The sequence below is a fragment of the Phenylobacterium sp. genome, assembly GCF_037189685.1.
GTDB lineage: Bacteria > Pseudomonadota > Alphaproteobacteria > Caulobacterales > Caulobacteraceae > Phenylobacterium.
Genome location: NZ_JBBCIT010000003.1, coordinates 1 through 56,195, shown reverse-complemented (window position 1 = coordinate 56,195; position 56,195 = coordinate 1). Strand labels below are relative to the sequence as shown.

Sequence of the window (56,195 nt, the reverse complement as noted above, 5' to 3'; positions counted from 1 at the left end):
CCAGGGGCAAGGACGGCCATTGGCGGTCAGGACCCACGACCTGAGGACGCACGGCTCTGGCGCTGAATCGCCACCGATTGAACCGTACATCGACGGCGTTCGCGCCATCGCGGAGGCGAAATCCTCGGCGACGATAGGGTCCATCGATGGCTTCGTCTCGAAAGAGGCGGCTATCGGCAGCAGCCAGCGTTCCCTGTTTGGGGCCGCAATGGCGGTGGGAGCAGTCCGTCGCCTACACGTCTCCAGTTTAGCTGTGAGGTGAAGCCTCAGCCAAAGGGATGAGTTCTCGTCGGATGAAGTCTATGCGGCTCAACAGCATCTCCGCATGCTCTCGAGTTGGCGCGACCTCGATGGGATAACTCTCCGATAAATCTCGCCCCTCCAAGACATTGTCGGCCCAATCTTGCGCGATTGCGCAGTAGAGCCGCAACGCGAGGGCTGGCGTCGGCGTATCGTCCGTCTCGAAATGCATGGGGGGCAGATCGCCAACGACCGCCCACCTCTCGGCGTCTTCGGGCTTTCGCGGTCGCTCGAAACGCACCAGGAAAAGCGCGAGGATGGACGCTACGCCGAATGCGAGCACAAGGTTCAAGATCGGCGCGTGGCTATCTCTCTCGACGAAGTCCCTGGCCTCCGCTTGCAGCGCCCAGAGGCCCTCGATCTCCTCATGGCTGTCGTAGTCGATGTTCAGACCTACGGGAAAGCGGGACGCATCAACAAGCATGGCTATGCTGTGATAGCCGAGGTGAGGCCCGAGAGGGAGAACAAAAAGATAGCTCTCTGATTGGCCACAGGAGGGCTTGAAGGGAACTCGACGCTATCATCTTGGACGTTAGCGAAGGCCGTCTCTCGGACGGGCGCAAGGAGCGCCCGCCCGGCCGAAGCGTTCTAAGCGACGAGGTCTCCAGGCTTTGAATTGGGAAAGTAACGCCGCCGAACTTCCTCGTTGCGATGCCTGATGTCTTCCTGACTCGGGTAGCCGAGCATGTCGCTTGTGAAGTTATCAAAGTTATCGGTGCGAACTCGTCCGCTCAGGATGCCTGTAATATTCGGAATCAGGCCAAGCACCCCAAGTCCTCTCGCCGTTGGACCGCGAACTGGCTTGGGTGCGTGAGCCGGCGGCTCGACTTTTCCCCCGAAGGCGCGGGCTATGCTGGAGCGCTTGCCCCAGCGCGAGGAGTCTTCCTTGTGGCTCGCTCGATGCTGAGAGGGCTCCATAGGCCGTATGTTGTCGAGGGTGTTGGTTCCACCGTCGGCGATAGCTCGTATGTGGGCGACATCGTAGGGCTGGCCATCCAGAGTCCGTGGCCAAGCCCTACCGTTAGCGATCTCCCATTCGCGCCGAAGCCGGGGATTATGTGGATTGCCGATCTCTTGGAATTCGGCCGCCTCCCGCGTTGCTGGATTGGCGGGCAGGTAGGAGGGTCGGGCGGGTTCCTCGATATCTGACCAGGCGGTGCCAGCGCCGCCTCGGATGGCGCGATAGCCGCCGCCTCCATTGGGCATCCAGAGGACGTCATCGTTGCGCGCGACCGCCGGCTGTGGCGTCTCGATGGGTGCAAAGTCTGACTCCACGTGAGGCCGATTGTAGAAGTCCTGATAGCGTTGGTCCGCAGTCGCCCTTCGCTCAGCATCGATCTCGTCTGGCGTGCGTAGGTACCATCTTCGGAGCGCCTCGCCCTCGAGGCTTGCGGGATCAACGGAGACTCGAGGCATGTGCGCTCTCCATAAGGGCGCGCCACCGCGCAGGCCCGGTGGAGGCGATGCGAGTTGGCGTCGGGTTCTGTGGGAAAACGGTCGCGTTGCAGTGGGCCGTAAGCCTCTGACCGTGACAGAACTCTACCAAACTCACACACATCTGTCAAGAACAAAAAAAGAACAATCGATGAGGAGAGATCTCGACATCGGGTGCGAACGGGGCGCCTCAATCGTTTCAGTCCGGCTCGTCGGCCCTGTAGCTAGTCTCGAGGGTGCAAGCGATACCCTGGTCGTCGCCGTTCGCAGATTCTAAGCGCAAAACATCCTGGAAACGGAATTATGCGAAGATGTCTGACTTGGATTGATTCAAATTTTTCTAATAAACTCAGTATATTACTGAATATCAAAAGGGCTTGGAGACAAGCTTCTACGTTCCAATGGCGGATGGGGTGGGATTCGAACCCACGGTGAGCTTCCACCCACGGCGGTTTTCAAGACCGCTGCCTTAAACCACTCGGCCACCCATCCGGGAGGCGGCCTTCTATCAGTCCTTGGGGACGGGCTCCACCGGCCCGTCGATCAATCCGATATCCGTTCGACCTTCACCGACAGGCGGGGCCGCGAATAGGCGCGGCGCGAGAAGCGGATGGTTTCGGGAAGGAACAGGCCGAACGTCGGACGGTAGTCATAGATGACGTCGGTCACGATCACGCTCTCGTTGGCGGCCAGATAGCCCGAAGGCGCCGTGGGCGCCGCGGACGAGCCGTAGTCGCGCCGCGCGGTCCAGTCGACCGAGACGCTGCCGCTGCTGTTGGCGCTGAGGCTCGCCACGCGCTGCTGCAGGCTGGCGGTGGGGAACGGATGGATCATCGACGTGCTGGCCTGGAGGACGTCCTGCAGTTCAGCGTCCGTGATCGTCCGCGCCTGGGCGGTGATGTCGGCCATGACCGCGGCGATGTGGGCCACGTTGCGCTGCACCTGGTAGACCTGAAGCGCTTCGGCGGCCGCGATGTTCAGGGCGAAGATGATGGGGAAGATCAGCGCGAATTCGACCGCGGCGGCTCCCCGCTCCTCGCCTGCGGCGCGTTTGAGAAGGCGGATCATTCGAACGGCTCGTTCTTGAAGGCGGCCCGCGAGGCGATGGTCACCTCCAGCGGACCCGTGCGCCCGTTGCTGGTCGCCAGGAACGGGGTCATCAGCGGCCAGCGGTAGTTGGCCTTCACGATGATGATGTCGCCGGCGGCGCCCTTGTTGAACGAGTCGTCCGGCTGCTGCGCCGCGACCGCGTTGGCGTCGGCGAACCGGCTGAACCGCTGGACGCTGGTGGTCAGGCGGTCGCGGCACCGCCCTATGTCGCCGCCGAGCCGCGCGCAGATCTGATCCTTGAAAGCGGCGGTCGAATTGGCGGCGTCGTCGCGGCCCGTGCGGATGCGCCGGGACGCCTCGAAAACGGCGCTGTCGACCCCGCTGGTCATCATCCCCAGCATGCCGATCTCGATCAGCGAGAAGAGCGCGAAGATCAGCACCGGCGCGACGAACGCGAACTCGACCGCCGTCGCGCCCGACAGGTCCCGGCGGAACATCGCGAAGGTTCGGAGACGCGAAGGCATGCGGCCAGATAGCCGCGGCGAGGCAAACAACTCGCGTGGAAAAGCGGTTAAGCGCGATTAACGGCTCGGGCTAATGGCCGATTAGCTGTCCGTGGCTACCAGTGTCCGCACGTCTGCTTGTGTCCGACAGGATGGTGCGAATGCACAGGTTTCGGCTCGCCGGTCTACGCCGTCTGGTCCGTCCGCTCGACAACCAGGGCAATGTGGCGGTCGTGGCGGCGCTCGCCATGGCCCCGATCTGCGTGGCGGGATTGGGCGCCATGGATCTCGCCCGGGTGACAAGCGCCAAGTCGCAGCTCCAGGACGCCCTGGATGCGGCCGCGCTGGCCGCGGCGCGCACGAACGCCACCACCAACGGTGAGCTGAAGGCCCACGGCGACCGCTATCTGGCGCAGAACCTCCGCGTCAGCAGCGACTTCGCCCTGGCGGCGTCCAGTTTCACCTTCGCCGAGAATGGGCGTGTGGTCGCCTCGGCCGAACTGCGCGTCACGCCCTTTGTCGCGGGCCTGGTCACCGGCGGCGCGATGACCGTGGGCGCGTCGGCCGAAGTCGTCCGCGCCTCCAGCAAGGTCGAGGTCGCCCTCGTCCTCGACACCACGGGCTCGATGGAGGAAGGCACCAAGCTGCGCGACATGAAGAACGCCGCAAGGGCCTTCGTCACCAAGATGGAAGAGGCGGCGAACAAGGCGGTCGAGCCCAATTCGGTCAAGATCTCGCTCGTGCCCTTCGCCAACACGGTGCGCGTCGACGGCTCGACCTACCGGCACGCCACGTGGATCGACCAGAACGGCGTTTCTCCGATCAACAACGAGATCTTCACGACGGCCACGGGCACCCAGTTCGCCAACCGCTTCGCGCTCTTCAGCACGGTCGGAACGAGCTGGCGCGGCTGCCTGGAGATGCGCCAGGCGCCGTACGACATCCAGGACAACGAGCCCAAGGTGTCGAACCCCGCGACGCTCTACACGATCCACTTCGCCGTGGACGAACCCGACGTGAAGACGACCGGCTACGGCGCCAGCTATCAGAACGACTACCTCGGCGACGGGACCTCCAGCGTGAACTGGCGCGTGCGCCAGGGCAGCGTCACGAAATACGGCAACGCGAAGAAGGGCTCGATGAGCACCACCTTCGGTCCGAACCGCGGTTGCGGCGTGTCGCCGATCATGCGCCTGACCACTGATTTCGCCGGTCTTCGGACGGCGATCGGCAACCTGGACGCCAACGGCAACACCAACATCCCGATCGGGTTGATGTGGGGCTGGAACACCCTGCTGTCCTATGCGCCGTTCAGCGACGGCGTCCCCTACGGCACGGCCAAGCACAAGAAGATCATCGTGCTGATGACCGACGGCGAGAACACCATCGCCCAGCGGGATACGCCGAACGACGGCACCTATGCGGCGACGGGCTACATCTGGCAGCGTCGTGTGCTGAAGGCCAACGGCCTGCCGCTGGAACAGGGCGCGTCCACAAGCCAGCGCACCGCAGCCCTGGACTCGCGGCTGTCGAAGCTGTGCGACAACATCAAGGCCAAGGACGTCGAAATCTATACGATCCGGGTCGAGGTCAACACAGGCGACAGCGAGCTGCTGAAGACCTGCGCGACGAACCGCGACTACTATTACGACGTGAAGAGCTCCTCGACGCTGACGGCCGTGTTCCAGAGCATCGCCGGCCAGATCGCCGCCCTCCACCTCGCGCGCTGACCGCGCCGCCGGATGGGACGTCTCTAGACGGGGCGAAGGGGTTCCACAGGCCCGCCGGGCGGCTCCACGAGGATGGGGTCGCCCGCCCTCACCTCCCCGCCCCGGACCACGACCGCCATGACGCCGGCCTTCCGCACGGGCTCGCCGTCGGCGCCGCGGCCGAGGCACGCGGCCATCAGACCGGGCGCAAGCGCTTCCAGCTGAAGGCAGGGATTGCGCAGGCCCGTCACCATCACGACGGCCGATCCGCCGAGCCGCAGGCGCGCGCCCCGCGACAACCCCAGCAGATCCACGCCGCGGGTGGTGACGTTCTCGCCCATCAGGCCCGGCGAAATGTCGAATCCGCGCCCCGCCAGTTCGGTGAACAGCTCCTCGTGGATCAGGTGGACCTGCCGCAGGTTCGGCTGGTCGGGGTTGGCGCGGACCCGGCTTCGGTGCTTCACCGTCACGCCGTGATGGGCGTCGCCCTCGACGCCGTGGCCCTCGACCAGCCGGATAAGGAGCTGGTTCGGCTTGTCCACGCCGTGGCTGGCCTTGCGGCTGACGGCGACGACACAGGGCTCGGGCGTGTCTATGGGGCGTCCTCGTCGGGTACGGCCGAAAGCGGCGTGGCCACATCTTCGAGCGATTTGCGCTCGGCCGCCACGCCCAGCCACAGTTCCACGACGGCGGCGACGAGCATCAGGCTTCCCCCGAGCAGGTAGCCGTAGAAGATCTGGACACGCTCGCCGGTGTCGATCAGCGCACCGAAGAGCGCCGGTCCCGCCACGCCGCCCAGCAGGGTGCCCGCGGCGTAGAACAGCGAGATGGTGATGGCCCGGGTCTCGATGGGAAACAGCTCGCCCACCGTCAGATAGGCGGCGCTGGCGCCGGCCGAGGCGAAGAAGAAGATCACCATCCAGGCCGCCGTCTGGGTCTCGGCCGTCAGCCAGCCCTGCGCGAACATCCAGCCCACGACGCACAGCAAGGCGCCCGCGACCGCGTAGGTTCCCGAGATCATCGGTTTGCGGCCGACGGTGTCGAACAGTGGCCCCAGGAGCAGCGGCCCGGCCACGTTGCCCGCCGCGAACGGGAGGATGAACCAGCCCACGTTCTCGGTCGCCACGCCGTAGAACTTGGTCAGGACCAACGCATAGGTGAAGAAGATGGCGTTGTAGCAGAACGCCTGCGTGGCCATCAGCACGAGCCCCAGGCCCAGCCGGCGAGGGTGGCGCCGGAACAGGGTGGCCGCGACTTCCAGCCAGCTCGTGTGGCCCCGGCGGATGTAGCGGATACGCCGCAGTGGCCCGCCATCGGTCGGCGAGAGGCCGGCGCGATGCTCGACGCCCGCGACGATGGCCTCGGCCTCCTCGGGTCGCCCGTGGGTCAGCAGCCAGCGTGGACTCTCGGGGATGTAGCGGCGGATGTAGAGCACGATCAGCCCCATCGCCCCGCCGATGACGAAGGCGAGCCGCCAGCCCAGCGCGGGATCGATCCGGGCCGGGTCCAGCACCACCAGCGAGCCCAGCGCGCCCAGGGCGGCCCCCACCCAGAAACTGCCGTTGATGGCCAGGGCCACGCGCCCGCGATGTCGCGCGGGGATCAGTTCGTCGATCGCCGAATTGATGGCGCCGTACTCGCCGCCGATCCCGGCGCCGGTCAGGAACCGGAAGAGGACGAACGACCAGAAGTCCCATGCGAAGCCGGTGGCCACGGTCGCCAGCAGATAGACCGCGACCGTGATCGTGAAGAGGCGCTTGCGGCCGAACCGGTCGGTCAACCGGCCGAAGAACACCGCGCCCAGCACCGCGCCCAGGATATAGGCGCTGCCGGTCAAGCCGATCTGGGTCGCGGTCAGGTTCAGCCCGTCCGGGCCCTGGATCGCCGGAGCCAGCGCGCCGACCAGCGTCACCTCCAGGCCATCCAGGATCCAGGTGATCCCCAGCGCGGCGATGACCAGCCAGTGGAAGCGGCCGAACGGCAGGCGGTCAAGCCGCGCCGGCACGTCTGAGGTGAAGGTGTCTCTCATGCGCCCTCATGCTCAAGCTGCGAGGCGGTGTTTTTGTTCCCGCCCGGCTCGTGTATCTGCCCCGTCCATGACGACGGACGAAATCCTGGTCGACGCGCGCGGCCACCGCTGTCCGGTGCCCACGCTCCGGCTCCGGCGGGCGCTGGAAGCCGCCGCGCCGGGGATCAGGGTCCGCCTGCTGGCCGACGACCCCCTCGCCCGGATCGATGTCCCCCACTTCGCCGCCGAGGCCGGCGCCGAACTCGCGGAGCGCTCGGAGGGGCCGGACGGGGAACTGGTTTTCGTCGTGGTCCGCCCCGTTCCGGACCCGGTCTAGGCGCGCGTCGAGACCGGCGTTCGCCGACTGTGGGCGGCGATCTCGATCTCGGTGGCCAGAGCGCCGCCGAAGAAGACCGCATTCACGTTCCAGGACAACCAGATCAGGAAGACGACCACCGTCGCGACCGAGCCATAGGTCGCACCGAGTTGCACGATCTGCTCCACATAGACCCCCAGGCCCCAGGAGGCGAAGATGCAGAGGCCCGCCGCCGCCGCGCCGCCCACCAGCGAGGCGCGCCACTCGACCGGCTCCCTGGACATGGCCCACCGGTAGATCAGCGCCATGCCCAGTGTCATGCCCACGCTGGCCCAGGTCCACTCGCTGTAGAGCCACGGCGCCCCGCGCAGGGGACGAAGGTCCAGGGTTTCGCCCAGGATCCGGAACGTGAAGAAGACGGTCGACAGGACGCCCAGCGCCGCCATGGCCGCAATCAGCACGGCCAGCGCAAGCAGGTTGAACCCCACGAAACCGCGGGGATCGTCCTCGTCATGGATGAACGACAAGCCGGCCAGCAGCGCCTTGAAGCCGCGGTGGGCCGCATAGCCGCCGATCAGCAGCGCCAGCCCGCTCTGGGTCGATATGGCGGCGGTGGGCGCGCTGGCCAGCCGCACCAGTTCGCTTTCGAAGATCAGTCGGGCGGCGTCGGGCATGATCCGGGCCATGGTCTCGGCCTGCCGCGCCATGACGGCCGGATCGGCCAGCACGCTGTAGAGGCCGATGGCGATGGCCAGCGCCGGGAAGATGGCCAGCATCACGAAGAACGAGACGCCGCCGTTGTACAGCATCACGTCGCGTCCCCAGAGGCGCGTCAACGACTTGCCCAGCACCGTGAGGCTGAGGCGGACCGCCATGAGGGGGTCGAAGTCGCGCGCCCGAAGGCGGCGGATCGGCTCGGGCAGTCTCATGCGCGCGGAACTTGGCCGCCGACTCGGCTTGAAGCAAGGGTGCGGCGGATCTGGATCGCCATAACGGCGCGCCGCCAGGGTAAGCAGGCGACGCGCCGCCGATGGGCGTGTCGTTCCATCCGGGCCGGTCGCCGCTTCGAGGGACGGGAGAGCGCGGTGACCGATCCGAGCGTCAAATTGCGCGCGAGCGGCTGAACCGCGCCTGAACGCGCCTTTCAGGTAAGTGTCGGCCGTGGCCGACCTCAGGCCAGCGCGCCCGCCGACTTCAGGGCGCCGATTTCGGCGTCGCTGAAGCCCCAGTCCGTCAGCGCCTCGCGGTCGTGCGCGCCGATGGCCGGCGGCGGCCCCTGGATGGCGCCCGGCGTGGCCGAGAACCGCGGCGCCGGCGCGGGCTGGGTCACACCCGCCACCTCGACGAACGTCTGCCGCGCCACGTTGTGCGGATGCTTCGGCGCCTCGTCCAGGTCGAGCACCGGCGCGAAGCAGACGTCGGTGCCGCCCATGATCTGGGTCCATTCGTCCCGGGTCTTCCGGGCGATCACCGCGGCCAGCTTCTCGCGCAGGTCCGGCCACATCGACCGGTCGTGCTGGCGCTGGAAGTCGGGATCGTCGATGCCGGTCTTCTCCAGCAGCAGGGCATAGAACTGCGGCTCGATCGAGCCGATCGAGACCCATTTGCCGTCGCTGCACTGGTAGGTGTCGTAGAAGTGCGCCCCGCCGTCGAGCAGGTTCGAGCGCCGCTCTTCCTTCCAGCCGCCGGCGCCCTTGAAGCCGTAGAACATGGCCATCAGCGAGGCGGCGCCGTCGCTCATGGCGCAGTCCACCACCTGGCCCTGGCCGGTCTCGCGCGCCTGGATCACCCCGGCCAGGACGCCGAAGGCGAGGTAGAGCGCGCCGCCGCCGAAGTCGCCCACGAGGTTCAGCGGCGGGACGGGCTTGTCCTGGGTGCCGATGGCGTGCAGCGCGCCGGTGATGGCGATGTAGTTCATGTCATGGCCCGCCGCGTGGGCGTAGGGGCCCGTCTGGCCCCAGCCGGTCATGCGACCGTAGACCAGCCTGGGATTGCGCTTCAGCGCCACGTCCGGCCCCAGGCCCAACCGCTCCATCACGCCGGGGCGGAAGCCCTCGATGATGGCGTCGGCCTTCTCCATCAGCTTGAGGCAGGTCTCCACCGCCTCGGGCGTCTTGAGATCCAGCGCCACCGAGCGGCGGCCGCGGCTGGTCACGTCGCTGGGCGCGCCGCGGCCCTGGCCCTTGCGGTCGATCCGCACGACGTCGGCGCCCAGGTCCGAGAGCAGCATGCCGCAGAACGGCCCCGGGCCGATCCCCGCGAACTCCACGATCTTCAGACCCGACAGCGGTCCCTGGCCCATGCGTCTCTCCCTGGCTTTCGGAGTCGATCTAGGCGCGTTTCCGCTTCGTCAGCCAACCGTTCAGCCGCCGCCGGGCAGCGACTGGCCGTCGTCCACGGTGATGATGCTGCCGGTGATGGCCCCGGCGGCGGGCCCCACCAGCATCAGGAAGGCCGCGTCGAGGTCCGACGCGTCCATGAGCCGCCGGCGGGGAAACCCCTTGAGCTGCTTCTGTCCGCCCTCGGTCGGCCACCACGTATCGTTGATCGCCGTCTCGATGTAGCCGGGGCAGAGCGCGTTGACCGCCAGGCCGCGCCGCGCCCACTCGCGCGCCAGGCTGCGCGTCAGCATCGCCACCGAGGCCTTCGAGCCGCAATAGGCCGAGAGTCCTGGCAGCACCGTATGGCTGGCGATCGAGGCGATGTTCAGGATTCGGCCCTCGACCCCGGCGGCGATCATCCGCCGCGCCGCCTCGCGGGCGGCGAAGAAGGTTCCGCGCACATTGACCGCGAAGGTGTTGTCGAAATCCTCGATGGAGATGTCGAGCGCCAGCCCCTCCCCGCCCACGCCGGCGTTGTTGACCAGGATGTCCAGCCCGCCCAGGTCCGCCTGGACCCGGTCCAGCGCCGGCGCGATCGCATGCGCTTCGGCGACGTCCAGGCCGTAGGCGACCGCGCGGCCGCCCGCGGCGTTGATCTCGTCCGCCAGCGCCTGGATCTTGTCCACCCGGCGCGCGGTGATCGCCACCGCCGCTCCGTTCTGAGCCAGCAGCCGCGCGAAATGGGCCCCGAGGCCCCCGCTCGCGCCCGTGATGACCGCCACCTTGCCCTTCAGATCCGCGCCCAACGCCGCTCTCCCTTCGATCTCTTCCTGGCTGCCTTTCCGGGCGGCCGACACCGTTCCGCAACGGCTGCGACAACGAAACGCTTCCGCAACCTGCCCGGAGTTATGGGACAACCTTCCGACCCCGCGCGATTCCGTGCTTAGGACAGACGGGGGCCGATTGGGATGGGGATATGACGGCAGGGGTCCAGGCGCGAGTGTTGATCGTCGCCCGTGACGATTCCACGGCCGGGCCGCTCGCCGAGGGGCTCGACCGTCTGGGATGGCGTACGGTGACCGCCCGCACGGAGGCTGCGGCGCGCGTGGCCCTGGCCGACCTCCAGGTCCAGGCGGCCATCGTCGACCTCTCCGCGCTCGACGATCCGGCCGCGGGCCTCGCCGAACGCCTGCGGACGGCCTGTGCGCCGCGCCGGCTTCCCGTGCTGGCCATGGGCGCGCCGGACGTGCTGCGCTCCGCCCCGCTCCACGACCACGGCGGATTCGACCTCACCCTCGCAGGACCGCTGCATCCCGCGCAGGCGGCCATGCGGCTGGAGACCCTGGTCCGCACCGCCGTCGCGGAAGAGGAACTCGAGATCCGGGTCGAGACCTTCGCCGAGCGCGGACACGCCTTCGACGCGCCGGCCGATGATCCCGCGCCCTTCCGCATCCTGGCCATCGGCGAGCCGGCGCCGCAGTTCCTGGCGCTCTCGAACGCGCTCGCCCGGCACGGCGCCGAAGTGGTCGGCGCCTTCACCGCCTTCACCGCCTTCGACTACCTGCATGAACGGCCTTTCGACGCCGTTGTGCTGTGGGCCGCCGACAATCCGCACGAGGCGCTCTCGATCGCCGCGGGGCTGCGCCGCAACACCCGCCTCTATCACACGCCCGCCCTGCTCTACATGCGGGCCGAATCGGCGGTCACGACGGCCGAGGCCTACCATCGGGGCATTTCGGACGTGGCCTCCCCCGAGACGCCCGAATCCGAGACCGCCCTCCGCGTCGTGGAACTGGCGCGCGCCTACCGGCGGCAGAAATCGGTCCGCGCCGCCCTGGAGCAGGCGCGCCATTCGGGGCTGATGGACGCGGCGACGGGCCTCTTCACCCGCGATCTCTTCGCCGCCCACCTCATGCGCCTGGCCCGCAGCGCAAAGGCGCGCAACCGGCCGCTGAGCGTGTGCATGCTCAAGGTGGCCGAGAAGGCCGACCTCCACGCGCCGCGCACGGGCGGCTGGGTGGCGCGCGCCATCCCGCAGATCGGCTCGATGATCGGCCGCCTGGTCCGCGTCGAAGACACGGCGGCCCGCCTGGCGCCCGAAGTGTTCGCCCTCGCCTTGCCCTCGACGTCCTTCCATGCGGCGCGGGCCGCCGGCGAGCGGATCGCCGCCGTCATCGGCTGCACCGCCTTCGAGGCGGGCTCGGGCGCCACGCCCTTCGTCGTCGAGTTCGACCTGGGCGTGGCCGAGGTCACGTCGCCGGACGGCGTGGGCTACGCTCTCGAACAGGCCGCCGCCATGGCCCAGTCGCGCATCGCGAGCTGAGCGCCCGGCGCCGGCGACGACTTGCCTACTTCTTGACGGGCGCCGAGGCGGGCCGTGCGGACGCGGCGAGCCGCGTGTTGACGTTGCGCAGATCCTGGGTGCGGCCGTTCAGCTCGGCGCTGCAACGCTGCAGTTCGGCCTGCGCCTGTTGCGGCGGCAGCTTCGCCGCTTCCGCCTTGATGAGGCCCTCGACGCGGGACACGGGCCCGCGCGCGGTCAGGCGCCCCAGGTAGAAATAGACGCCCTTGGCGGCCTGCTCGGCCTGCTTCGGATCGTTGCCGATCACCTGCAGAACCATGAGGCAGCGGACGTCGGCGGCGTCGGTGCTCTGGGCCATCGCCGGTGCGGCCGAGCCGCTCAGCAGGAGGGCCAGGATCGGGGCGGCCAGCATGGGGACGGCATGGCGCATGTGAAGACTCCTCGCGCCGGCGCTCAGGCGGCCAGCTTCGCCAGTTCGGACAACACCTTCTCAGCGGCGTCGAGCCGCTGCTTCGGCGTATCCCATTCCCCCTTTACGACAACCTTATGGTCGGGCCGCAGCCGCCAGGCGATGGGGTTCTTGGCCACGAAATCCACCAGGCTGCCCGGGTTCTTGAAGACGTCGTTGCGGAACGTCACGACGGCGCCCTTGGGTCCCACGTCGATCTTGGCGACGTTGGCCTCGCGGCAAAGCCCCTTGATCGCCACCACCTTGAGAAGCTGGTCGGCCTCGGGCGGCAGCGGTCCGAAGCGGTCGATCAGCTCGGCCGCCAGGGCCTCCCGGTCCTGCGCCTTCTCGGCGTCGGAGATCCGCCGGTAGAGCGCCAGGCGCACGTTCAGGTCGGGCACGTAGGCGTCGGGGATGAGCACCGCCGCGCCGGTGTTGATCTGTGGCGACCAGCCACGGTCGGCGAGCGCCTCGTCCGGCCCGCCGCGGGCCTTCAGCTCGGCGACCGCGTCCTCCAGCATCTGCTGGTACAGCTCGACGCCGATCTCGCGGATGTGCCCCGACTGTTCCTCGCCCAGCAGGTTGCCGCCGCCGCGGATGTCCAGGTCGTGGCTGGCGAGCTGGAAGCCGGCGCCCAGATTATCCAGGGATTGCAGCACCTTCAGGCGCTTTTCTGCGGAAAGCGTGATCTGTCGCTCGGCCGGCGTGGTGAGATAGGCGTAGGCCCGCGCCTTCGACCGGCCCACGCGCCCGCGGAGCTGGTACATCTGCGCCAGGCCGAACATGTCGGCCCGGTGGATGATCATGGTGTTGGCCGTCGGGATGTCCAGGCCGCTCTCGACGATCGTGGTCGACAGCAGCACGTCGTACTGGCCGTCGTAGAAGGCGGTCATCACCTCCTCAAGCTGGGTGGGGGCCATCTGGCCGTGGCCCACGACGAACTTCACCTCCGGGACCTGCTCGCGCAGGAAGCGCTCCAGCTCGGGCAGGTCGCTGATCCGCGGGGCGACGAAATAGGCCTGGCCGCCCCGATACTTCTCGCGCAGCAGCGCCTCGCGGACGACGACCGGGTCCCAGGGCGTGATGTAGGTGCGCACCGCCAGGCGGTCGACCGGCGGCGTGGCGATGATCGACATCTCCCGGATGCCGCTGAGCGACATCTGCAGCGTCCGCGGGATCGGCGTCGCCGTCAGGGTCAGCATGTGGACGTCGGCGCGCAGCGCCTTGAGCGTCTCCTTGTGCTTGACGCCGAAGTGCTGCTCCTCGTCCACGATCACGAGGCCCAGGGTCTTGAAGCTGACCTGCTTCGAGAGCACGGCGTGGGTGCCCACCACGATCTCGACCTCGCCCTTGGCCAGGCCGTCGCGCGTCTCGGCCTGCTCCCTGGCCGGGACCAGGCGCGAGAGGCGGCGCACCCGCACGGGCCAACCCTCGAACCGCTCGGAGAAGGTCTTGTAGTGCTGTCGCGCCAGCAGCGTGGTCGGCGCCACGATCGCCACCTGCTGTCCGCTCATGGCGACCACGAAGGCGGCGCGCAACGCCACCTCGGTCTTGCCGAAGCCCACGTCGCCGCAGATCAGCCGGTCCATCGGCCGCCCGGCCGCCAGGTCCTCCAGCACGTCGCCGATGGCATGGAGCTGGTCGTCGGTCTCCTCGTAGGGGAACCGGGCGCAGAACTCGTCGAACAGGCCCTGGGGCGGATCGACCGCGTCGGTGGATTTCGTCGCCCGCTCGGCCGCGATGCGGATCAGGCCGTCCGCCATCTCGCGCAGGCGTTCCTTCGCCCGCGCCTTGCGGCCCTGCCACGCCGCCCCGCCCAGGCGGTCGAGCTGCACGCCCTCGCCGTCGGCGCCGTAGCGGGTCAGGAGGTCGATGTTCTCGACCGGCAGGTACAGCTTGGCCTCGCCGCCGTACTGGAGCTCCAGGGTGTCGTGCGGCGCCCCCTGGACGTCCAGGGTCTTCAGGCCCAGGTAGCGGCCGATCCCGTGGTCGATGTGGACCACGAGATCGCCGGGCGTCAGCGCCGACGCCTCGGCCAGGAAGTTCGACGCCCGGCGGCGCTTCCGCGGCCGCGCCAGCCGGTCGCCCAGGATGTCGGTCTCGGAGATGACCGCGAGCGAGTCGGTCTCGAACCCGGCGTCCAGCGGCAGGACCACGCGCTGGGGCGTCTTCGGATCGGCGGCCTTCGCCGCGTCCCAGTAGGGCGCGAGCGGCAGGCTTCCCAGGCCGTGGTCGGTCAGCATGTGGCCCAGGCGGTCGGACGAACCCTCGGACCACGACGCGAACAGCACGCGCTTTCCGCCAGCGGACAGCCTGTTGGCGTGATCGACCGTGGCCTCGAACAGGTTGACGCTGTCCAGCTTGCGCTCGGCCGAGAAGTTGCGCCCGGCCCGCGCGCCCATGTCGATGACCGCCTCGCCCTCGGCTTCGTTGAAGGCCGAGAACCGCCGCGTCGGCCGCGCACGGAGCTGCTCGTCCCATTCGTCGGCTTCGAGGTACAGCCGCGTGGGCTCCAGCGGGTGGTAGTGGACGCGCCGCTCGGCGCTGGCGCGGGCCTCGTAGGCGTCGGTCACCATGGCCAGCCGCTCGTCGCGGGCGTCGCGGGCCAGATGGTCCAGGGCGATCGCCGTATCCGCCGGGAGGTAGTCGAACAGCGTCGCCAGTTCGGAATAGAACAGCGGCAGGTAGTGCTCCATCCCCGCGCGCCGGCCGCCCTCCGAGATCGCGGCGTAGAGCGGGTCGTCGCCCGGCGCGCCGAACGCCTCCAGATAGCCGGTGCGGAAGCGGCTGATGGCGGCCTTGTCCACCAGCGCCTCGCTGACGGGCAACAGCGAGATTTCCGAGAGCTGGCGCGTCGAGCGCTGGGTCTCGGGCTCGAAGGCCCGGATCGATTCCAGGATGTCGCCGAACAGGTCCAGGCGCACCGGCTCCTCGGCCCCGGGCGGGAACACGTCGATCACCCCGCCCCGGATGGCGAATTCGCCCTTCTCCGAGACCGTCGAGGCGCGGCTGTAGCCGTTGACCGCGAAATAGGCCTCGACCTCGGCCATGTCGACGGCGTTCCCCGTCCGCGCCGAATAGCTCGCCCCCTGGACCGCCGCCCTGGGCGGGGTGCGCTGGACCAGCGCCGGCACGGTGGTGAGCAGCAGCCGCGGTTTCGCGTCCAGTCCTGCGGCCAGCCGCGCCAGCGTCGTCATCCGCTGGGCCGCCACACCCGCCGATGGGCCGATGCGGTCGTACGGCAGGCAATCCCAGGCCGGGAAGGTCAGGACCTCCACGCCCTGCGCGAAGAAGGCGAAGGCGTCGGCGAAGGCCGAAAGGCGCGCGGCGTCGCGGGCGACGAAGACGGAGAGTCCCTTGCGGGCCTTCACGAGGTCGGCCGTCACCAGGGCGTCGAAGCCCTCGGGCGCGCCCACCAGGTCCAGGCGGCCGGGATCGTCGGCCACCCGACGCATCAAGGCGCGAGGATCGGGGCGATTCCCATCAGCCATCGGAACCGTCCCCGCCCTGGCGTTCGGCCTGCCCCTTCGGCGAGATGCCTTTATAAGCTTCGTCCCGGAACGCCTTGAGTTTGCTCATCAAGACACCGTCGAACTCGGCGGGCGTCGCCTTTCGTTCCAGAATCCAGTCGTAGAGGTCCTGGTCCGGCTGCTCCAGCAGCGCCTCGAACCAGTCCAGTTCGGCCGCGCCGAACGTCGGGACATGCCTGTCCGCGAACGGCCCCAGGATGAGGTCCGCTTCCCGGAAGCCGCGGCGCCAGGCGCGCAGCTTCAGCTTCTTCAGCCGTGCATCGTCTTCGGTCGTCATCGAGAGGGGCCGGATATAGAGCCGGGCGCGCCCGGACGCCAGTCGGCTATGCTGGAAGAATGCGGCCGCAGATTCTGTTCCCGCTCTTCGCCCCGGTCACGTCCCTCAAGGGCGTGGGCCCGCGCGTGGCTCCGCTGCTGGAGCGCGTGGCCGGCCCGATCGTGCGCGACGTGCTGTGGCTGAGGCCCCATTCGGTCATCCGGCGCACGCCGGCCATGTTGGCCCAGTCGATCGACGGTCAGGTCATGACCTTCGACGTGACGATCGACGCCTATGAGCGCCCGCGCGCCCGCGCCCAGCCGTGGAAGGTGCGGGTCAGCGACGACACCGGCTTCCTGACCCTGGTCTTCTTCGGGGCCTATGGCGACCAGCTCGAGAAGCGCCACCCGGTCGGCGCCCGCCGGATCGTCTCGGGCCGGGTCGAGGACGATCGCTACGGCCGCCAGATGGTCCATCCCGACTACATCCAGCCGCCCGACAAGGCGGGCGAGATCCCCGAGGTCGAGGCGATCTATCCCGCCACCGAGGGTCTGCCCGCCCGCCGTGTCCGCGCCTTCGTGGAGGAGGCCCTGGCCCGCGCCCCCGACCTGCCCGAGTGGCAGGACCCCGCCTGGCGGGCCCGCGAGGGCTATCCCTCCTGGCGCGAGGCGCTGGAGCGGCTTCACCATCCTGTCGGCGAGGCCGATCTGTCGCCCATGAGCCGCAGCCAGCGCCGGCTGGCCTACGACGAACTGCTGGCCCACCAGCTCGCCATGGCCCAGCGCAAGGCCGCCCGCCGCCGCGAACCGGGCGCGAAGATTCCGCCCAGCGCCCTCGCCGACCGGCTCCAGGCCGGCCTCCCCTTCGCCTTCACGGGCGCCCAGGCCCGCGCCCTCGCCGACATCCGGGCCGATCTCGCCGCCGGCGAGCGGATGAGCCGGCTGATCCAGGGGGACGTGGGCTCGGGCAAGACGGTGGTGGCCATGTGCGCGATGGCCGACGTGGCCGGGGCCGGAGGGCAGAGCGCCCTGATGGCGCCCACCGAGATCCTCGCCCGCCAGCACTACGAAACCATCTCCGAACCCCTGGCCGCCCTGGGCGTCGGTGTCGTCCTGCTGACCGGCCGCGACACGGGCGCCGCCCGCGCCGAGAAGCTGCGCGCCCTGGCCGCGGGCGAGGCGCGGGTGGCCGTGGGCACCCACGCGCTCTTCCAGGACGAGGTGGCCTTCGAGCGCCTGCAACTGGTGGTCATCGACGAGCAGCACCGCTTCGGCGTCGCCGAGCGCCAGCGCCTCCAGGCCAAGGGCCAGGCCGTCCACCTCGCCGCCATGTCGGCCACGCCGATTCCCCGCACGCTGGAGCTGACGATGTACGGCGACCTCGACGTCAGCCGCATCGACGAGAAGCCGCCCGGCCGGACGCCCGTGGCCACCCGCGCCGTCCCCATGCCGCGCCTGCCCCAGATCGTCGAGCGCCTGCGCGAAGCCGTGCGCGGCGGCGCCCAGGCCTTCTGGATCTGTCCCCTCGTTGCGGAGTCCGAGGTCAGCGACCTGGCCGCCGCGGAGACGCGCGCCGCCGAACTCCGCCGCGAACTGGGCCCCCAGGCGGGCGCACGTGTCGGCCTCGTCCACGGCAAGCTGAGCGGCGGCGAGAAGGACGCCGTCATGGCCGACTTCGCCGATGGCCGCCTCTCGGTCCTGGTCGCCACGACCGTCGTCGAGGTGGGCGTCAATGTGCCCAACGCCACCATCATGGTCATCGAACAGGCCGAGCGGTTCGGCCTGGCCCAGCTCCACCAGCTCCGGGGGCGGGTGGGCCGCGGCCATCGCGAGAGCGCCTGCGTCCTGCTGTACGATCCGCCGCTGTCCCGGATCGCCGAGCAGCGGCTCGACATCCTGCGCCGCACCGACGACGGCTTCGTCATCGCCGAGAAGGACCTGGAACTGCGCGGCGGCGGCGATGCGCTCGGCCTGCGCCAGAGCGGCCTGCCCGACTACGCCTTCGCCGATCCCTTCGCCCACCGCGACCTCATCGCCGTGGCCGGCGACGACGCACGCCTGATCGTCTCGCAGGACCCGGACCTGGCCTCCCCCCGCGGCCAGGCGCTCCAGGTCCTCCAGGAGCTCTTCGACTGGAAAGCCGGCCTCGCGCTGCGGGATGCCGGGTGACGCTGCTGCGCTCCCTGCGACCGCTTCGCGGCCACCTCCCTCGCTGGCGGGGAGGACTCATGAGCTTCAGCTCCTCCCCCGAAGGGAACACTTCGGGGGAGGTGGCCCCCGGACTTGTCCGGGGGACGGAGGGGGCGTGAACGCCCTACCCCGCCGCCCGCGCCAACCCCGCCAGGGCCTGCCGGCCGGCGATCAGCGACTGGCCCAGCACCATCCCCCGCCACACCTCGGTGTCGACGTAGAAGGCGTCGCGCACCTGGGCCTTGATCGCCTCGCCCTCCGCGCTCAGCGGGTCGCCGTGGGCGTGCAGCCAGTTGTCGGCCCGCAGGGCCTCCAGCACCTGGTTGCTCTCGACCGTGCCGTACTCCAGCGCGATCCCGGTCACGCGGGCGTGGGACAGGAGGCCCGGGGTGGCGTCCAGCCAGTCGCCCGCCAGCTTGGCCGAGACCGATTCGCCGCCGCTCTGGCTGGCCACGGCCAGCCCGTGCCACAGGGCCGCGCGCCGGTATTCGTCGGAGCCGGGCATGGCGCTGACGATCTGCTCGGCATAGCCCTCGGGGCCGAGGCCCGTGTGATAGTCGATGATCCCGACGTCGCGGGCCGCCGACAGCCGCTCGCGGAAGATCGCCGTCAGCGTCCGCCGCGACCAGGTCTCGGCCTGGCCGCCGTAGAAGATGCCGTCCGCATGCCGGTACTGGCCGCCCGACATCGCCTGGACCAGCGCCGGGAACCCGTGTTCCCGCGCATAGCCCAGCAGGATCGCCCGCGACTCGTTCCGCGCCGCCTCGGTCCAGGCCTGTGGCTTCACCGCGTGGTGGAGGGCGTCATAGGCGGGGTTCTCGGGCAGCGGCTTTCCGAAGTCGATGAAGTTGCGGTTCAGGTCGACGTTCTCGTGCGTCACCCGCCGGCTCCAGGCGAAGCCGTAGGGATTGATCGCGTGGACCAGCATCACGGCCACGTTCGCCGCCCGGCGCACGGCTTCGCCGCGCCGCAGCCAGTCCACCTGCGCGCCCGAGCCGCAGTGGCCCTCGACGCCGTGCGTGCCCGACACCAGCACCAGGACGCCGGCCGCGTCGGCCGGCCCGATCCAGGCCACGTCGGTGGCCAGTTCGCCGCCGTCCGGCCCCCGCTCGGGATGGGCATGGGCGCTGAGCGAGGCGCCGGCCGCCGTCGCCGCCGCCAGGAACTTCTCTCGCGCCTCGGCATAGGTCGCGCTGAACGGCGAACCCGGAGCCAGACTGGGCATCAGACGCGGACCATCCGCTTGCCCCGGTTCTCGCCGGCCAGCAGGCCGACCAGAGCCTGGGGCAGGTTCTCCAGGCCGTCGATCACGTCCTCCTGCACCTTGAGTTGGCCCGACGCCACCCAGCCCTGGAGGTCGGCCAGGGCCTTGTCGTTCTGGTCGGCGAAATCCATCACCACGAAGCCGCGCAGCGTCAGCCGCTTGGTGACGATCAGCCCCGGGACGCCGCGCGGCCCGTGTGGCGGCGCGGCGCCGTCGTACTGCGAGACCGCCCCGCAGCAGGCGATCCGCCCGTGGTTCTTCATCGCGAACAGGCAGGCCTCGAAGACGTCACCGCCGGTGTTGTCGAAGAACACGTCGACGCCGTCGGGCACGGCGGCGCGAAGCTGGCGCTTGAACTCGGGGCTCTTGTAGTCGACCGCCGCGTCGAACCCGAGCGTCTCGGTCAGCCAGCGGCCTTTCTCCTCGCCGCCGGCGATCCCCACCACGCGGCAGCCCTTGATCTTCGCGATCTGGCCCACGATCGAGCCCACCGAACCGGCGGCGGCCGAGATCACGACCGTCTCGCCCGCCTTGGGCCGGCCGCACTCCAGCAGGCCGAAATAGGCCGTCAGGCCCGCGATCCCGTACACGCTGAGCAGGTGGGTCTCGGGCTTCAGGTCGGGCAGTTTCGACAGCCTGGCCCCCGGCAGGACGGCGTACTCCTGCCAGCCGCCGTCGGCGAACACGAGGTCGCCGGGCTTCAGGTGATCGACGTTCGACTCCACGACCTCGTGCAGGCCGCCGCCCGCCATCACCTGGCCCGAGGCCAGGGCCGAGCGATAGGTGGCGCCTTGCATCCAGGCGCGGTTGGCCGCGTCCAGCGAGATGTAGCGCGCCTTCAGCAGCACCTCGCCCGCGCCGGGCGACGGCTGCTCGGCCACGTTCACGGCGAAGTGCTCGGGTCCGAGCCGCTCACCCCCGGGCAGGCGGTCCAGCACGATCTGGCGGTTGGCGGTCATGGCGGTCTCCCCGATGTCTTGTTCTGTCGTCAGCGTTTCACGAGCGCCGCCAGACGGCCAGCCTGCGTTTCGCGTCGGCCTCGAGGTCGGCGTAGAAGAGGTTGAATCCCGGAACCTTGCGGCGGTCGGCCCAGCCGCCCGTGGGCTTCAGCGCCGACGACGCCGGCCGGCTCACCCGCAGGACCCCGCCCTGGCAACGCGCCGAGACCTTCCGCGCCATGAAGGCCGGCCGCGCGCCCCATTCGAGGCCCGTGGCGTTGGCCGCCCCCAGGTGCATCCGGGCCGGCGCCGGCTGATCGGTGACCGCCCCCAGGATCGGATTGAAGCACAGCGCCGGCCGCGGGCTGAGGTTCACCAGTTCGCCCCGGACGTTCCACACCAGCGCGCGGTCCAGCAGGCGCTTCGCGGCGTCGAATTCGTCGGCGTAGACGCTCGCCCAGGCCGCCATGCACCGCGCCTGCTCCCGTTCGACGCAGGGCGCGACGGGCGGGGCTTCGGCCGGAGCGACGGTGTCGATCAGGTAGGCGGCCACCATCCGGGCCTTCAGCTCGGGGTCCCGGGCCACCTCCTCGGCCAGCAGCCGCAGCGCCAGGGTGCCGCCCTGCTCCACGCCCACCAGGATGAAGGGGCGGCCGCCGTTGTCCTGGTCGATGTACCAGCGGAAGGAGTCGCGGACGTCGCCATAGGCGAACTGCCGCGCCTCGCGCGCGTCCTCGCGCAAGGTGGTCAGGCTGTAGAGGCTGGCCTGGCGGTAGCGCGGCGCGAACACCCGGCCCACGGTCACGAACGGCCCGACGTAGTTCGGCGCCATCACCTCCTCGAACTGGCGATTGGCCTTGCGGGCTGTCAGCCGCGCGTTCCAGTTCCGGCCGCCGTCGTAGGTGGTCGGCGCGACGAAGAAGACGTCCGCCTCCAGCACGCTCGCGGGATGGGGACGCAGGTACCAGGAGGACGATCGCGCATAGTCCGGCGGCGTGGGCGGGTCGTACGTCTGGAACGGGACCTTCGGATCGAGCGCCGTCGACACCAGATCGCCCCAGAACACCGCCAGCGCCGCACTCATGACGACGGCCAGCCCCAGGAGGCTCGGCAGCAGCCAGCGCCGGCGCCGGGGCGGCGGGCCCTCCATTCTAGCGGTACGGGTCGGGCTGGCTCAGGAAGCGGGCCACATAGTCGCCGATACCTTCCTCCAGTCCGGTCATGGGCCGCGCGTAGCCGGCCTGGGCCAACCGGTCCATGCGCGCCTCGGTGAAGTACTGATACTTGTCGCGGATCGCCGGCGGCATCGGCGTGTATTCGATCTGGGCGGTCTTGCCCGCCGCCGCGAACACCTGCCGCGCCATCTCCTCGAACGTCCGCGCCTGGCCGCTGCCCAGGTTGTAGATCCCGGTCACCTGCGGGTTGTCGAACAGCCATCGGACCACGTCGGCGGCGTCGCGCACATAGACGAAGTCGCGCGTCTGGCCTCCATCCGGAACGTCGGCGCGATAGCTCTTGAAGAGCTGCACGGCGTGGTCCTCGCGCACCTTCGGCCAGATCTGCGAGGCCACCGACTTCATGGAATGCTTGTGCTCCTCGTTCGGCCCGTAGACGTTGAAGAACTTCAGGCCCACCCACTGGGGCGGCGCGTAGTCCCGGCCCGCCTGGCGGGCGGCGAACAGGTCGAACAGGGCCTTCGACCAGCCATAGGTGTTCAGCGGCTTCAGGCGCGCCAGGGCCTCGTAGTCGTTGTCGTCGTCGAACCCATGCTCGCCCGCGCCGTAGGTGGCCGCCGACGAGGCGTAGACGAACCGCCGCTGGCGATCCGCGCACCAGCGGAACAGGTCCCGGCTCAGGGTGAAGTTCGAGTGGACGATCTTGTCCGCGTCCGGCTCGGTGGTGGACGAGACCGCGGCCATGTGGACGACCATCTCGATGTCGCGCCAGCGCTTCTCCAGCCAGTCGAACATCGCCTCGGGCGCCACGAAGTCGCCGACGGCGTGGTGGGCCAGGTTGCGCCACTTGCCCAGGTCCGCCTCGCGCAGCCGGTCGCAGACGACGACGTCCAGCGCCCGGTCCTCGGCCATCTTCGCCACGATGTTCGAGCCAATGAAGCCGGCGCCGCCGGTGACGAACACGATCCGTCGGGTCATCCCCTTCCCTCCTTCGACATCCGGGCGATGGCCGCCGTGGTGGAATAACCCTCCACGACCTCGGCCAGCCTCACCTCGCCGCCCCAGGCCTTCACGAGATCGCCGCCGACCACCTGGTCCTCGGCATAGTCGGCGCCCTTGATCAGAACGTCGGGCCGGGCTGCCTCGATCAGGTCGATGGGGGTCGGCGCGTCGAAAGGCGCCACGAGATCGACGCTGCGCAGCCCCGCCAGCACCAGGGCCCGGCTCTCCAGGTCGTTGACCGGCCGCCCCTCGCCCTTCAGCGCGCGCACCGAGGCGTCCGAGTTCACCCCCACGATCAACCGGTCGCACCAGCCGCGCGCCTGGGTCAGGTAGGCCACATGGCCTTTGTGCAGGATGTCGAAACAGCCGTTGGTGAACCCCACCTTCAGCCCCTGGGCGCGCCAGCGGGCCACCTCCTCCACCATGCGCTGGACCGTGGCCACCTTGCCCTCGGCCTGCGCCGTGTGAGCGCTCAGCACCGCCTCGACCAGTTCGTCGGGCCGCACCGTCGCCGTGCCGGCCTTGCCCACCGCCACGCCCGAGGCGAGCTGGGCGAAAGCGATCGCCGTCTCGAGCGACGCATCCGCCGCCAGGGTCAGCCCCAGCGCCGCCAGCGCCGTGTCCCCCGCGCCCGAGGCGTCGAACACTTCCCGCGCCACCGTCGGGAAGTGCCGCACCGGCTGGCCGCGCAGGCCCAGCGAGACGCCCTTGGCCGCCCGGGTCACCAGCACGCCGCGCGCCTCCCACAGTTCCAGCGCCCGCGAGACGGCGGCTTCGACCTCGGCGTCGGTCCCGGCGGGCAGGCCCGTGGCGTAGGCCAGTTCCGAGGCGTTCGGCTTGACCAGGTCCACCTCGCCGTAGCGCGCGAACGAGCGCGCCTTGGAATCCACGATCACCCGGGCGCCGGCGTGGGCCGCCGCCTCGCGCGCGGCGGCGATCACGGCGTCGGTCACCGCCCCCTTGCCGTAGTCCGAGAGCAGGATGACCCCGGCGCCGTCGGCGGCCGCCCGCACGACGTCCGCCAGCCGCCGCTCGGCGTCGCCCGTCACCGGGCGACTCTCCTCGACGTCGACGCGCAGGAGTTGCTGGCCGCCCGAGACGAAGCGGGTCTTCAGCGTCGTGGGCCGCCCGGCGTCCCATACCAGCCGCCCGTCGATGGCCGGGGCCTCGGCCTCCACCAGGCGCACCGCGTCCTGGCCCACCGCGTCGTCGCCGACGAGGCCCACCAGCGTCGCCGCCCCGCCCAGGGCCGAGACGTTGCGCGCCACGTTGCCGGCGCCGCCCAGCATCTCGATCTCGCGGGTCTTCGCCAGGACGGGGATCGGCGCCTCGGGCGAGACGCGGCTGACCGCGCCATAGACGAAGCGGTCCACCATCAGGTCGCCCACGCAGACGACCTTCCGGCCCGCGATCGCGCCGAGCAGATGCTGGAGGGCGGCGAGGTCCATGAGGCCTAGCGTGTGCGGCGCGTCCACGGGCGGGTCAAGCCGCCTGGACCACGGCGTGCAGCGCCTTCAACTGCGCCAGCAGCGGTCGCGCCGCCGCCAGCGGCAGGGCGCTGGGGCCGTCGCACAGGGCCTTGTCCGGGTCGGGATGGAACTCCAGGAACACGCCGTCCGCGCCCGCGGCCACCGCCGCGCGGGCGATCACCGCCACGCCGTCCCGCCGGCCGCCCGTGGATGCGCCGGACGTCCGCGGGTCGGCGCCCGGAAGCTGCACCGCATGGGTGGCGTCGATGGTCACCGGACAGCCCAGCGCCTTCATCTCGGGAATCGCCAGCATGTCGACCACCAGGTTGTTGTAGCCGAACGAGGCGCCGCGCTCGCACAGCACCACGATCTCGGCGCCGTCCGTCGCCTCGCTGACCTTGCTCACGATGTTGCGCGCGTCCCAGGGCGCCAGGAACTGCCCCTTCTTCACGTGCAGCAGGCCGCCGGCCGCCGTGGTCGCCCGCGCCGCCGCCACGACCAGATCGGTCTGGCGGCACAGGAAGGCGGGGATCTGGACGAGGTCCGCGACCGCCGCCACCGGCCCGGCCTGGGCGATCTCGTGCAGGTCGGTGCAGGCCGGCGTTCCCAGTTCGGCCTTCGCCGCCGCCAGCATCTTCAGCCCCGCGTCCAGGCCCGGCCCGCGGTAGCTCTTGATCGACGAGCGGTTCGCCTTGTCGAAGCTGGCCTTGAACACATAGGGCAGGCCCAGGTCGGCGCAGATCGCCTTCAGTTCGCGCCCGACCTCGAGCGCCATGCCCAGGTCCTCGAAGACGTTCAGCCCGGCGATGACGGTCAGCGGATGTCCGTCGCCGATCGAGAGGTTCCAGCGGTTCAGGGTCCGGATGGCCATGCGCGCTCCTGCGGGTGTCGTCGCCTGAATGCCCGATCCGTCGGGCATCTCAAGCCCCCACCGCGCCCGCGGGGCTTCGCGGGACTTCGGGGCGCCGCCCACGAAGCGCGTCCCGGGTGACACTTCAGCCGTATCGAAACCCGTCGGATGGTGTAGGGACCGGCCGGTTGGTATTCTCGCGTTTCGGGGTTGGGGGCGTTCTGATGGTCGGAGGTTCGGCGGTGGCGGACCTTTCGGGAACTCCCGTCGTGTTCCGCACGGCGGTGCAGACCATGATCCGCAACTGGGCGGTGGGAACGATGTCGTTCGTCCTGCCGGACGGGCGCGAAGTGCGCCTGGCCGGCGCCGAGCCCGGGCCCGACGCGCGCCTGGTGGTCCATGACTACGGCTTCATCCGGCGGACCATCGGCAACGGGACCATCGGCTTCGGCGAAGGCTACATGGCCGGCGAATGGGATACGCCCGACCTCTCGGCGCTTCTGGAAGTCCTGGCCTCCAATTTCGCCCGCTTCGAGAAGGTGGCGTTCGGGAATCGCCTGATGGCGATGCTCAACCTCGCCCAGCATGCGCTCCGGCGGAACAGCCGCTCGGGCTCCAGGCGCAACATCCACGCCCACTACGACCTGGGCAACGCCTTCTATTCCCGCTGGCTGGACCGGACAATGACCTACTCGTCCGCGCGATTCGAGCATCCCGGCGAGCCGCTCTGCGACGCCCAGGCGCGCAAGTACCGCACGCTGTGCGAGAGCATGGCCCTCGCGCCGGGCCATCACGTGCTGGAGATCGGCTGCGGCTGGGGCGGCTTCGCCGAGTTCGCGGCCAGGGAAGTGGGCGCCCGCGTGACCGGCATCACCATCTCCGAGGAGCAGTTCCGGTTCGCCCGGGAGCGCCTCTTCCGAGAGGGGCTGAACGAGAAGGCCGAGATCCGACTCGTCGACTACCGCGACGTCGAGGGCCAGTACGACCGCGTCGCCTCCATCGAGATGTTCGAGGCCGTGGGCGAGCGCTACTGGCCGACCTATTTCGCCAAGGTGCGCGACAGCCTCAAGCCCGGCGGCTGCGCCGGCCTGCAGATCATCACCATCCAGGAAGACCTGTTCGAGCACTACCGGAGCCGTCCGGACTTCATCCAGAAGTACATCTTCCCGGGCGGCATGCTGCCGTCCGAGGTGCGTCTGAAGGCGGTCACCGATCAGGCGGGCCTGTCCTGGAGCGGCATCTCCCGCTTCGGCGTGTCGTACGCCGACACCCTGGCCGAATGGGGCCGCCGTTTCGAGGCCGCCTGGGACGAGATCGGGCGCCTGGGCTTCGACGAGCGCTTCCACAAGCTCTGGCGGTTCTATCTCAGCTACTGCGAGGCCGGCTTCCGCACCGCGCGCACCGACGTGGTCCAGCTCGCCCTCACCCGAACCTGACGCCGCCCCCATCACGACGACGACCGTGGCGCTGCCCTCTATCCGGCGCGGCCACGGTTCCTTAGATAGGCGCCCATGACCGTCGCGCCTTCGATCATCGACCTCATCGGCGACACGCCGCTCCTTCGGCTTCGCCGCGCCAGCGAGCTGACCGGCTGCGAGATTCTCGCCAAGGCCGAGTTCATGAACCCGGGCCAGTCGGTGAAGGACCGCGCCGCCCTGTTCATCATCCGCGACGCCGAGCGGAAGGGCCTCCTGCGTCCCGGCGGCCGCATTGTCGAAGGCACGGCCGGCAACACGGGCATCGGCCTGGCGATGGTGGGCAAGGCGCTGGGCTACAACTGCACCATCGTCATCCCCCGCACTCAGAGCCAGGAGAAGAAGGACGCCATCCGGCTGTTCGGCGCCGAACTGGTCGAGGTGGACGCCGTCCCCTACGCCAATGAGATGAATTACGTGAAGTATTCCGGTCGCCTGGCGGCGGAACTTGACGCGAAGGAGCCGGCCGGCGCCATCTGGGCGAACCAGTTCGACAACGTCGCCAACCGCCAGGCCCACGTCGACGGCACCGGCCCCGAGATCTGGGCGCAGACTGCCGGCAAGGTCGACGGCTTCATCTGCGCCGTGGGATCGGGCGGCACCCTCGCCGGGGTGGCGGAAGCCCTGCGCGCCCGCAATCCTGACGTGAAGATCGGCCTCGCCGACCCTTACGGCGCCGCGCTCTACGGCTACTACGCCGAGGGCGAACTCAAGGCCGAGGGCGGGTCGATCAGCGAAGGCATCGGCCAGGGCCGCATCACGGCCAACCTCGAGGGTCTCGCCGTCGACCACGCCTACCGCATTCCCGACGACGAGATGCTGCTGACCATCTACGACCTGATGGAGCACGAGGGGCTGGTGATGGGGGGCTCGACGGGCATCAACGTGGCCGGCGCCATCCGTATGGCCCGCGACCTGGGCCCCGGCCACACCATCGTGACCATCCTGTGCGACCACGGCCAGCGCTATCAGTCCAAGATCTTCAACCCGGCTTTCCTGCGCGAGAAGGGCCTGCCCACACCCCCCTGGCTGGACGCCGGATGATGGCCGACCCCGTCGTCTCTGGCGCCTGGCTGGCCGGACGGCTGGGCGATCCCCAGGCCCGTCCGGGCGTCCGGGTCGTGGACGCCACCCTGCCCCTGGTGGGCCAGCCCGGTCACGGCCGCGACAGCTATGCGGCGGGCCACATCCCGGGCGCGGTCTTCTTCGACATCAACGCCATCGCCGCCCCCGACACCGACCTGCCCCACATGCTGCCGTCGCCCGAGGCGTTCGCGGACGCCGCCTCGGCCCTCGGGCTGCCGCGCGAGGCGACGGTCGTCGTCTACGACGCCCACGGGATCTACTCGGCGCCCCGCGTGTGGTGGACGCTGCGGGCGATGGGCTACCCTTCCGTCTTCGTGCTCGACGGCGGCCTGCCGGCCTGGCGCGCCGAGGGGCGGCCCATCGAGGCGGCAGGCCCTGCGCCCGTCCCCGCGCCCGTGGAGACGCGATTCGAACCCGCCCTGCTGGCCGGCATCGACCGCGTCCGCGCGGTGCTGGCCGACGGTTCGGCCCAGGTGGTCGACGCCCGCTCCGCGGCCCGCTTCCGGGGCGAAGCGGCCGAGCCGCGCGTCGGCCTGCGCCCGGGCCACATGCCCGGCGCCCTCAACGTCCCCTTCGACCGCGTCGTCGGCCCCGACGGCCGGCTGAAGTCCGCGGAGGAACTGCGGACCATCTTCGCCGGGGTCGACCTTTCGCGGCCCATCGTCACCACCTGCGGCTCGGGCGTCACCGCCGCGGTCCTCGCCCTGGCGCTGGCCCGCCTTGGCCGCGAGGACGTGGCGGTCTACGACGGGTCGTGGACCGAATGGGGCGGTCGCGCCGATACGCCCATCGTCACGGGAGCCTGATCCATCGTCGTAAGACCCGCCCGCTACCAGGACCTGGCCCATCTCCCCGCCGTCGAGCGGTCGGCCGCGCGCACGTTCCGCGGCTCGTCCGAGGACGCCATCGCCGACGACGGCGTCAGCCCGGTGGAGTTCTACATCCCCTTCCAGACCGACGGCCTCGTGCTCGTGGCCGAGGCGGAGGGCGCGCTGTCAGGTTTCGCCGCCTGCCAGGCGTGCGCGGACGCCCTGCATCTCTGGGAGCTGGCGGTGCGCCACGACGCGCAGGGCCAGGGCCTGGGCAAGGCGCTCATCGGCGCCACGCTGGAGCTGGCCCGCGCCCGCGGACTGCCCGCCGTCACCCTCAGCACCTTCCGCGAGATCCCGTGGAACGGCCCCTTCTACGCGCGGATGGGCTTCCGGGAGGTTCCGGTCGAGGTGCTGAACGCGCGCCTGCAGGTCATCCGCCAGCGCGAGGCCCTCCTGGGCCTGCCGGTCGATCGCCGCCTCTTCATGCGCGCGTCCGTCTGACGCCGGCCTGATCAGCGCATCGGCGGCGCGTACATCAACCCCGGGGCCGGCGCACTCCACAGGGCGTTCAGCCCCCGATCCAGCCGCAGCGCCGAATCGCCGCCCAGATCGCGGCGGAAGATCTCGTGATAGGCGCCCACCTGGCGGACGACCTGGAAGGCCCAGTCCGGCTTCAGCCCCAGCAACGCGCCCAGGTCCCCGTCGACGCCCAGCAGCCGCCGGGTCTCGGGGTCGGTGGCCGTCTCCCGCGCCTGCTCCACGGTGCGCGAGGTGATCCCGAGCTCCTCGGCCAGCAGGGTCGCATAGACCGTCCAGGCGACGATGTCGGCCCAGGCGGGGTCGCCGTCCCGCACGACCGGTCCCAGGGGCTCCTTCGAGATCACGGTCGGCAGGATCACATGGGCGCCGGGGTTGCTCATCACCGAGCGCGACGCCGCCAGCGCCGAGACGTCGGCCGTGTAGACGTCGCAGGTCTCGGCTTCGTAGAACTTCCGCGCCTCCTCCTCGGTCCTGGCCATCACCGCGCGGAAGGCCATTCCCCGCACCCGGAAATAGTCGCCGACGTTCGCCTCGGCGGCTGTGCCCTCCTGGATGCAGACGCGCGCGCCGCCCAGTTCCTCGGCGCTGTTCAGCGCCAGGGCTCGCCGCACCAGGAAGCCCTGCCCGTCGTAGTAGGTCACCACCGGAAAGGTCAGGCCCAGCCCGGCGTCCCGCGCAAAGGTGCGCGAGGTGTTGCGCGAAAGGACGTCCACATCGCCCGTCTTCAACGCGCCGAACCGGTCCTTCGGGTCCACGACGACGAACTGCACCTTGGTGGCGTCGCCCAACGTGGCCGCGGCCACGGCGCGGCAGATGTCGACGTCGAATCCGCGCCACGCTCCGCGGGCGTCGCGCAGGGCGAAGCCAGGCAGGCTGGTATGCACGCCGCACCGCAGCATCCCCCGCGCCCGCACGGCGTCCAGCGTCTCGCTTCTCGCCGGCCTGTAGCCATCGGGCGTGACCGCCACCGTCGGCGGCGGCTCGGGCTCGGCCTTGACCTCGGGTGTGGGACCATCGCACGCGACCAGCGCCAGCATCGACAGGGCGCTCGCCAGGCGGCGGATCATCTCTCCTCCTTGAATCGGGGGCGTGTTCGGGCTCTTTGGATTTCCACACTTTCGCCAGCGCCGCGACGAGCCGCAACCCCGCATGTCCGCCCACACTTCAGATGATACCCGACTGCTGCATGCCGGCGCCGCGCCCGCGTCTCTCCCGCGTACCGTAGGACCGCCGATCCAGAAGGGATCGACGGTCCTGCTGCCCAACGCCGCCGCCCTCTACGACGACGCCAACCACCTCACCTACGGCCGCGCCGGGCTCGCGGCTCAGGCCTGCCTCCAGGACGCGCTCGCCGAACTGGAAGGCGCCCACGGCGTCTGCCTCTATCCCTCGGGGATCGCCGCCATCTCCGGCGTCATGCTGGCGCTGCTCCAGGCCGGCGACGCCGTGATGGTGGTCGACAATGTCTACAAGCCGGTCCGTCGCTTCTGCGACAACGTCCTGAAGCGGTTCGGGGTCGAGGTCGTCTATGTCCCGCCCCGGGCGCCGCCCGAGGATCTCGTGGCGGGCGCGGCGATCAACGTCCGGCTGATCCTGCTCGAATCCCCCGGGTCTCTGTCGTTCGAGATGCAGGACGTCCCGCGCATCGCCGCCCTGGCGCGCGAGCGGGGCATCCTGACCGCCATCGACAACACCTGGGCGGCCGGCCTCCTCTTCAAGCCCCTGGCCCACGGCGTCGACGTCTCGATCCAGGCGCTGACCAAGTACGTCGGCGGTCATTCCGACGTCTTCATGGGGTCGGCCGCGGCGAAGGACCCTGCGCTCGCGCGCCGGTTGGCCGACGGAATCAATCACATGGGCTGGGCGGTCTCGGGCGAGGACGCCTACGCCATGCTGCGGGGCCTGCGCACGCTGCCCGTCCGGATGGCCCGCCACGGCGCGTCGGGCCTCGCGGTGGCCGGATGGCTGCGCGACCAGCCCGAGGTGGCCCAGGTGCTGCATCCCGCCCTCCCCGGCGCGCCCGACCACGACCTGTGGGCCCGGGATTTCTCGGGCGCCTGCGGCCTCTTCGGCCTGGTGATGCAGCCCGCGCCGGACGCCGCCGTGGACGCCTTCCTGGACGCGCTGCGCCTGTTCGGCCTGGGCTTCTCCTGGGGCGGTTTCGAGAGCCTGGCCATATCCTGCGACCCGCAGCTTTCGGTGCGCAGGTCGACGCGCGACTATGGGGGGCCGCTGGTCCGCCTCCATGTGGGCCTGGAGGCGCCGGGGGATCTGATCGCGGACCTGCGCACCGGCCTCGACGCCTTCGCATCCCACGCCTGAGGGAACCTCTCCGTCCGCCGACGATTGCAGGCGGCGACCGGAGGAACCCGCATGAGCAAGCCACAGCAACCTTTCGAGCGCCGCGCAGAACGCGTCGCCGACCAGGGCCGAGACATCCAGGACAAGGTCGAGGCGAAGGAGAAGCGCTCGTTCCGCGAGGACGACGGGAACGAGGACGAGGCCCCGCCCCAGACCGGCGCCCGCCCCTATCCCGTCCCGCCCCTGCCGTCGAAGCCGCTGGAGAAGTCGGGCCGCGAGTCCGACCTCGACCTCCAGCCCATGTGGGACGCGCCCTACTACAAGGGCTCGGGCAAGCTGGAGGGCAGGAAGGCCCTGATCACCGGCGCCGACTCCGGAATCGGCCGCGCCGTGGCCGTGCTCTTCGCCCGCGAGGGCTGCGACGTGGCCATCGCCTTCCTGGAGTCCGAGGACGACGCCCGGACCACCCGCGAGGCGGTGGAGGCCGAGGGCCGCCGCGCCATCCTGCTCCAGGGCGACGCCGCCGACCCGAAGTTCGCCCGCGCCGCCGTCGCCCGCACCGTCGAGGAACTCGGCGGCCTGGACATCCTGGTCAACAACGCCGCCTTCCAGCAGCACGCGGAGGCCATCGAGGACATCACCGACGAACACTTCGACCGCACGCTGAAGACCAACCTCTACGGCTACTTCCACATGGCCAAGGCCGCCGCCCCGCACCTTCCGCCCGGCGGCGCGATCATCAACACCGGCTCGGTCACCGGGATGCGCGGCTCGAAGGAACTGATCGACTATTCCATGACCAAGGGCGGCATCCACGCCTTCACCCGCGCGCTGGCCGCCTCGCTGGTGAAGCGCGGCGTGCGGGTCAACGCGGTCGCGCCCGGCCCGGTCTGGACCCCGCTGAACCCGGCCGACCGGCGTGGCGAATCGCTCGCGCAGTTCGGGTCCCAGACCCCGCTCGGCCGTCCGGCCCAGCCCGAGGAGATCGCGCCCGCCTTCGTCTTCCTGGCGTCGCCGCAGACGTCCAGCTACATCACGGGCGAGATCCTGCCGATCATCGGGGGATACTGAGGGGCTCTCGCGCGGGTGGACGACTGGCTGGCGGGGTTCATGGCGGAGGAAACCCTGCCGGACAGCTTCCGGGCGACCTTCGACGAGGTCTGCCGCCCCCTCGGCGACCGCGCCCTGGACTGGCGCGCCGACTTCGGCCGCACGGCCTTCGTGGGCCTCTGCGGCGCGCAAGGGTCGGGCAAGTCCACCATCGCCGCCGCCACCGCCGCCTACCTCCGGGCGCACGGCCTGCGGGCGGTCCAGATGTCGCTGGACGATTTCTACCTGGGACGCGAGGCGCGCGGCTGGCTGGCGGGCCAGGTCCATCGCCTGCTCCAGGTGCGCGGGCCGCCCGGCACGCACGATGTCGCCCTGGCCTGCGCCGTCTTGGATGGCCTGCGCGGCGCGGGCGAGACGCTCATCCCGGCCTTCGACAAGGCCGTCGACGAACGCGCGCCGCGCAGCCGGTGGGGGCGGGTGGAGGGCCCTGTGGACGTGGTGATCCTGGAGGGCTGGTGCGTCGGCGCGCGCCCCGAGCCGGCCGAACGCCTGCGCACGCCGGTCAACCGGCTGGAACGCCAGGACGATCCCACCGGCGCCTGGCGCGGCTACGTCAACCGCCAGCTCGGCGAGGGCTATCAGGCCCTCTGGAGTCGCCTGGACCGGCTGGTCCTCCTGCAAGCACCCGGCTTCGAGGTGGTCCGCGGCTGGCGCACGGAGCAGGAGGCCAAGCTGCGCGCCCGCACCGGCGCCGGCATGACCGACGCCGAGGTCGGCCGCTTCGTCCAGCACTATGAGCGCCTCACCCGCTGGATCCTGGAAGAGATGCCCGGCCGCGCCGACTGGCGCATCCCGCTCCGCCCCGACCGCACCCCGGTCCCGCAGCGTTGAGACCCTCAACCTCCGCAAAGCGGAGATTTTTCATGGAAGCCACGGAAAACACGGAAAGATACGGAAATCACAGCCTCGCTTTCCGTGTCCTTCCGTGTTTTCTGTGGTTCCTCAAAATCCGAGAGACGCCGCTTCGCGGCCTTGCAGGAGGGGCCCCTAACCCTTCGACGCCGCGATCAGGGCGTCCCGCTCCTCGGCCGTGAGCCGCCGCCAGCGGCCTTCGGGCAGCTCGCCCAGGTCGAGCGGGCCGATCCGCACCCGCAGCAGGTCCGTGACCTTCAGGCCCACGAGGTCGCACATCCGCCGGATCTGCCGCTTGCGCCCCTCCTTCAGCACGAAGCGCAGCGTCTGGCCCTGGATCACGCCCACCTTCGCCGGCTTCAACCGGCGCCCGTCCAGCGACAGGCCGTGGCGCAGGCGGGACAGTTTCTCTCCCGTGACCTGTCCGGCGACCCGGACCACGTATTCCTTGTCCAATGCGGACTCCGGCCCGATCACCGCCTTGGCCAGCACGCCGTCGTCCGAGAGCAGCAGCAGCCCGTGGCTGTCCATGTCCAGCCGGCCCAGCGGCGGAAGGCTGGCCCGCGCATCGGGCGCGGCGCCCTCCCCGACCTGGTTCGCTGCGGTCAGCAGCCGCACGGCGGGAGTGTAGCCCGGCTCGGGCTGCCCCGAGACGTACCCCACGGGCTTGTTCAGCACCGCCGTGAAGCCCACGCCCAACGCGCCCGCCCCATCCGCGCGACCGGCGAGCGTCAGCGTCTGGCCGGGCAGGATCTTGCGTCCGGCGTCCGCCACCGTCTCGCCGTCGATGCTCACGCGCCCCTCGGCGATCAGCGCCTCGGCCTCGCGGCGGGAACATACGCCGTTCTGCGCGAGCCATCTGTTGACCCGCTGGGGCTCGGCCTCGTCGTAGCGGCGGGTCCAGGACATGGCCGCCATCTACACTGCCCTGCGGCCCGGATCACCTGCGCAGGCGCGGGAACCCCGCACCGAGGCCCCGCCGACGCGCTACATCTTCCAGATCAGGGTCACGCCATATGTCTTGGGCGGCGCGTACGGCACCAGGACCTGCCGGTAGGGCGCGAAGGCGGTGACGTAGGTGGCCACCAGTTCGTCCGTCAGGTTCTTGCCCCACACGGCGACCTCCCAGCGCTTGTCGGGCGAGGTCAGCGACACCCGCGCATCCACGTTGATGTAGCCTTCCTGCTTCTGGGTCGGGATGTTCGAGGCCTCGAAGAACATGTGGGCCTGGTTGGTGTAGTCCACGCGGGCCAGCGCGCCCCAGCCCTGGATGTCGGCCGAATACTGCAGGCCCAGATGCACCTTGTGGCGCGGCGAGCGTGGCAGGGCGTTGCCCGTGAAGTTGGCGGTCGCGCCGTTGGCGAAGCTGGTGAACTCGGCGTCGAGGAAGGCGTAGCTGCCGTCCAGTTGCAGGCCCCGCACGGGCTGAAGCACCCATTCGAACTCGGCGCCCTCGATCTCGGCGGTCGCGGCGTTGCCGACGACAACGCAGCACAGCGGCACCAGCTGTGACACCTGGAGGTCCTTGTAGTCGGTCTTGAACACCGAGGCGTTCAGCCGGACCCGCCCGTCGAGCCAGCGCGACTTGACGCCGCCCTCGTAGCTCCAGGCGAACTCGGGGTCGTAGGGGGTCGACTGGCTGGGTCCGGACCCCGCGATGCCCTGGAAGCCCCCGCTCTTGAAGCCGCGGGTCGCCGACGCATAGAGCAGGAGGTCCGGCGTCGCCTGCCAGTCCAGGGCGAAGCGCGGCGTGAGCGCGCTCCAGCTCTCCGAACCCCTGACGTCGTAGTCGGCGGCGAGCGGCGGCGGCAGGCCCGGTCCCGACACCTTCCGGCCGATGAAGCGGCCACGCTTGCGCTCCCACGTCTGCCGCAGGCCCGCCGTGGCGGTCACCGTCTCGGTCACCGCGAAGCTCGCCTGCCCGAAGAGGGCGATGCTGCGCCCCTTCACCATCTGGGGATAGGTCGCGATCCCCGTCTGGGCCGGCGCCGGGAAGTCCTGCTGGAGGTCCTCGATGCGCGTGTTGTCCTCGTGCAGGTAGTAGGCGCCGACCTGCCCGGTCAGGCGGTCGTCCAGGGCGCCGAAGGCCAGCCGCAGTTCCTGGCTGAACTGCTTGTTCTTCTCGTGGTCCGTCTCGGTCGATTCGATCTGGTTCGGCGGGTTGACCGGGTTGGCGAAGAACACCGTGCGGAAGTTCAGGGTCGCCGCACGGTAGGCGGTGATCGACGTGACCGTGCCCAGCGGCGACTGCCAGTTGACCTCGCCCCGGTAGGTCTGGAGCCAGCGCCGCAGGTAGCCGTCGGTGAAGGCGTTCACCACACGCGGGTCGGGGTTGATCCCGACGCAGTGGACCCCGCCCCGCAGGGTCGCGTCGCAGATGTTGTCGCGCGGGTTGCCCTTCTGGTCCTGGTCGGTCAGGTCGACGGCCAGGGTGACGTCGAGGTCCTCGCTGGGCAGCAGGCGCAGCGCCAGGGCGGCGCTCCGCAGGTCCTGGTCGTTGACGTGGTTGCCCGTGGTCTCGTTGAACTCGTAGCCGTCGCGCAGCTTTATCGAGCCGCCCAGCGACAGGAACGCCCGATCCGAGAGCGGAATGTTGCCGCGGGCGTTGAGGGACCGGCGGTCGTAGTTCCCGTACTGGGCCTCGACGCGCCACGAGGGGTCGGCCGACGGCTTCTTGCTGACGAACTGGATCAGGCCGCCGATGGTGTTCTTGCCGAACAGCGTGCCCTGCGGCCCGCGCAGCACCTCCACGCGCTCCAGGTTCAGGGCGTCGATGTCGGGCGTGCCGCCCCGGCCCGCATAGACGCCGTCGACGAACACCACCACCGAGGCGTCGCCGCCGGCGTTCTGGCTGATGCCGAAGGCCGAGCCAATCCCGCGGATCGCGAAGTTGGACTGGATCGGGTCGACCTGGCCGGCGCTGAAGCCCGGCGTCCGGATCGCGATGTCCTGCAACGTCTCGATCGACTGTCGCTGGAGCGCGGCGCTCGAGAAGGCGCTCACCGCGATCGGGACCTGCTGGATGTTCTCCTCGACCCTCTGGGCGGTCACGACCAGTTCCGACACCTCGGCGTCGGCGGTCTGGGCGACGGCCGGCCCCGAGGCCAGCGCCAGTCCGAGCGCCAGCCACGACGCCCCATGCCATAGACCCTCTTGCATCTCTTCCTCCCCGTATCCGGCCCCAGCTCGTCCGGCGGGGTCCGCTGAATCAGATTACAGTGTTTTGCATAGAACTCTAAGCAATTCAGACGCGACGTCCCGCAGGGCCCTTCTCCCGACGCCGCCTTCAGGCGGTCTCGGCCTGCTCGGCGGCCCGCGCGAAAGCCTTGAGGCCCAGGCTGAGGATCACGGCCGAGACCGGCAGGGCCGCGGCGGTCACGATCGCGATCCCGTAGCGGAGCGCGTCGTCCCGCCCGAACACCAGGTCGGTGACCAGCGCCATGGCCGTGGGACCCATCCCCAGGCCCACCAGGTTGGCGACGAGGAAGTAGACGGCCACCACCCGCGCCCGGAGCCGGCTGGGCGTGATCATCTGGAGACCCGCGCCGGCGACGCCGCCGTGGATGGTGCCCAGCAGCATGCTCAGGATCATCAGCCCCAGCGCCAGCTCCCGGCTGGGGGCCAGCGCCATCCCGACGAACAGCGGCAGCAGGATCACGGCGTTCAGCCGGATCACCCGCAGGTGCGCGTCCTTGTAGCCGCGCCGATAGAGCGCGTCGGCCATCCAGCCGCCCAGCAGCAGGCCCGCCGCGCCCCCGATGGCGGTGGCGGCGCCGAACCACAGCCCCGCCTCGGGAACCGGCATCCCGTAGGTCCGGTGGAGGAACTGGGGAATCCAGGCCATCGCGCCGTACATCACTAGCGCGACCAGGGCCATGCCGGCGAAATGCGCGCTCAGCGCCGCCCGACGCGACCGGAAGAAGGCCAGGAACTCGCGTCCCGTCGCCGCGACGGCGGCCCCGGTCCGGGCCGGCTCGCGGACGGTGAGCGCCACGAGCCCCGCGAGCAGCAGTCCCGGCAGGCCGACGATCAGGAACGTCAGTCGCCAGGGCTCCAGCGCGCCGACGAACGGCAGGTCGACCGCCGCGCCCTCGGTGACGTAGCGCACGACGATCGCTCCCGCGACGAGTGCGATCCCTGACCCCAGGGGAACGCCGATCGAATAGACGGCCATCGCGCGGCCCAGGCGCTCGCGGGGGAAATAGTCGCCCAACATGGAATAGGCGGCCGGCGACAGGGTCGCCTCCCCTACCCCCACGCCGATCCGCGCCAGGAACAGCCCTGCATAGCCGCGCGCGAAGCCGCAGACCGCGGTCATCACGCTCCAGGCGGCGATCCCCGCCACGATCAGCCGCTTGCGGCTGCCGCGGTCGGCCATCCACCCGAGGGGCACGCCCAGGACGCTGTAGAACACCGCGAAGGCGAACCCCATCAGGAGGCTCATCTGCGTGTCCGAGATTCCGAGGTCGGCCCGGATCGGCCCGACCAGCAGGCTGAGGATCATCCGGTCGATGAACGAGAGCGTATAGGCGACCAGCAGGATCGCCACCACGTACCAGGCGTAGCCGCCGGGCTGCGCTGCGCCCGGCCTGGGCAGGACGAGGCTAAGCAAGTCCGAACACCCGATAGCGAACCCCGCGCGCGGTCCGTCGCCCGTACCCCACGGCCACCACGGCGTTCAGCCAGTCGTACCGGGGGTCGGCCGTCTCGAAGGTGGGCTGGATGCGGAAATAGTAGGCGCCCTCGTCCAATGTCTCGACCCGCTGCGGATCGCGGAAATCCGCCAGCACCGCCGGGGGGATCACCAGGCGTCCCGCGTAGGTGACGTAGATCAGCGCGCCGTCGTGCGACTTCCAGACCGAGCGCACGTCGATGAGCGTCAGCGCCGCGCCGTCCTGCCCGCGGCCCAGTTCCGACCAGTCGCCGCCGCCCGCCAGCACCTCGCCACGCAGGCGCTCGCCGTCGATCGTTCCCCCCGCGATGTAGCTGACCCGCCGGTTGCGCCACGGCGTCTGGCCCAGCGGCAGGGGCGCGTCGTCGTCCAGCCGGATATCCACGGTGCAGAGCGGCCAGACCGCCCCCGCGCTCGCTTCCCCCATGTCGCCTCCCAGCGGTCGGTTCTTATTGCTTAGAGTTCTACATGTTTACGCGGCCCGGGGAAGCGCCTGGGTCGGCCGGCGCGCGCATCGTCGGGAAGACTGGCGGCATCGGAAACCGGGCATCTATCCCTTGGTTTCGTTGAAGAGCTTCATCTCCAGCACACGCCACAGCGAGCGGACGAACGACGTGTCTCTTGCGGAGCGTCGCATGTCTTCAAGTCCGTCGTCGTCGATCCAGTAACCGCCGACCATGACTCCCGATGGCGATTCCACGGCGCCGATCTGCGTCAACGGATCGCCCGGCAGCAGGACCAGATTGGCCCGGTAGCCCGGCGCCACCACACCTGTCCGCTCGAAACCGAGGGCCAGGGCGCTCGTGCGCGTCGCCGCAGCGAGCGCATCGTGGGGCGACAACCCCGCCGCCACGAGGAGCTCTAGTTCCCGGGCCAGGGACGCGCCCGGCACGAGTCCGAAGCCGCCGCTGTCCGACCCGGCGATCAGGGGCACGCCCGCCTCGTGAAGAAGGCGTGTCGCGGTGAGGAAAAAGTCCGCGTGGGGCCGTTCGTAGGTCGACGGATCGACACCACTCCAATGCCGTTCCGAACCCCGCTCGAAGAAGCGCGTCAGCGGATTGATGGTGTCCGAGCCGGGGCCGTCCAGATAACGCCCCTTCGTTTCGGCGATGAGCACGAGGCGCCTGTGCGCGATCAGGGTCGGCGTGACCACCTCTCCGGAAGCGGAAAGCCTGGCGGCCAACCGCCGCATCCTGTCCTCGTCCAGGTCGTCCCGCAGTCCGTGCCAGACGATGGTCTCGATGTGTTCGAGCGTGGTGAGGCCGCGCCCAAGGGACTGCTCCCAAGGGATGTCGAACGGCCGCTCCCGCGGAACGCCCCTTGTCCGCACACCCTCGGGCGAGTGGCCGGAGACACTCATGCCGAGGCGGTCCGCCTCCTCGATTATGGCCTCGAAGGCTTCGCGGGTGAGGTTCGAGTAGATCTTGAGCGCGCGGTACCCCGCGTCATGCTGCGCCCGGACTGCGGCCCGGGCTTCATCGCCCGATGTGACCATCCGCTGTAGGACGTTCTCATTCGGCCCACGGCTGTTGAGGATCGGGCCTGTGGTGATGAAGTCCGGGCCGAGCAGCGCGCCCGTGGCGATGCGCTCCGAGAGCCGGAGATGAAACGGATAGCCGGACATGTTGCGGACGCCGGTCACGCCGTGGGCGAGATAGGCCGCCAGTTCCGCCTCGTCGTTGAGGTGGATGTGCGCATCGATCAGCCCGGGGATCAGGGTGCGCCCGGCGCCGTCCACCACGCGGACGCCCTTCGGCGCGGGCAAGGCGCCCGCCGCGCCGACTTCCACGATGCGGTCGCCCATCACGAGGACGGCGCGCGCATCCTCGACCTCGGGTGCGCCCGGGACCATCGAAACCAGCCGCACATTGTCGATCAGGACGCCGATGGGTCGCGCCCGGTTGAGCGTCAGGGCGTCGGGCGGATCGCTGATGATCAGCCACAGCCATGCCGTGGCGACGGCCGCCAGGGCCGCGAGCCCGATGCCGACGCGCGCCAAGATTCTGACTGCCATGAAGGAAATTATGCCCCGCCTGTGAAACACCAACGCGATATGGCGTGGGTTGAGAGGATCGTTCGCGGCGAGGGTAAGGCGTCCAAGGCCTAGCCTCCAGGGTCCGGCGTCCAGGGTCCGGCGTGCGGAGTGTCCGGCTTCAAACCGGAATGGCGCGCCCGGCAGGACTCGAACCTGCAACCGTCCGCTTAGAAGGCGGATGCTCTATCCGGTTGAGCTACGGGCGCGGACGCGGCGTATCAGTGCGTCCAAGGAATGCGGCGGCCGAAGGCGAAGTTGTCGGCATAGGCCTTGATGATCCGCTTGGCCGGCGCGGGATCGACGAGCTGGAAGGCGATGCCGTGCTGCTCGGCGTAGCGCACGGCCTCGTCCTTCGTGTCGAAGGTCAGGCGCACCTGGCTCGACTCGGTGTCGCTGGTCACGGTCCAGCCCATCAGCGGATCGGGGCGTCGCGCGGCCTTCGGCTCGAACTCCAGGACCCAGGCGGCCGCCTTGGCGCGGCCCGACTGCATGGCGGTCTTGGACGGACGATAGATGCGCGCGAGCATGCGGGCGGCCTGTTCCTCAAAATCCTCGCCGGCTGGTCGGGGCGGAGAGATTTGAACTCCCGACCCTCTGCTCCCAAAGCAGATGCGCTACCAGGCTGCGCTACGCCCCGAGGACGCCGGCGGACGTGCGATATAGCCGTTTCGGCTTTTCCGCAAACTAACCCCGCCGATCCATCAGCTTGAACACGCCCGACGCCCGCACGATGTCCACGCCGCGCGCGCGCAGCACGCCTTCGGCGAACGCGACATCCTTGGTGGCCCGGGTCATGCGCGACTCCCCGACCACCCAGTCGCCCTGCCGCGCCATGTGCAGGAAGTCGATGGAGAGGTGGATGGTCACGCCGACCTTCCCCGTGCCGAACCCCACGGCGGCCGCGAGCAGTCCGTCGGTGAAGGCCGACAGCATCCCGCCGTGGACCAGGCCGATGCCGTTGGTGTGCCGCGGCAGGGCGTAGAACGCCTGCGACACCAGTCCATCGACGACCGGTTTGTGGAAGTATGGCCCGTTGTGCGTGGAGAACTGGCCGCGGCCCGAGGAGCGGAGGAAGCCGGGCGGCGGCTCGGGGATCAGGTCGTCTGTATTCATCTCTTCGGAATCATCTCGCAGGAGTCCTGGGCGCCGTGAGGCGCACTTCATAGAGGCGCGGCCACAGCTTGCCGGTCACGAAGATGCGGTCGCCACGGCTGTCGTAGGCGATTCCATTGGCCACGGCGTCGGGGTCCGGCCGGCGCACGGCGTCCGGCAGCGACGACAGGTCGATCCAGCCCTTCACGGCGCCGGTCTCCGGGTCGACCCGCGCGATGAAGTTCGTCCCCCAGACGTTTCCCCACACCTCGCCCTTCACCCACTCGATCTCGTTGAAGTTGGTCAGGGGGCGGCCCTCGACGGTCATCCGCACGCGGCGGACCTCCTTGAACGTCCTGGGATCGAAGAAGCGCAGCACCGGCGTGCCGTCGCTCATGATCAGGTGACGGCCGTCCTGCGTGAGTCCCCACCCCTCGCCCGCGTAGCTGAAGGATGCGCGCAGGGCGAAGGTCTTGAGGTCCCAGCGGAATCCCACCCGGTCCTGCCAGGTCACGCTGATCAGTTGGTCGCCCCAGTTGACCAGGCCCTCGCCGAACATCGACGGGGCGATGGCCTTGGACTGCAGGACCGCCCCGTCGCTCAGCCGCACGCGCCTTATGGTCGAGCGCCCGACGAGCCCCGTGCTCTCGTAGAGGTGGCCGTCCAGGTAGAGCAGGCCCTGGGTGAAGGCCTTCGGGTCGTGCGGGTAGACCGCCTTCACCTCCACCCCCTGCACCGGCAGCGCCGCGGCCGCGGCGCAGGCCCACGCGAACGCGGCCCAGAACGTCGCCCAGAACGCGGCCCACGATGCGACGAGGGCGGCGGCGGAGCGGGATAGGCAAAGGCGAAGGGTCACGCAGCCTCCGGTCGGACGGCCCCTCCTTTGGAACGCCGCCCGGCGGCAGGCAAGGCCCGGCGCCTGGATTGGGGCCCAGAGACCGGGCGCAGTGGGATCGGATATCGGAGATCGGCCCTCCGTCGAAACCGGGGGCCGGGGTCAGGCCGTGGCTAGAGCGCTTTCCGGCGAAGTGGAGCCCGGTTCGCCGTTGGAAAGCGCGGCAAATCAAGATTCTGGAGCGCCGCTCCGCTTCGATCGGAGCGAATAGCGCTCTAGGAGACCTGACCGGGCTCGATCTCGGCCACGACCAGGCCTTTCGGCCCCTCGGCGAAGCGCACCAGCACGCCGTCGCCCGGCTGGAGATCCTCCAGTCCGGCCCGCCGCAACGTCTCGATGTGGACGAAGATGTCGCCTGGCTCGCTGTCCCGGACCACGAAGCCATAGCCCTTGGCGCGGTTGAACCACTTCACCGTGGCGCCTTCCAGAGGGCCTGTGGCGCTGACCGGCCGCCGCACGGGCCGCGCCGCATCCGATCGCCGTGCGGGATCGGCTGCCCGACGCTCGCTGGGCGTAGCCGAACTCTCGTCCACCAGCACCACCTCGGCCACCTGCCAGCCCTTGGGCCGGCGGACCACGTCGCAGGTGATGAGCGAGCCTTCCAGGCAGCTTTCCCGCCCCGACGTCCGAAGGCTGGTCACGTGCAGCAGCACGTCCTTCAGGTCCGTGATCGCCGGGTCGTCCGGCACGATGAACCCGTAGCCCTTTCCCGCGTCGAACCACTTCACCCGGCCGGAGATCCGCACGGGCGGCGGTCCCTCGGCATGCTCGAATTCGTACCCCATGCGCCCCTCGGCCCGTTGTCCCCCGACACATCGGCTCAGGCCCACTATAACACTGTTCTCGTAACCTGCGGCCCGTCAATGGGATTCACGGCGCCGCTTGGCGGGCCACCGCCCAGCGTGTCGGCAAAGCCGCACCGGCCGGTCGGCCTGGAGTCATTGTAAAGGGCGGATCATTCGCAGAGTGGACCGCCGAGCAGCTCAAATCGACGGCCCCGTACAAGCTCCGCAGCGATGGAGAGCGCCCTCGCGAACCCACCGATCCCCGAAGAACGTTCAGCGCTTGGACTTCGGCGCGCCTGGGAGTTCCTCAGCCGGCAAAGCGGCGATGCGGTCGGCAGGCCGGTGGCGCGCCGTCCAATTCGCCAGCGCCGCGGCGCCTTTGTCCCGGACAGGCTTAGTGATGACGTTGCCTCGCTGCGTCAGACCCTCGACTTTGTCGAAGCTGATTTGCGCCGCGCGGTTCGCGGTCACCTCCGCGCCGTTGACGTTCTGCAACAGGATGTAGGTCAAGAGCTCCCGTGTCGGAACGCCGTCCACCTCCCTGAAGGTGATAAGTTCGTTACCCCGTATGGTCACTCCCGTCGTGGGCTTCCCAGTATGACCCACGATCCGAAGCGCGTTCCATCCCGTGCCCAGGATCAGGTTATCCTCGATCGTCAGCCCGTCGTAGGGATGCCCGGCCTCGTCGCGGATGAAGATCCCCTGCATGGCCAATCCACGGCCTCGATCGATCAGGTTGCGGGCAATCAGAATGTTGCGTGAAGGCGCCGTGGTGGCAGACGTCCAGAACTGGATGCCGTCGGGATGGTCTGTCCCGACGCGGAAGATGTCTCGAATCTCATTGCCGACAATCCGCACATCCTGGACCTGGGCGAAGTCCATGCCGTCGCTGCGCAGCAGATGCAGCCGGTTGTCCTCCACCCGCACCTTCGACGCTGGTCCTACCAGCAGGCCGCGATTCAGTTCGGTGAACTCGCTGCCGGTGACCGAGACATCGTGGCAATCGCGGAACTGCACACCGTAGGGGTCGTTGCTCGGGTCCCCGTCCAGTGAGCCATGCACTTTTACGCGCTCCAGCGCGACGGCTTCACAGCCGTGGAAGACGAAGCCGTAGCCGCGGGTATTGGGGTTGGTTGCGTGCAGCGTTACATCACGAAACACGAGGCCCCGCGCGCCCCTGACCGTGAAGTCGGTCACAATGGCGGGTCGGGTCGGGTCCGCAGAGGTGATCACGATGGGCCGCGCCGGATCCCAACGCTTCACGTGCCTGAAGGACAGACCGTTATAGACGCCGGGTTTGAGCCGCAACACATCGCCGGCAGCGAGCCGGGTCAGCACAGCCGGGGCGGTTTGCGGATCGACCACGGTCGAGGCCGCACACGATGGGACGACCCAGGCCGAGCTTGCGAGAAGCGTCAGCAACAGGGTGGCAGGGCGAAGGGACGTCATGTCGTGCTCCTGTAGGTTTGTCTTCGGCGCCCCCTCTGCGATACCGGCCACCAGCGGCTCTTCCGGGCGTCCTTCTCATTGTAGAGTTTCAAAGTCGGTTTGCTTCATCAACATCTCGGGCCTGCAAATCGACGTCCACCCCGGAATGGAATCCGGCGTTTCGGAAAGCTTGAGGGGTTTCGGCGCTCGACTGCTGCGAACCTCGCCCAGTTCCAGAAGACTTGTGAACCTCGGCGCGGCGCTCGCTTGGCGCTGACCCTTCTGCTCTATACCAGCCAGATACAGGCCAGATACCGGCCAGCGTGGATTGGACGTCGTTCTGGTGGGGCGGGGGCATGTTTGCGACGGTCGCATCCAAAACCGACCTCCCACTTCTGCTTCCCCGCCAACTCACTTTCCCACAAACTGCCTATCGAGGCCTTCCAGCACAGTCGGCTTGACCGACTGGTCCGTGGAACGCGCCACGACGATGCGGCGAAGGCGGATGCCCCACAGTCTATGGAAACCTCCAGCCTAGACTAGGACACGACCATCCGAACAGGATCTGGACCGACGTGACACTCTGCAAGGCCATCTACAGGCCGCGACCGATCAAGAACGCCGCCGGGCCTGTGTGGACACGCGAACAGGCGCGTCAGGCCTCGCCGAACCCAACGAACGGAGAGTATGGCGACTTCGAAAGTGGGAAGCCGCGCCTGGCAGTCCCTAGGGGAGTCGAACCCCTCTCTCCAGGTTGAAAACCTGGCGTCCTAACCGATAGACGAAGGGACCGCTTGGCGCGAGGCCGGGTCTATAGACGCCTTCGTTTTGGGGTGCAAGCGGCTCATCGCCACATCACGTCCGGCGCGGATCAGCCACGTCCTCGATCTCCAGTTCGACGCCTTCACGCCCTTGCCAATCGTCGGGTTTGAGCCGTCCGGCCACGTGGATTCCGCCCCCCTCCTGCATCAGGCGGCGACCCGTCTCGGTCTCTTCCGCCCGCCACGCCACGGCCTTCAGCCGGCCGCCCGAGCCGTCCATCAGCGTGCAGCGCACGTGCCCGCCGCGCAGCGCCATCGGCCGCTCCACGCGCACGTCGGCGGCGGCGAACACCGGTTCGGGGTTGCCCGGCCCGAAGGGCGCCAGCCGCTGGAAATCGCGCCAGATCGCCCGGTCGGCGCCCCGCGCCGTCACCAGGGCGTCGATGTCCAGGCCATCCTCGGCCGCCGCGGCGCCGGCCTCGTCCGCCAGGGCCGCGCACAGGAACTCGCGCAGTTCCGGGATCGCCTCGGGCCGCACCGACAGGCCGGCCGCCATCGCATGGCCCCCGCCGGCCAGCAGCAGGCCCGATTCATAGGCCGCCTGGACCGCCCGCCCCAGGTTCACCCCCGGCTGCGACCGGCCCGAGCCCTTGCCGACATTGGCCGCCCGGTCCACGCCGATGACGAGGGTGGGCTTGCGGTAGCGTTCGCGCAGCCGTCCGGCCACGATGCCGATCACGCCCGGATGCCAGCCGTCGTCGGCCACGATCAGGCACGGCGCGTCGCCGAAATTGCTCTCGCGCTCGATCTGGCGGACCGCCGCCTCCTGGACCTCGGCCTCCACCTGCTTGCGCGAGGCGTTCAGCGCGTCCAGCTCGGCCGCCAGCGCCGCGGCCTCGTCCGGATCGTCGGTGGACAGCAGCCGCGCGCCCAGGTCCGAGCGCCCGATCCGCCCGCCCGCGTTGATCCGCGGCCCCAGCAGGAACCCCACGTGGAACACCGAGGCGGGGCCCAGGTCCGTCGTCGAGGCTCCCTTGGCCACCGTCATCAGCGCCCTGAGGCCGGGGTTCGCCCAGCCCGACATGACCTTGAGGCCCTGCGCCGCCAGCGCCCGGTTGAAGCCCGTGAGCTGCGTCACGTCGCAGACCGCGCCCATGGCCGCCAGGTCCAGCCAGCCGCGGATGTCGGGCTCGCCCGTCGAGGTCAGGCCGCGCCGCCGGGCCTCGCGGTTCAGCGCCGCCAGCAGCACGAACGCCACCCCCGCCGCCGCCAGATGCCCCTGCCCCGAACCACAGTCGGGCCGGTTCGGATTCACCAGCGCCGCCACCGGGGGAACCTCGCCCGGCCGCATCAGGTGGTGGTCGATCACCACCACGGGCAGGCCGATCTCGCCGGCGCAGGCCAGGGCGTCGTGCGCGGCCGCGCCGCAGTCCACCGTCACCACCACGTCCGCGCCCTCGGACTTCAGCCGCCGGAACGCCGCCGGCGACGGGCCATAGCCTTCGGCGATGCGATCCGGCACATAGATGGCGAGGTCCAGGCCCATCGCCCGGAACCAGCGCACGATCAGCGCCGCCGACGAGGCCCCGTCCACATCGTAGTCGGCGAACACCACGATCCGCCGCCGCGCCTCCAGCGCGTCCACCAGGACCTCGGCCGCACGGTCCATGTCGGCGAACGAGGACGGGTCGGGGAATAGCGCTTTCAGGGTGGGTTGCAGGAAGTCGGCGGCGGCCGCGTCGTCCACGCCCCGCGCCGCCAGCGCCCGCGCCAGGGGCTCGGAAAGGCCGTGCGCCTGCTGGTGGCGCCGCGCCAGATCGGGGCACGCCGAACGCTGACGCCAGACGCGGCCCGAAAGCGAACGTGTCACGCCGAGATAGCCCCCGGTCGATCCGATGTTCGCGCCGCCGTCCGCCATCCGCCTGCCTGTTCGCGCCCCTGACTGTTCGCGTCCCTGCGTGTTCCCGCCGAAGGGTACGCCCGCGACACTATCGGCCTGCGCCGGCCGAGTCGCCAGCCGGACTCTGGGCGTCCAGCGACTCTGGCGCCAGCCGACGTCAGAAGCGGACGCAGGGAGCCCCCCAGCCGCCAAGGCGCGTGGCGGCGGACGGCGCCGGACCGGGGGCGCCGCGGCGGGGCGCGGGCGCGAATTAACCCTTGCCGTGGTCCGGGAAGTCGCGACGAATGCGTGACGGGGCTCGGGCGCAGGGGGCTGGTCCGCCTCGCGCGCTCCGATCTCGCACCGGCTCCGGGGGGTTCCGATGTCACGCGCAACCGCGACAGGCGGGCTCCCGCCGCTGGTGGAGAGCTCGCGCCTCCGGCTGCTGACGGTTCTCCTGTTCTACATCGCCCAGGGCATTCCCCTGGGTCTCTTCTACGTCGCGATCCCCGCCTACATGGCCAGCAGCGGCGCCACGCCGCTGCAGATCGCCTCGGTGGTCGGCATGACGTCCCTGCCCTGGACGCTGAAGCTGGCGAACGGCTTCATCATCGACCGCTACACCTACCTGGCGATGGGGCGCCGGCGCGCCTGGATCATCGGCGCCCAGGCGACGATCGTCCTCGGCTGCCTGTGCGGCGCCGTGCTCCAGCCGGGCGGCCAGGACGTCCTCCTGCTGTCGGTCCTGGCGTTCGGCGTCAACCTGGCGACGACGTTCCAGGACGTGTCGATCGACAGCCTGGCCGTCGACATCATGACCGAGGACGAGCAGGGCAAGGCCGGGGGCGTGATGTTCGGCGCCCAGGCCCTGGGCATGGCGGCGTCCGGGGCGGCCTGCGGCTTCCTGATCCAGACCCAGGGCGTGGCGGCGGGATTCGCCGCCTGCGCCTTCGGGCTGGCGCTGGTCCTCGTCTACGGGATGATGCTGAGGGAGCGCGCGGGCGAGAAGCGCCTGCCCTGGTCGCGCGGCGCGGCGCATCCGCACAACGTGGCGATCCAGGTCGACGCGTGGGGGCCGCTCCTGATGGGGAGTTTCCGCGCCATCCTCGCGCCCATGAGCCTCCTGTTCGTGCCGTTCCTGCTCCTGCGGGCGATCCCGGTCGGCGGGACCGAGGTCTATTATCCCGTGCTCACGCAGACGTTCGCCGGATGGTCGATGACCCAGTTCACCAGCGTCCAGTCCTCGGCGATCCTGGGATCCGCCATCTACGCCCTGACCGTCGGCGGCTGGATCGTGGGCCGCTTCGGCGGCAAGCACGTGCTCATGGTCGTCCTCCCGGCGATCGCCGTGTTCATGCTGGGCATGGGCCTCTCGAAGTCGCTGTGGAGCAACGGCGGGTTCATGACCGCGGTGATCTGGTCGCAGGAGTTCATCGGCATCACCTATGCGATCTGCATCATCCCCCTGGCGATGCGCCTGTGTTCCCCGGGCGTCGCCGCGACCCAGTTCACGATCTACATGGCGGTGGCCAATTTCGGCCGGCCGCTCGGCGCCTCCCTGTCGGGCGCCACGACCGGCGGGGCGACGCCGGAGATGTTCTTCTTCATCGTGGCGGGGATGTTCGCCCTCGGCGCCGCGGGAATCTGGCTGTTCAGGCCCGGAACGACGAACGCCGGCACGACGCCGGACGTCACCCCCGCGCTGGGAACGGCGCCGGCCGAGCACTGAGCATCAAAGCCGGGACACGCGGTTCCTTTTGGCAGGCGACGTCCACCATCCCTGCTTTGTTATCGGCTTCGAAGGCGCTCCATCATTCAAAAGACCAACGCCACCGCCTGCTGCTGGCGGGGGTCGGCGTTGACCGGCCCAGGCGTTTTTTCCACTCTTCCCGGCAGGCAGAAGGAGGCTTTCGATGCGCAGGACTTTTTTGCGTCTGTTTTCCGGCGCGTGCCTTGCTGCGGCGCTCGCGGGGCTGGCATCGCTGCCGGCACAAGCCCAGGCGCAGGCGGCCTCCGCGTCGAGCTTTGAAATCGCCGGCGTTCGAATCGGCATGACCGAGGCGGAAGCCAGATCGGCGCTGAGGGCTTTTGACTCCAGTCTCAGCATCAGACCCGTCATGGCCGTGTTCAACTATAGCGACGGCGTCAATCACGCCCTGAGGACGCCGGAGTTCTTGGGCCGGCTGGAGGCCTGGAAGGACAATCAGAGGCCGGTCGTGAAAGTCTATTTCTCCGGGCCGGTCGGCGACGTGAGGGTGATCAGTGTCCGCCGTGACGAGATTCTGGTTCAAAATCGTCCCACTGCGGCGCAATTCGCGCAGGATCTCATCCGCAAGTACGGACGGCCGGCGGGGATCAACGGAACGAGGCTGCACCACATCGTATGGGAAGACGCCGGAAGGCCATCCTGCATCAGGGTGAGGGAGGCCGGAAAGATTACGTTCCGCGTTGATTCAGGGGCGGGCATGGCCGAGCACTCCACGGCCGAAGCGTTCTATGTGGGGCGGAGCAAGGAGGTCGAGGCTCGCGGCCTGCTTCCGGCCGATCTGACGCAATGCGGCGCCTATGTAGACTACTATCTCCTCGGCGACCCGGTGAGCACCTTCGCGGCGGAGCTGAACGATCTTGGCGCGATCATCACAGCCGAGCGCAGCAGAAAGGCATGGGTTCAGCAACTCAAGGACGCCGCAACGCGTAAACGGCAGGGCCAGGGGCAAACGCCGAGATTGTAGGTCCCCGTCCGGCCAGGGGCGCTCATGCGTTTCGTGATTCCGCAAACGGCCAGGCTGTCCCGCGCTGTCCCAAGAAATACGCGTCCCTGCTCTGCGACCAAGAGCAGGGACACACATCACTTTCCAGCTTCTGGCCCTGGCGGCGGCTTTCCGTTCCCAACCTTCGCTTTCCAGCCGGCTTGCGCCGGTTTCGGCGAGCAGGACCGTCAGACCGGCCGCTTCATCCGCACTTCCCGCACGGTGCGCGTGGCCGAGTTCATCACCAGGGAGTGGGTGTGGACGAAGCCGCCGCTCACGCCCACGCCGTCCAGCAGCGCGCCCTTGGTCACGCCGGTGGCCGCGAAGATCGCGTCGGCGCGGACCATCTCGTGCAGGTCGTATTTCTTGTCGAGGTCGGTGATCCCGACCCGCGCCGCCCGCGCCCGCTCGTCGGCGTTGCGGAATACCAGTCGCCCCTGGAACTGGCCGCCCACGCACTTCAGCGCCGCGCAGGCCAGCACCCCCTCGGGCGCGCCGCCCGACCCCACGTAGAGGTCGATGCCGGTCTCGGGGTCGGTCGTGTTGATCACGCCCGCCACGTCGCCGTCGGTGATCAGGTGGACCCGCGCGCCCACCGACCGGACCCCGGCGATGATCTCGGCGTGCCGCGGGCGATCCAGGATGCAGACCGTGATCTCGCCGGGATCGACGCCCTTGGCCCTGGCCAGCGCCTGGACGTTCTCGGCGGGGCTCTTGTCCAGGTCGATCACGCCGGCCGGATAGCCCGGCCCGCAGGCGATCTTGTCCATGTAGGTGTCGGGCGCGTTCAGCAGCGTGCCCTTGGGCGCCCAGGCCATCACCGCCAGCGCGTTGGCCATCGCCTTGGCGGTCAGCGTGGTGCCTTCCAGCGGGTCCAGCGCGATGTCGATCTTCGACTTGCCGCCCTTGCCCACCTTCTCGCCGATGTACAGCATGGGCGCCTCGTCGCGCTCGCCCTCGCCGATGACGATCTCGCCGTCGATCTCGAGGTCGTTCAGCGCCGTGCGCATCGCGTCGACGGCGGCCTGGTCGGCGGCCTTCTCGTCGCCGCGGCCGGCCAGTTTCCAGGCCGCTATGGCCGCGGCTTCGCAGACGCGGACCGCGTCCATGATCAGATTACGGTCCAGAACGTCGGAACTCATGTCGTCTCAGTCCCCTGAAAGCCCAGCCTGAGGGCCCGGTACGTTTGCGCGACCCGCCGCGCGGGCCGCCTTTTGAGCCTAGATGCGAGCGATCCGCAACAGGCGCGGTCGATCCAGCACCGCGTCCAGCCCGGCGATGCGCTCCACCGCCGCCGTCAGCGCCGATTCCGTCACCGCGTGGGTGGTCAGAACGATCGGCACGCCCTGCGCGCCCTCGGTCGGCTTCTGGAGGAAGCTCTCGATCGAGACCCCCGCCTCGGCCAGGGTCTCGGAGACCGCGGCGATCACGCCCGGCTCGTCCTTCACCAGGAAGCGGAGATAGGCGCGTCCGGTCATCCTCGACGGGTCCACCGCCTTGAACGGCTCCAGCGCGCCGGCGGGCGCCTGGAAGACGGGCCGCTGCGGGGCGGTCATCACGTCGGCGATGTCGGCGGCCACGGCGGCGGCGGTCGGCCCCGCCCCGGCGCCCGGACCCTGCACGAAGATGCGCCCGATCCGGCGGCCCTCGATGAACAGCGCGTTCAGCGCCCCCCCGGCCTGGGCCAGCGGATGGTCCAGCGGCGTCAGCGACGGGCGCACCCGCACCAGCACGCCGTCCTCCGACCGCTCGGCCGAGGCCACCAGCTTGATCCGGTACCCCAGGTCGCGGGCCATGCGGATGTCCAGCAGGTCCACCTGCTCGATGCCCTCGATCTCGGCGGCGGCGAAATTGGGGGCGCAGCCGAAGGCCAGGGCCGCCAGGATGGTGATCTTGTGCGCCGCGTCGAACCCGCCCACGTCCATCGTCGGGTCGGCCTCGGCGTAGCCCAGCCGCTGCGCCTCGCCCAGCACGTCGGCGAACGAGCGCCCGCCCGCCTCCATCTCGGTGAGGATGTAGTTGCAGGTGCCGTTCAGGATGCCGGCGATCGACTGGACGTCGTCGCCGACCAGGGCCTCGCGCACCATCTTCACCGCCGGCGTGCCGCCCATGACGGCGGCCTCGAACAGCAGCGGCGCGCCCTTCGCCTCGGCCAGGGCCGCCAGTTCGGCCCCATGCTCGGCGATCAGGGCCTTGTTGGCGGTCACGACGGGCTTGCCCAGCGCGAGCGCGGCCTCGACCGCGGCCTTCGCCGGGCCGTCCGACCCGCCGATCAGCTCGACGAACACGTCCACGTCGGGCGACCGGGCCAGCGCGACGGGATCGTCGAACCACGGCAGGTTCGAGATGTCGAACGGCCGCGGCCGGGTGCGCGAGCGCGCCGAGACGCCGGTCACCACGGCCCGCCCGCCCGCCGGGGCGAAGCCGGGCCGCTCCGCCAGGAAGTTCAGCAGGCCCGCGCCTACCGTCCCCAGGCCGGCGACGCCGATGCGCCAGGTCTTCGGTTCGCTCATTGCGCCGCCATCGTGTTGTGGGCCCGGCCCAGGATCTCGTCCGAGTTGGCCAGGAACTTCTTCACGTTGCGCGCCGCCTGCCGGATGCGGTGCTCGTTCTCCACGAGGCCGATCCGCACATAGCCCTCGCCGTACTCGCCGAACGCTACGCCCGGCGCCACGGCCACGCCGGCCTCCTCGACCAGGAGCTTGGAGAACAGCATCGAGCCGGCCGCCTCGTACTGCGGCGGCAGCTTGGCCCAGGCGAACATCGAGGCCGGCGGCGCGGGGATGTCCCAGCCGGCCCGCCGCATCGATTCCACCAGGGTGTCGCGGCGCGACTTGTAGATCCCGCGGATCTCCTCGATGCACTCGGGCGGGCCGTTCAGCGCCGCCGCGGCCGCCACCTGGATCGGCGTATACGCCCCGTAGTCCAGGTACGACTTCACCCGCGCCAGGGCCGCGCACATCCGCTCGTTGCCCACCACCATGCCCACGCGCCAGCCGGCCATGGCGAAGGTCTTGCTGAGCGAGTTCACCTCGACGGCGATGTCCTTCGCGCCCTCCACCTGCAGCAGCGACGGCGGCGGGTTGTCCTCGAAGTAGATCTCCGAATAGGCGATGTCCGAGAGCACCAGCAGGTCGTGCTTGCGCGCCAGCGCGACGACGTCCTTGTAGAAGTCGAGGTCCACCCACTGCGCCGTCGGGTTCGACGGATAGCTGACGATCAGCACGCTGGGCGGCGGGGCCGAGTGCTTCACCGCCCGGCTGATGCCCGACAAGTACTCCTCGGGGCTGCCGGCCGGCACGTGGCGGATCACCCCGCCGGCCATGATGAAGCCGTAGGCGTGGATCGGATAGGCCGGGTTCGGGCAGATCACCACGTCGCCGGGCGCGGTCAGGGCCTGGGCTAGGTTGGCGAAGCCCTCCTTCGAGCCCAGGGTGGCGATCACCTCGCGCTCGGGATCCAGCTTCACGCCGAAGCGGCGGCCGTAGTAGCCGGCCATGGCCTTCCGGAGGCCCGTGATCCCCTTCGAGGCGGAATAGCGCCCGGCCTTGGGGTCGCGGGCCGTCTCGACCAGCTTGTCGACGATGTGCTTCGGCGTCGGCATGTCGGGGTTGCCCATGCCGAAGTCGATGATGTCCACACCCTGGCCGCGCAGGCGGGCCTTGATGCGGTTGACCTCCTCGAAGACGTAGGGAGGCAGGCGGCGGATACGATGGAATTCCGGTGTCATGTTGAGCTCTTGCGCCGCGGTTCGCCCATGCGGCCGATCTGCGAGCTGACGTCAGGCTTCGATAGACTCTCGGGCAGAGTCCGCAAAGCGGGTTCGGGATTTTTTCGGCCTCTCGCGGCGCTCCGGGCCTCCTGGCTCCTAGCGCGGCGGAGGCGGCTTAGCTCGCTCGCGGACCTCCCGGGCGAAGGCCTCGGATTCCGCCGGGTCGGGCGGAACGAACTGCGGGCCGGCGTCGTCGCGTGCGCGCTCGGCGAAGCTGTCGGTGCCGTCCAGCGTCCAGGTGCCGGGTGCGGTGGCCCGGGTCAGGGCCTCGCCGGCCGCCAGCACGGCGTGCGCGTCCTGCCCGTACTGCGCCACCGGGCGCAGGTCCTTGGGCGGCTTGGGGATGTCGGCGAAGGTGGGGAACCGGCCGCCCTGCCGGCTCATCCGGGCCACGTCGCCCGCCACCGCCGATTGAGGGTCGATCCTGGCGTCGCCGAACGCCGCCCCGACACAGCCGGACAGCATCAATCCGCCCGCGCCCGTCACGAGACAGGCGGAGAGACAGGTGACGACCCTTGCGGCAGTCGGCAATAGTGGGCGCGACGCATTCATTTGCGCCAAGGTCTTATGCGATGATCGTTGACGGCGAAAGAGCGCGCGTTGTCGCTCTCACGCCTCGGGAGGACGAACGATGAGCGAGCAGGCCGCAGGCCCGCCGAAGGGCAAGGGTCGCAAGACGGGCGCCGCGGCGAAGGTCGCCAAGGCGACCGCGTCCAGGGCGGTGGGCGAGGAGAAGGCGGCGCCCGAGACGGCGTCCGAGGCCAAGAGCTTCAGCCCGGCGCCAGCCGCCGCGCCCGATCCAGCTCTGAAATCCGAGGGCGCCGCGCCGGCCGCCGCTTCGGCCGCCTCGCCGGTCACGGGGGGAATCGCCTTCGACGCCGTGGCGTTCACCGGCGAACAGCGCGCCCAGCTCGAACAGCTCTCCCTGAACCTCGCCCGCGCGGCGGTCACGGCCCAGGGCACGATCGCCGAGATGGCCCTGCGCCAGGCCGAGCGGCCGGCGGCGCTCTCGCCCGACCCGTTCCACGTGGCCCCCGCCCTCACCCAGGTCATGGGCCGCCTCGCCGCCCAGCCCGACCGCATGATGCGGGCCCAGGCCGACCTATTCTCGCGCTACCTCGACCTGTGGCAGACGACGGCGCGCCGCGCGGCCGGCGAGCCGGTCGAGCCGGTGGTCAGCCCCGCCAAGGGCGACAAGCGCTTCGCCGATCCCGACTGGTCCGACAACCCGGTCTTCGACGCGATCAAGCAATCCTACCTGCTGACGGCGAATTTCCTGAACGGCCTCGTGTCCGACGTCGACGGCGTCGAGCCGCTCGAGAAGCGCCGCGTCGAGTTCTTCATGCGGATGCTCACCGACGCCTTCTCGCCGTCGAACTTCCTGGCCTCGAACCCGGCCGCCCTCAAGGAGGTGATGGCCACCGGCGGCGCCAGCCTGGTCAAGGGCATGGAGAACTTCCACGCCGACCTCCAGCGCGGCGGCGGCCAGCTCGCGATCGCCCAGACCGACTACGAGATGTTCAAGATCGGCGAGAACGTCGCCACGGCGCCCGGCAAGGTCGTCTTCCGCAACGAGATCATCGAGCTTCTCCAGTTCTCGCCGTCGACCGACGAGGTCTGCGAGATCCCGCTGCTGATCTTCCCGCCGTGGATCAACAAGTTCTACATCATGGACCTGCGGCCCGAGAACTCGCTGATCCGCTGGCTGGCGTCCCAGGGCTTCACCGTCTTCGTCGCCTCGTGGGTCAATCCCGACGCGCGCCTCGCGACCAAGACGTTCGAGGACTACATGCGCCAGGGCATCTACGAGGGCGTGGCCGCCGCGCTCGAACAGGCCGGCGTCGATCGCGTCAACACCGTCGGCTACTGCATCGGCGGGACGCTGCTCTCGGCCACGCTCGCCCACATGGCGGCCAGGGGCGACACGTCCATCGGCTCGGCCACCTTCTTCGCGGCCCAGCAGGACTTCTCGGAGGCCGGCGACCTGCTCCTCTTCACCAACGAGGACTGGCTGAAGGATCTCGAGGCCAAGATGGACGAGGGCGGCGGGGTGCTGTCGGGCCAGACCATGGCCGACACCTTCAACGCGCTGCGCGGCAACGACCTGATCTGGTCGTTCTTCGTCAACAACTATCTCCTGGGCAAGGAGCCCAAGCCCTTCGACCTGCTGTTCTGGAATTCGGACCAGACCCGCATGCCCAAGACGCTCCACACCTTCTACCTCCGCCGGTTCTACGGCGAGAACGCGATGGCGAAGGGCGAACTGACCCTGGACGGCGTCCGGATCGACCTGAGCCAGGTGAAGATCCCGATCTACGTCCAGTCCTCCAAGGAGGACCACATCGCGCCCGCCCGCTCGGTCTACAAGGGCGCGCGGCTGTTCGGCGGCCCCACCACCTTCACGATGGCCGGCTCGGGCCACATCGCCGGGGTCATCAACGCCCCGGTCGCGAAGAAGTACCAGCACTGGACCAACGACGCCCTGCCCGCCGCGCTCGACGAATGGCAGGCCGGCGCCGTCGAGCATCCCGGCTCCTGGTGGCCGCACTGGGCCGCCTGGCTCAGGGCCCGCTCGGGCGAAACGGTGCCGGCCCGCGACCCCGCCAAGGGCCCGCTGAAGCCCCTGGGCGACGCCCCCGGGGAATATGTGAAGGTCAAGAGCTGATCCTCGCGCGGCGAGCCTTCGCCGTGATCGCCGGGACAGCGAAGCGCAAGATCGGGGTGACGCCGCCGGCCTACGTCCGTTTCTGACGTAGCGGGGTGGTTGGATGTCCCTCATGTCCGAGGGACCCGACATCGACGTCGTGGCGCTGGCCGCGCTGGACCGGCTGGCGGCGCTGGACCTCTCCGCCGCGGAGAAGGCCCACGGCGCCCTCATGGCCGCCG

At 69.8% G+C, this 56,195-nt stretch carries 49 protein-coding genes and 4 tRNA genes (1 of these 53 running past the window's edge); 15 read left to right on the top strand and 38 right to left on the bottom strand.

Annotation, left to right across the window (positions count from 1 at the left end; all coding sequences use genetic code 11):
- On the top strand, positions 1-44 hold the 3' end of the coding sequence (locus tag WG212_RS01645; RefSeq protein WP_337185322.1) for a hypothetical protein. 214 nt of this gene lie to the left of the window's left edge; only the last 44 of its 258 coding nucleotides appear in the window; the start codon falls outside the window, past its left edge; its stop codon occupies positions 42-44.
- A 203-nt stretch (positions 45-247) separates the two neighbouring features.
- On the opposite strand, the gene WG212_RS01640 is transcribed toward WG212_RS01645, so the two are convergent.
- From WG212_RS01640 to WG212_RS01620, 5 genes are all read right to left on the bottom strand, one after another.
- Positions 248-724, bottom strand: a complete 477-nt coding sequence (locus tag WG212_RS01640) for a hypothetical protein (protein WP_337185321.1) — start codon at positions 722-724, stop codon at positions 248-250.
- 164 nt (positions 725-888) lie between these two features.
- The gene (locus WG212_RS01635) at positions 889-1,716 is read right to left on the bottom strand and encodes an HNH endonuclease signature motif containing protein (RefSeq protein ID WP_337185320.1); all 828 of its coding nucleotides are present in this window, start codon (positions 1,714-1,716) and stop codon (positions 889-891) included.
- 420 nt (positions 1,717-2,136) lie between these two features.
- Positions 2,137-2,226, bottom strand: a tRNA-Ser gene (locus tag WG212_RS01630).
- Positions 2,227-2,277: 51 nt separating this feature from the next.
- Positions 2,278-2,802 carry a TadE/TadG family type IV pilus assembly protein gene (locus tag WG212_RS01625; protein WP_337185319.1) on the bottom strand — a complete coding sequence of 175 codons (525 nt, stop codon included), beginning with the start codon at positions 2,800-2,802 and terminating at the stop codon, positions 2,278-2,280.
- Entirely contained in the window at positions 2,799-3,308 is a 510-nt protein-coding gene (locus WG212_RS01620; RefSeq protein ID WP_337185318.1) for a TadE/TadG family type IV pilus assembly protein, read from the bottom strand. The genes WG212_RS01625 and WG212_RS01620 overlap by 4 nt, the downstream gene beginning before the upstream one ends.
- A gap of 140 nt (positions 3,309-3,448) precedes the next feature.
- Between WG212_RS01620 and WG212_RS01615 the strand changes: the two genes are divergently transcribed.
- Positions 3,449-5,017, top strand: coding sequence for a vWA domain-containing protein (locus tag WG212_RS01615; RefSeq protein WP_337185317.1), 1,569 nt, complete (start codon positions 3,449-3,451; stop codon positions 5,015-5,017).
- A 23-nt stretch (positions 5,018-5,040) separates the two neighbouring features.
- On the opposite strand, the gene WG212_RS01610 is transcribed toward WG212_RS01615, so the two are convergent.
- Both WG212_RS01610 and WG212_RS01605 read right to left on the bottom strand, forming a co-directional pair.
- Positions 5,041-5,538, bottom strand: coding sequence for an MOSC domain-containing protein (locus WG212_RS01610; protein WP_337185316.1), 498 nt, complete (start codon positions 5,536-5,538; stop codon positions 5,041-5,043).
- Positions 5,539-5,588: 50 nt separating this feature from the next.
- Positions 5,589-7,025 carry an MFS transporter gene (locus WG212_RS01605; protein ID WP_337185315.1) on the bottom strand — a complete coding sequence of 479 codons (1,437 nt, stop codon included), beginning with the start codon at positions 7,023-7,025 and terminating at the stop codon, positions 5,589-5,591.
- Positions 7,026-7,092: 67 nt separating this feature from the next.
- On the opposite strand from WG212_RS01605, the gene WG212_RS01600 reads away from it, so the two are divergent.
- On the top strand, positions 7,093-7,341 hold the full coding sequence (locus WG212_RS01600; protein ID WP_337185314.1) for a sulfurtransferase TusA family protein: 249 nt from the start codon (positions 7,093-7,095) through the stop codon (positions 7,339-7,341).
- Here WG212_RS01600 and WG212_RS01595 read toward each other — a convergent pair.
- From WG212_RS01595 to WG212_RS01585, 3 genes are all read right to left on the bottom strand, one after another.
- A complete protein-coding gene (locus tag WG212_RS01595) occupies positions 7,338-8,249 on the bottom strand; it encodes a YihY/virulence factor BrkB family protein (RefSeq protein ID WP_337185313.1) in 912 nt (303 codons plus the stop codon). The two genes, WG212_RS01600 and WG212_RS01595, sit on opposite strands and share 4 nt — an antisense overlap.
- 242 nt (positions 8,250-8,491) lie before the next feature.
- A complete protein-coding gene (locus tag WG212_RS01590) occupies positions 8,492-9,622 on the bottom strand; it encodes a CaiB/BaiF CoA-transferase family protein (protein WP_337185312.1) in 1,131 nt (376 codons plus the stop codon).
- Between the two features lie 60 nt (positions 9,623-9,682).
- The gene (locus WG212_RS01585; RefSeq protein WP_337185311.1) at positions 9,683-10,447 is read right to left on the bottom strand and encodes an SDR family NAD(P)-dependent oxidoreductase; all 765 of its coding nucleotides are present in this window, start codon (positions 10,445-10,447) and stop codon (positions 9,683-9,685) included.
- A 170-nt stretch (positions 10,448-10,617) separates the two neighbouring features.
- On the opposite strand from WG212_RS01585, the gene WG212_RS01580 reads away from it, so the two are divergent.
- Positions 10,618-11,964, top strand: a complete 1,347-nt coding sequence (locus WG212_RS01580; RefSeq protein ID WP_337185310.1) for a diguanylate cyclase — start codon at positions 10,618-10,620, stop codon at positions 11,962-11,964.
- Positions 11,965-11,989: 25 nt separating this feature from the next.
- Here the strand turns inward: WG212_RS01580 and WG212_RS01575 are convergent, their stop codons facing one another.
- Genes WG212_RS01575 through WG212_RS01565 form a run of 3 tightly spaced genes read right to left on the bottom strand, consistent with a single transcriptional unit; the run spans position 11,990 to position 16,198 of the window.
- Entirely contained in the window at positions 11,990-12,373 is a 384-nt protein-coding gene (locus WG212_RS01575; protein ID WP_337185309.1) for a hypothetical protein, read from the bottom strand.
- A 23-nt stretch (positions 12,374-12,396) separates the two neighbouring features.
- A complete protein-coding gene (gene mfd, locus WG212_RS01570; protein WP_337185420.1) occupies positions 12,397-15,846 on the bottom strand; it encodes a transcription-repair coupling factor in 3,450 nt (1,149 codons plus the stop codon).
- A gap of 28 nt (positions 15,847-15,874) precedes the next feature.
- Positions 15,875-16,198, bottom strand: a complete 324-nt coding sequence (locus WG212_RS01565; RefSeq protein WP_337185308.1) for a succinate dehydrogenase assembly factor 2 — start codon at positions 16,196-16,198, stop codon at positions 15,875-15,877.
- Positions 16,199-16,257: 59 nt separating this feature from the next.
- On the opposite strand from WG212_RS01565, the gene recG reads away from it, so the two are divergent.
- On the top strand, positions 16,258-18,345 hold the full coding sequence (gene recG / locus WG212_RS01560; protein ID WP_337185307.1) for an ATP-dependent DNA helicase RecG: 2,088 nt from the start codon (positions 16,258-16,260) through the stop codon (positions 18,343-18,345).
- A 145-nt stretch (positions 18,346-18,490) separates the two neighbouring features.
- Here the strand turns inward: recG and WG212_RS01555 are convergent, their stop codons facing one another.
- Genes WG212_RS01555 through kdsA form a run of 6 tightly spaced genes read right to left on the bottom strand, consistent with a single transcriptional unit; the run spans position 18,491 to position 25,085 of the window.
- Positions 18,491-19,591 (bottom strand): M14 family metallopeptidase, encoded by a 1,101-nt coding sequence (locus WG212_RS01555; RefSeq protein ID WP_337185306.1) that lies wholly within the window; start codon positions 19,589-19,591, stop codon positions 18,491-18,493.
- Positions 19,591-20,589, bottom strand: coding sequence for an NADP-dependent oxidoreductase (locus tag WG212_RS01550; RefSeq protein WP_337185305.1), 999 nt, complete (start codon positions 20,587-20,589; stop codon positions 19,591-19,593). Before WG212_RS01550 ends, WG212_RS01555 begins: the two co-directional genes overlap by 1 nt.
- 37 nt (positions 20,590-20,626) lie before the next feature.
- Positions 20,627-21,718 carry a DUF3089 domain-containing protein gene (locus WG212_RS01545; protein ID WP_337185304.1) on the bottom strand — a complete coding sequence of 364 codons (1,092 nt, stop codon included), beginning with the start codon at positions 21,716-21,718 and terminating at the stop codon, positions 20,627-20,629.
- A gap of 1 nt (position 21,719) precedes the next feature.
- Positions 21,720-22,721, bottom strand: a complete 1,002-nt coding sequence (gene rfaD, locus WG212_RS01540; RefSeq protein WP_337185303.1) for an ADP-glyceromanno-heptose 6-epimerase — start codon at positions 22,719-22,721, stop codon at positions 21,720-21,722.
- The gene (rfaE2, locus tag WG212_RS01535) at positions 22,718-24,193 is read right to left on the bottom strand and encodes a D-glycero-beta-D-manno-heptose 1-phosphate adenylyltransferase (protein WP_337185302.1); all 1,476 of its coding nucleotides are present in this window, start codon (positions 24,191-24,193) and stop codon (positions 22,718-22,720) included. Before rfaE2 ends, rfaD begins: the two co-directional genes overlap by 4 nt.
- Positions 24,194-24,227: 34 nt before the next feature.
- Positions 24,228-25,085, bottom strand: a complete 858-nt coding sequence (gene kdsA / locus WG212_RS01530) for a 3-deoxy-8-phosphooctulonate synthase (RefSeq protein WP_337185301.1) — start codon at positions 25,083-25,085, stop codon at positions 24,228-24,230.
- Positions 25,086-25,288: 203 nt separating this feature from the next.
- Here kdsA and WG212_RS01525 point away from each other — a divergent pair, with 203 nt between their 5' ends.
- From WG212_RS01525 to WG212_RS01510, 4 genes are all read left to right on the top strand, one after another.
- Positions 25,289-26,500, top strand: a complete 1,212-nt coding sequence (locus tag WG212_RS01525; protein WP_337185300.1) for a cyclopropane-fatty-acyl-phospholipid synthase family protein — start codon at positions 25,289-25,291, stop codon at positions 26,498-26,500.
- Positions 26,501-26,575: 75 nt separating this feature from the next.
- The gene (locus tag WG212_RS01520) at positions 26,576-27,583 is read left to right on the top strand and encodes a cysteine synthase A (protein WP_337185299.1); all 1,008 of its coding nucleotides are present in this window, start codon (positions 26,576-26,578) and stop codon (positions 27,581-27,583) included.
- Complete coding sequence (gene sseA / locus WG212_RS01515) at positions 27,580-28,431, top strand: 3-mercaptopyruvate sulfurtransferase (protein ID WP_337185298.1); 852 nt, start codon at positions 27,580-27,582, stop codon at positions 28,429-28,431. The genes WG212_RS01520 and sseA overlap by 4 nt, the downstream gene beginning before the upstream one ends.
- Before the next feature lie 123 nt (positions 28,432-28,554).
- Positions 28,555-28,938 (top strand): GNAT family N-acetyltransferase, encoded by a 384-nt coding sequence (locus tag WG212_RS01510; protein WP_337185297.1) that lies wholly within the window; start codon positions 28,555-28,557, stop codon positions 28,936-28,938.
- Between the two features lie 11 nt (positions 28,939-28,949).
- Here the strand turns inward: WG212_RS01510 and WG212_RS01505 are convergent, their stop codons facing one another.
- A complete protein-coding gene (locus tag WG212_RS01505; protein ID WP_337185296.1) occupies positions 28,950-30,044 on the bottom strand; it encodes an amino acid ABC transporter substrate-binding protein in 1,095 nt (364 codons plus the stop codon).
- 82 nt (positions 30,045-30,126) lie between these two features.
- Here WG212_RS01505 and metC point away from each other — a divergent pair, with 82 nt between their 5' ends.
- Genes metC through WG212_RS01490 form a run of 3 tightly spaced genes read left to right on the top strand, consistent with a single transcriptional unit; the run spans position 30,127 to position 33,219 of the window.
- The gene (gene metC, locus WG212_RS01500) at positions 30,127-31,299 is read left to right on the top strand and encodes a cystathionine beta-lyase (RefSeq protein ID WP_337185295.1); all 1,173 of its coding nucleotides are present in this window, start codon (positions 30,127-30,129) and stop codon (positions 31,297-31,299) included.
- Between the two features lie 51 nt (positions 31,300-31,350).
- The gene (locus WG212_RS01495) at positions 31,351-32,349 is read left to right on the top strand and encodes an SDR family oxidoreductase (protein WP_337185294.1); all 999 of its coding nucleotides are present in this window, start codon (positions 31,351-31,353) and stop codon (positions 32,347-32,349) included.
- A gap of 15 nt (positions 32,350-32,364) precedes the next feature.
- Entirely contained in the window at positions 32,365-33,219 is an 855-nt protein-coding gene (locus WG212_RS01490) for a kinase (RefSeq protein WP_337185293.1), read from the top strand.
- A 156-nt stretch (positions 33,220-33,375) separates the two neighbouring features.
- Here WG212_RS01490 and WG212_RS01485 read toward each other — a convergent pair whose 3' ends face one another.
- From WG212_RS01485 to recJ, 14 genes are all read right to left on the bottom strand, one after another.
- A complete protein-coding gene (locus tag WG212_RS01485; protein ID WP_337185292.1) occupies positions 33,376-34,149 on the bottom strand; it encodes a pseudouridine synthase in 774 nt (257 codons plus the stop codon).
- A gap of 78 nt (positions 34,150-34,227) precedes the next feature.
- The gene (locus tag WG212_RS01480; RefSeq protein ID WP_337185291.1) at positions 34,228-36,399 is read right to left on the bottom strand and encodes a TonB-dependent receptor; all 2,172 of its coding nucleotides are present in this window, start codon (positions 36,397-36,399) and stop codon (positions 34,228-34,230) included.
- 127 nt (positions 36,400-36,526) lie between these two features.
- Positions 36,527-37,852, bottom strand: coding sequence for an MFS transporter (locus WG212_RS01475; RefSeq protein WP_337185290.1), 1,326 nt, complete (start codon positions 37,850-37,852; stop codon positions 36,527-36,529).
- A complete protein-coding gene (locus WG212_RS01470; RefSeq protein ID WP_337185289.1) occupies positions 37,845-38,339 on the bottom strand; it encodes a DUF3237 domain-containing protein in 495 nt (164 codons plus the stop codon). Before WG212_RS01470 ends, WG212_RS01475 begins: the two co-directional genes overlap by 8 nt.
- A gap of 123 nt (positions 38,340-38,462) precedes the next feature.
- Positions 38,463-40,106: an amidohydrolase family protein gene (locus tag WG212_RS01465; protein ID WP_337185288.1), complete on the bottom strand. Its 1,644-nt coding sequence runs from the start codon at positions 40,104-40,106 to the stop codon at positions 38,463-38,465.
- Positions 40,077-40,153, bottom strand: a tRNA-Arg gene (locus tag WG212_RS01460). The genes WG212_RS01465 and WG212_RS01460 overlap by 30 nt, the downstream gene beginning before the upstream one ends.
- A 12-nt stretch (positions 40,154-40,165) precedes the next feature.
- Positions 40,166-40,474, bottom strand: a complete 309-nt coding sequence (locus WG212_RS01455; protein ID WP_337185287.1) for an ETC complex I subunit — start codon at positions 40,472-40,474, stop codon at positions 40,166-40,168.
- A 33-nt stretch (positions 40,475-40,507) separates the two neighbouring features.
- Positions 40,508-40,584, bottom strand: a tRNA-Pro gene (locus WG212_RS01450).
- 47 nt (positions 40,585-40,631) lie between these two features.
- Positions 40,632-41,060 carry a PaaI family thioesterase gene (locus WG212_RS01445; RefSeq protein ID WP_337185286.1) on the bottom strand — a complete coding sequence of 143 codons (429 nt, stop codon included), beginning with the start codon at positions 41,058-41,060 and terminating at the stop codon, positions 40,632-40,634.
- Positions 41,061-41,070: 10 nt separating this feature from the next.
- The gene (locus WG212_RS01440) at positions 41,071-41,895 is read right to left on the bottom strand and encodes a glutaminyl-peptide cyclotransferase (protein ID WP_337185285.1); all 825 of its coding nucleotides are present in this window, start codon (positions 41,893-41,895) and stop codon (positions 41,071-41,073) included.
- A 254-nt stretch (positions 41,896-42,149) separates the two neighbouring features.
- Positions 42,150-42,719 carry a cold-shock protein gene (locus tag WG212_RS01435; protein WP_337185284.1) on the bottom strand — a complete coding sequence of 190 codons (570 nt, stop codon included), beginning with the start codon at positions 42,717-42,719 and terminating at the stop codon, positions 42,150-42,152.
- A gap of 273 nt (positions 42,720-42,992) precedes the next feature.
- The gene (locus WG212_RS01430; protein WP_337185283.1) at positions 42,993-44,168 is read right to left on the bottom strand and encodes a right-handed parallel beta-helix repeat-containing protein; all 1,176 of its coding nucleotides are present in this window, start codon (positions 44,166-44,168) and stop codon (positions 42,993-42,995) included.
- A 696-nt stretch (positions 44,169-44,864) separates the two neighbouring features.
- Positions 44,865-44,939, bottom strand: a tRNA-Glu gene (locus WG212_RS01425).
- A 63-nt stretch (positions 44,940-45,002) separates the two neighbouring features.
- On the bottom strand, positions 45,003-46,826 hold the full coding sequence (gene recJ, locus WG212_RS01420) for a single-stranded-DNA-specific exonuclease RecJ (protein ID WP_337185282.1): 1,824 nt from the start codon (positions 46,824-46,826) through the stop codon (positions 45,003-45,005).
- Between the two features lie 343 nt (positions 46,827-47,169).
- Between recJ and WG212_RS01415 the strand changes: the two genes are divergently transcribed.
- Together WG212_RS01415 and WG212_RS01410 are read left to right on the top strand one after the other, a co-directional pair.
- Positions 47,170-48,516 carry an MFS transporter gene (locus WG212_RS01415; protein ID WP_337185281.1) on the top strand — a complete coding sequence of 449 codons (1,347 nt, stop codon included), beginning with the start codon at positions 47,170-47,172 and terminating at the stop codon, positions 48,514-48,516.
- A gap of 184 nt (positions 48,517-48,700) precedes the next feature.
- On the top strand, positions 48,701-49,519 hold the full coding sequence (locus tag WG212_RS01410) for a hypothetical protein (RefSeq protein WP_337185280.1): 819 nt from the start codon (positions 48,701-48,703) through the stop codon (positions 49,517-49,519).
- Positions 49,520-49,725: 206 nt separating this feature from the next.
- On the opposite strand, the gene glpX is transcribed toward WG212_RS01410, so the two are convergent.
- From glpX to WG212_RS01390, 4 genes are all read right to left on the bottom strand, one after another.
- Positions 49,726-50,679 (bottom strand): class II fructose-bisphosphatase, encoded by a 954-nt coding sequence (gene glpX, locus WG212_RS01405; RefSeq protein WP_337185279.1) that lies wholly within the window; start codon positions 50,677-50,679, stop codon positions 49,726-49,728.
- A gap of 78 nt (positions 50,680-50,757) precedes the next feature.
- Positions 50,758-52,050, bottom strand: coding sequence for a homoserine dehydrogenase (locus tag WG212_RS01400; protein WP_337185278.1), 1,293 nt, complete (start codon positions 52,048-52,050; stop codon positions 50,758-50,760).
- Positions 52,047-53,267 carry an LL-diaminopimelate aminotransferase gene (locus tag WG212_RS01395; protein ID WP_337185277.1) on the bottom strand — a complete coding sequence of 407 codons (1,221 nt, stop codon included), beginning with the start codon at positions 53,265-53,267 and terminating at the stop codon, positions 52,047-52,049. Before WG212_RS01395 ends, WG212_RS01400 begins: the two co-directional genes overlap by 4 nt.
- A 138-nt stretch (positions 53,268-53,405) precedes the next feature.
- Complete coding sequence (locus WG212_RS01390; protein ID WP_337185276.1) at positions 53,406-53,774, bottom strand: hypothetical protein; 369 nt, start codon at positions 53,772-53,774, stop codon at positions 53,406-53,408.
- Between the two features lie 166 nt (positions 53,775-53,940).
- Between WG212_RS01390 and phaC the strand changes: the two genes are divergently transcribed.
- Positions 53,941-55,974: a class I poly(R)-hydroxyalkanoic acid synthase gene (gene phaC, locus WG212_RS01385; RefSeq protein ID WP_337185275.1), complete on the top strand. Its 2,034-nt coding sequence runs from the start codon at positions 53,941-53,943 to the stop codon at positions 55,972-55,974.
- Positions 55,975-56,195 lie beyond the last annotated feature (221 nt).

Excerpts from the sequence above, each read along its gene's own strand:
- WG212_RS01575 (WP_337185309.1), bottom strand. The coding sequence starts at position 12,373 with ATGCGCCATGCCGTCCCCATGCTGGCCGCCCCGATCCTGGCCCTCCTG.
- mfd (WP_337185420.1), bottom strand. The coding sequence starts at position 15,846 with ATGCGTCGGGTGGCCGACGATCCCGGCCGCCTGGACCTGGTGGGCGCG.
- WG212_RS01470 (WP_337185289.1), bottom strand. The coding sequence starts at position 38,339 with ATGGGGGAAGCGAGCGCGGGGGCGGTCTGGCCGCTCTGCACCGTGGAT.
- WG212_RS01445 (WP_337185286.1), bottom strand. The coding sequence starts at position 41,060 with ATGAATACAGACGACCTGATCCCCGAGCCGCCGCCCGGCTTCCTCCGC.
- WG212_RS01390 (WP_337185276.1), bottom strand. The coding sequence starts at position 53,774 with ATGCTGTCCGGCTGTGTCGGGGCGGCGTTCGGCGACGCCAGGATCGAC.
- WG212_RS01525 (WP_337185300.1), top strand. The coding sequence starts at position 25,289 with ATGGTCGGAGGTTCGGCGGTGGCGGACCTTTCGGGAACTCCCGTCGTG.
- WG212_RS01620 (WP_337185318.1), bottom strand. The coding sequence starts at position 3,308 with ATGCCTTCGCGTCTCCGAACCTTCGCGATGTTCCGCCGGGACCTGTCG.
- rfaE2 (WP_337185302.1), bottom strand. The coding sequence starts at position 24,193 with ATGGACCTCGCCGCCCTCCAGCATCTGCTCGGCGCGATCGCGGGCCGG.
- WG212_RS01415 (WP_337185281.1), top strand. The coding sequence starts at position 47,170 with ATGTCACGCGCAACCGCGACAGGCGGGCTCCCGCCGCTGGTGGAGAGC.
- WG212_RS01600 (WP_337185314.1), top strand. The coding sequence starts at position 7,093 with ATGACGACGGACGAAATCCTGGTCGACGCGCGCGGCCACCGCTGTCCG.
- WG212_RS01625 (WP_337185319.1), bottom strand. The coding sequence starts at position 2,802 with ATGATCCGCCTTCTCAAACGCGCCGCAGGCGAGGAGCGGGGAGCCGCC.
- rfaD (WP_337185303.1), bottom strand. The coding sequence starts at position 22,721 with ATGACCCGACGGATCGTGTTCGTCACCGGCGGCGCCGGCTTCATTGGC.
- WG212_RS01640 (WP_337185321.1), bottom strand. The coding sequence starts at position 724 with ATGCTTGTTGATGCGTCCCGCTTTCCCGTAGGTCTGAACATCGACTAC.
- recJ (WP_337185282.1), bottom strand. The coding sequence starts at position 46,826 with ATGGCGGACGGCGGCGCGAACATCGGATCGACCGGGGGCTATCTCGGC.
- kdsA (WP_337185301.1), bottom strand. The coding sequence starts at position 25,085 with ATGGCCATCCGGACCCTGAACCGCTGGAACCTCTCGATCGGCGACGGA.
- WG212_RS01520 (WP_337185299.1), top strand. The coding sequence starts at position 26,576 with ATGACCGTCGCGCCTTCGATCATCGACCTCATCGGCGACACGCCGCTC.
- WG212_RS01395 (WP_337185277.1), bottom strand. The coding sequence starts at position 53,267 with ATGACACCGGAATTCCATCGTATCCGCCGCCTGCCTCCCTACGTCTTC.
- WG212_RS01635 (WP_337185320.1), bottom strand. The coding sequence starts at position 1,716 with ATGCCTCGAGTCTCCGTTGATCCCGCAAGCCTCGAGGGCGAGGCGCTC.
- WG212_RS01495 (WP_337185294.1), top strand. The coding sequence starts at position 31,351 with ATGAGCAAGCCACAGCAACCTTTCGAGCGCCGCGCAGAACGCGTCGCC.
- WG212_RS01480 (WP_337185291.1), bottom strand. The coding sequence starts at position 36,399 with ATGCAAGAGGGTCTATGGCATGGGGCGTCGTGGCTGGCGCTCGGACTG.
- WG212_RS01550 (WP_337185305.1), bottom strand. The coding sequence starts at position 20,589 with ATGACCGCCAACCGCCAGATCGTGCTGGACCGCCTGCCCGGGGGTGAG.
- WG212_RS01605 (WP_337185315.1), bottom strand. The coding sequence starts at position 7,025 with ATGAGAGACACCTTCACCTCAGACGTGCCGGCGCGGCTTGACCGCCTG.
- WG212_RS01400 (WP_337185278.1), bottom strand. The coding sequence starts at position 52,050 with ATGAGCGAACCGAAGACCTGGCGCATCGGCGTCGCCGGCCTGGGGACG.
- WG212_RS01505 (WP_337185296.1), bottom strand. The coding sequence starts at position 30,044 with ATGATCCGCCGCCTGGCGAGCGCCCTGTCGATGCTGGCGCTGGTCGCG.
- WG212_RS01455 (WP_337185287.1), bottom strand. The coding sequence starts at position 40,474 with ATGCTCGCGCGCATCTATCGTCCGTCCAAGACCGCCATGCAGTCGGGC.
- WG212_RS01615 (WP_337185317.1), top strand. The coding sequence starts at position 3,449 with ATGCACAGGTTTCGGCTCGCCGGTCTACGCCGTCTGGTCCGTCCGCTC.
- metC (WP_337185295.1), top strand. The coding sequence starts at position 30,127 with ATGTCCGCCCACACTTCAGATGATACCCGACTGCTGCATGCCGGCGCC.
- phaC (WP_337185275.1), top strand. The coding sequence starts at position 53,941 with ATGAGCGAGCAGGCCGCAGGCCCGCCGAAGGGCAAGGGTCGCAAGACG.
- WG212_RS01545 (WP_337185304.1), bottom strand. The coding sequence starts at position 21,718 with ATGGAGGGCCCGCCGCCCCGGCGCCGGCGCTGGCTGCTGCCGAGCCTC.
- WG212_RS01410 (WP_337185280.1), top strand. The coding sequence starts at position 48,701 with ATGCGCAGGACTTTTTTGCGTCTGTTTTCCGGCGCGTGCCTTGCTGCG.
- WG212_RS01580 (WP_337185310.1), top strand. The coding sequence starts at position 10,618 with ATGACGGCAGGGGTCCAGGCGCGAGTGTTGATCGTCGCCCGTGACGAT.
- sseA (WP_337185298.1), top strand. The coding sequence starts at position 27,580 with ATGATGGCCGACCCCGTCGTCTCTGGCGCCTGGCTGGCCGGACGGCTG.
- recG (WP_337185307.1), top strand. The coding sequence starts at position 16,258 with ATGCGGCCGCAGATTCTGTTCCCGCTCTTCGCCCCGGTCACGTCCCTC.
- WG212_RS01595 (WP_337185313.1), bottom strand. The coding sequence starts at position 8,249 with ATGAGACTGCCCGAGCCGATCCGCCGCCTTCGGGCGCGCGACTTCGAC.
- WG212_RS01485 (WP_337185292.1), bottom strand. The coding sequence starts at position 34,149 with ATGTCCTGGACCCGCCGCTACGACGAGGCCGAGCCCCAGCGGGTCAAC.
- WG212_RS01435 (WP_337185284.1), bottom strand. The coding sequence starts at position 42,719 with ATGGGGTACGAATTCGAGCATGCCGAGGGACCGCCGCCCGTGCGGATC.
- WG212_RS01555 (WP_337185306.1), bottom strand. The coding sequence starts at position 19,591 with ATGCCCAGTCTGGCTCCGGGTTCGCCGTTCAGCGCGACCTATGCCGAG.
- WG212_RS01430 (WP_337185283.1), bottom strand. The coding sequence starts at position 44,168 with ATGACGTCCCTTCGCCCTGCCACCCTGTTGCTGACGCTTCTCGCAAGC.
- WG212_RS01565 (WP_337185308.1), bottom strand. The coding sequence starts at position 16,198 with ATGACGACCGAAGACGATGCACGGCTGAAGAAGCTGAAGCTGCGCGCC.
- WG212_RS01590 (WP_337185312.1), bottom strand. The coding sequence starts at position 9,622 with ATGGGCCAGGGACCGCTGTCGGGTCTGAAGATCGTGGAGTTCGCGGGG.
- glpX (WP_337185279.1), bottom strand. The coding sequence starts at position 50,679 with ATGAGTTCCGACGTTCTGGACCGTAATCTGATCATGGACGCGGTCCGC.